The sequence below is a fragment of the Arthrobacter sp. D1-29 genome (genome assembly GCF_054130585.1).
Map to the genome: position 1 here is coordinate 227195 of NZ_CP096383.1, position 55771 is coordinate 282965.

The window sequence follows — 55771 nt, forward strand, 5'->3', positions numbered from 1 at the left end:
AAGGCGGTCATCAGCATCTGGTTCTCAAGCAATGAACTGATCCGGGACAGGCTCATCAGGGTGTCCAGCTGCTCAACCAGCCGCGGCGGCATGCCCTCCAGCGGCAAGGGGGTGCGGACGGCGTCGGAGCCGCCCTGTTTGAGCGCCTCCTGCTGCCTGGATTCAAGAAGATGTTCCAGGAGGGCCCTCTCGGGGACTCCCGGGTTTTCGTCCAGCAGGTTGCTGAGACGCTGACGTGTTGCTGCGCCGGCAGGATCGGAGTCCGCCAGCACCGCAGCAATGATTCCCCACGCTTGTACCCGAACCGACATTAGCTACGCCCCCAGTTGACGAAGTAATGGCCCGTTGGCCCCTTCATTGTTCAATTTCAGATGCCTTCGGAATACGTTACTTCTTGATTAAGCCGATTCCCTTTGGCGTGGAAACCGGACACCGCATGCTGATCGTATATCGGCGCGGCGAAAAGCGCAGCAATTACAGGATTACGGCCTGGTATTACCTGCGGAGGATTCGGCGGCCACCAACGCCGGAATCTGCTCGGCCGGCACCGGCCGGCTGAAGAAATAGCCCTGGGCGCTGAGGCAGCCGAGGCGCCGCAGATGCTCAGCCTGCTCGGCTGTTTCCACACCTTCCCAGACTGCCTCCAGGCCGCAGGCCCGGATCAGCTGGAGAACGGCGGCCACCAAGGCGGGCTGGCTGGGATCAGATCCCAGGCCCACAATCAGTGAGCGGTCCACCTTGACCCGGTCCACCGGCAGCTTCCGGAGGTAGCTGATCGAGGAATAGCCGGTTCCGAAATCGTCGATCTCGATGCCCACGCCCAGTCCACGCAAACCGCCCAGCGAATAGCGGTCCAGGTCATTTCCCTTCACGATTGCCATTTCCGTCAGCTCCAGGACAACCTGCTCGGGACGGACGCCAGTCTCCTTGAGCACGGCACGGACGTCCTCGATGAACTGAAGGCTTTGGAGATCGCTGGCGGAAATGTTGATCCGGACAGAGAACCGGCTGTCCACTGCGGAGTCGGAGATCCATCGCCCGAGCTGGCCCACTGCTTCCTTCAGCACCCAGACGCCGAGCTCTGAGATCAGCCCCGCCTCTTCCGCGAGCGGGATAAATTCATCCGGCATGATGAGGCCACGGGTGGGATGGTTCCAGCGGATCAGGGCTTCGACTCCCTCGATCTGTCCGGTGGCAAGCTCCACCACCGGCTGGTAGTAGAGCACCAGGCCCTCGCCCTTGATGGCGGCCCGGAGGTCATCCAGCAGTTGGCTGCGGAGCCGGCGGACCAGCAGAAGTCCCGGTTCGAAGATGTGGAGCCTGTTCTGTCCCTCGGCCTTGGAGGCGTACATGGCCACATCGGCCTGCATGAGGATATCCTCCGGCCGCTGCCCCCTGCCGCCGACGCTCAGCCCCAGGCTTGCCCCGCAGCGGATGCTCCGGTCAGGCAACTCGATGGGCCGGTTCAAGGCTGCCAGGACGCGGTGCCCCACAAGAGTTGCCTGATCCGGGTCTGTTGCCGGCATCACGATGGCGAACTCGTCTCCGCCCAGCCGGGCCACGACATCCGTGACGCGTACGGCATCCCGGATGCGTTCTCCCACGGTGATCAGGACCTGGTCGCCCACCGTGTGCCCAAGGGTGTCATTGATGGACTTGAAGGCATCCAGGTCTAGCAGCAGAATGACCGGAGGTTCAGCCTCCGACGCCTCCTCGCCCTGCGCCGATTTCAGGGCTGCCAGGAGGGCCGAACGGTTGGCCAGGCCCGTGAGGGGGTCCTGCATGGCCATCTTCTGCATTTCCAGGTGGGCTTCGTGGAGCAGTTGGGTGCGGACTTCGACCCGCTGCTCAAGTTCCTCATAGATGATCTGCAGGTCCTCCGCCAGCAGGTTGGTGCCCATGATGATGGCATCGAGCTCGTCCCGGGCGGGGGAGACCTCGATGCGTGACTGGAGATCCCCGGAGGCAAGGCGGACAATGCCGTCCAGCAGTTGGGTGAGCCTGGGATCATTGCCAGCGAACATCTGGTTTCCTCCTTCCGGGATCAGTTGGCGTGGTTCCCGCCGGCGTCCAGGGGGAGGCTGACAGTGACGGTTGTGCCTGCACCGAGTTCTGAAGCGACATGAATTCTGCCGCCGTGCCGGTTCACGATGTCCTGGGTGATGGCAAGCCCAAGCCCCGTCCCCGGGACAGCCCCGGCCATGGCGTTGGACGCCCGGTAGAACCTGGTGAAAACATGGGCGAGCTCATCGGTGGAAATGCCAATTCCGGTGTCCGCCACACTCACTGTTGCCCAGTGCGTACCGTCAGGGGCAGTGTCTGCCACGCTGCCCACCTGGATTTTTCCGCCGCTTGGCGTGAATTTGATGGCGTTCGAGACCAGGTTGGTGAAGACCTGCTGCAGCTGGACCTCATCCCCCATGATTTCCGGGTCCTCCCGGACAGGTTCAACCGCAATGGTGACGTTTTGGAGCTTGGCCAGCGGCCTGAGGGCTCCGGCCACGATGTCCAGGGTCCGCCCCAGCCTCACGGGCGTCAGATGAAGCGGAGTTTCGGTATGCCCGTCCCGCGACACACTCAACATGTCTTCGATGAGCAGCCTCAGCCGCTCGGTGTTCCGGACCACGATGTCCAGCATTTGGTGGACCTCGCTGGATACAGGATCGGCGGTGCTCTCCTGGATCATGTCCAGGTAGGCCATGATCGACGTCAGCGGCGTGCGCAGTTCGTGGTTGACCGTGGCCAGAAAATCGGTTTTGGCCTTGTCCAGGTGCTGAAGCTGTTTGACCACTTGCTGCTGGCTGCTGATCAGGTGGCTTTGGATCAGCCCGTGCGCGGCGTTTCCGGCAACGTGCTGAATCAGCCCGAGCTCGGCGCGTGACCAGCTCCGGGGCTTGTCCATCAGCGCGATCCAGATGAGGCCCAGGGACGAGTCACCTTCCCCCATGGGAACCAGGACCGACGCCGTGGCGTTCAGTTTCTGGAGGGAGCCCGGCAGCCGGCTCTGCGCTTCGGCATCAGGGTGGTCCCACCCGTCAAAAGTCAGGGACTCCGCTCGTGACCAGAGCAGATCCGCCGTCCGGAGCGCCGATTCTTCATCCGTCAGCAGGCCAGCCGGGAGGGGTTTCAACCCCGGCCTGTTCCACTGGGCGGTAATTCGCGGCACCCTGTCGTCTTCGAACGTGGTCAGCCAGACGCGGTCGGCGGCGAACGTTCCGCCGAATCCCGCCACCACGTAGTCGGCGATCTCCTGCGGATCGTTGGTGCCGCGGACGGCGGCCGAAACCAGCCGCAGCTGTTCGCGCAGTGCCTCAGCCGCTGCCCGTGCATCGGCCCGCCGCGCCACAAGGTTGATCAGCGCCGTGGTCCGGTGGACGAGTTCACGCGGTGCAGGAGGCTTTGCGATGCAGTCCCGGATGCCGGGCCGCTCGGTGGCGGCGACCTCCGCAGGGTTGTCCAGGTCCACCAGTACCAGGACGGGAACGTCTGCCTCCACCATGGACAGGGAGCTGTCCACCACGAGGACTGACGCGCCGCCTGCGTCGAGGGCGGCGGTGGCTGCGCCGGCATCGCCGGCCGCGCGGACTGTGTAGCCTGCGGCCAGAAGTGTTGCCTCGATGAAGTCCCGGCGCCCGGCGTCGGGGTCTGCCACGACGGCAGTTCGTTGCGCAGTCGTGACAGATGCAGTCGCGACAAATGGTGTGCCAGCCCCCACCCTGCCCCCTTCGCTCCTGATTGACTACATTCTAGGGGGATGCAGCGCTGCTGGTCCTGTATGCGTTGAGCGGAGGCTGATCGTGACGAAACATCGGACCCGGTGATGCAGGCCAACGGGAGGCGCGGGACTTATATTGGGACGGTGCCTTCCGCCCTGAAACTCGTGCGCTCTGCCCTGCAGAAGTACCTGATGATCCCCACGCTCATCCGGCTGTCCCGCTCCGCGCCCAAGGACAGGCACGTGGCGTGGGACCGGTACTGGGCCGGAATTGCCAGGACGGGGCCGCACGGGGAGGTCCTGTGGGACTCCGGGAGCGATCACGAGCTGCTTGGTTACCGCGACATACTGCAACGGCACCTGGATCCCGGACTGCCAGTGGTTGACATTGGGTGTGGCCACGGCAGCTTCACCCGCGGCCTGGCAGCGTTGTTCCCGCAGGCCATTGGCGTGGATGTCTCCGCCCATGCAGTGGCGCGTGCCACCAGTGAGTTGGCGGAGCTGGACAACGTCAGTTTCCTGGCACGCGACATGACCGCGGCAGGGGCCGGTAAAGGGCTGGCCGGGCCAACCGACGCGAACGTCTTCATCCGCGGCGTCCTCCACGTGCTGGACCCTTCTGATCAGGCAGCGCTGGTGGAAAACCTTCGGGAAATTGTTGGTACCAGGGGCGCCGTGTTCCTGGCTGAAACAAACTTCCAGGGCAATCCGGTGGAGTATGTCTCGCACCTGGGTGCCACCTCCCGTGCCATTCCCGCCCCGCTGGAGCGTGCCATCCGGGAACTGCCGATGCCCGGCCATTTCGGGCCTGAGGAACGCAGCAGGGCCATGCCCTCCCATTTATGGGAGCTGCTGGAAGATGGCCCGGTGACTATAGAAACCAACCCCATGACGGCGGTGACGGGCGCGAGCATGATACCGGGCTATTTCGCCGTGCTGCGGGCCCGCAGCTAGTCGCCCTGCCTAGCTGCGGCAGGCTGCTTCAATCACGTCAATCCGGCTCTTGACACATCGCCAGGATCGCGGGCTACTTAATAAGTACCCTTACTAACTGACCTATCAGGAGAGAGGATCAGTACCGTGGCACAGGATAAAGGCAACCGGACCAAGGACCAGCCTGACGTGCAGGAATCCGAAGAAGACCTGGGTGCAGGTCCTGAAGGAGGCAAGATCCGGCAAGGACCCGAGTCGTCCAAGTCCCTGAAGTATTCGCAGGAAGTGACATCAACGGACGATGAACCGGAGCGGGAGGGCAGGAGCCTTGCCACAACCCACCATGAGGTCATCCGGCAGTGGGCCGAGGCCCGCAACGGTGTTCCGGCCACAGTGGAGGGGACCGAACACGGAGACCATCTGGGAGTGCTGCGGATTGACTTCGGCGGCGATGATAAAAATCTCCGCCACATCTCCTGGGACGAATGGTTTGATACTTTCGATGCCCGCGGGTTGAACTTCATTTATCAGGAGCAGCGCAGCGACGGCCAGGACTCCAATTTCTTCCGCCTCGAGAATCCTGGCCGGGAAGACGCCTAGACGCTTCAGTGGTGGCGGCCGGGCAGGCACCGGCCGCCACTGCTTTCCTACTGGAAGCTTTATTTAATATTCGGGAATGACAATGCGTAACCCAATCCCCATCGGCTCCCTTCGGCAGATGCTGTTGCCCCCCACCTTCGGGTCCCATCTGACGCAAAGCGCCGAGTTCACCGTACTCTCGGTTGAAGTCTGGTCAACCGGCCTGGTGGTCAACATTCATGTGGCCTCCGCGAACGGAAGGCCGGCGCCGGACATTGCTGTTGAGGATCACCAGGGCACGGAATATTCATTGCGGGACTCCGTCACGGTCGGATCCCGCAATCTCCAGATTTTTACACCCTCTGTGCCACCTGGAACCAGGAGCCTGACCATCAGGTCCACCGAGGAGGATGACGCCCGCCTTGTGGTGACGTTCGCCGTCCCGCCGGTTCGCCTGGTGGAAGACGACGAGCCAACAGACATTGACCTCCTGTCACCGCCATACCGACTGCGCCGCCCGGCTTGATGGATTGAAAGGTTGCCGAAATGGAAGACACCACCGGCTTTTCCCCGATGACCGCAATCGTCACAGGATCTGATTCGGGCATCGGCAGGGCCACCGCCGTAGCCTTGGCCAAGGCCGGACTGGATGTCGGCATAACGTGGCACAGTGACCAGGCCGGCGCTGAAGAAACCGCCGACGAAGTCCGCAGTCTCGGGCAGAAGGCTGCGGTCCGGCAGTTGGACACTACTGACATCCGCGGTTCCGCGGCCGTCATTGATTCCCTGGCTGACGAGCTGGGCGGAGTGGATGTTTTCGTCAACAACGCGGGCACCGGCGACCAGACCAAATTCCTTGACCTCGACGTGGAAACCTGGATGGGCACGCTGGACACGAACCTCAATGGCGCTTTCGTGTGCATGCAGGCCGCCGCGCGCCGGATGGTCAAGGCGGGCCGGGGCGGGCGCATTGTGGCGGTTACCAGCGTCCATGAATTCCAGCCCCGGGTGGGCTCCTCGGCCTATGACGCTTCCAAGCACGGCCTGGGCGGACTGATCAAGACCATGGCGCTGGAGCTTGCGCAGTTTGGCATCACAGCCAACAGTGTTGCGCCTGGGGAGATTGCCACGCCCATGACCGGCCAGACGGACGAGGATCCCACGTCGAAGGACCGGCCGGGGGTTCCCCTGGGCAGGCCGGGTGACGCCCGGGAGGTGGCCGCAGTCATCGCTTTCCTGGCTTCGCCTGAATCGAGCTATGTGACGGGTGCCTCCTGGGTTGTGGACGGGGGCATGCTGCAGATGGGTCCGCAAGGTGGCTCGCACATCACCGCACACGACTGGCGGGAAGGCTGACCCCCTTCAAGTAGCCGCGTGCGCTCGGATGCCGATGTCCAAATGCCGGGCGGGCAAGCGCTTGCCAGTTAGCAGACTGGCATGATGGAGGGCATGCGCATTCTTATTGCTCCGGACAAGTTCAAGGGCTCGCTCACTGCCGCTGAAGCAGCAGCTGCCATCGCCGAGGGCGCGCTGCGCGTCTATCCGGATGCCGTGGCCAACCAGTTCCCCATCGCAGACGGCGGCGAAGGCACTTTGGAGGCCGCGGTGTCCGCCGGGTACGAGGAACGCCTGAACGCTGTGGTGGGGCCAATCCTGGCACCTGTTGGTGCCGCCTGGGCTTTCCATAAATTGTCCGACGGCGGCGCTACCGCGGTCATTGAGACGGCCCAGGCCTCCGGCCTTGCCGACATGGACCCCACTCCCGTGAACGCGCTCCGTGCCCACAGCTATGGCTGCGGGCAGCTGATCGCTGCCGCCCTGGACGCGGGTGCCACGGAGATTGTTCTGGGCCTCGGCGGTTCAGCAATGACCGACGGCGGCAGCGGCGCCCTTCGTGCGCTGGGCCTCAAGCCACTGGATTCAGCGGGCAACGTTGTTCCGCTGGGCGGGGGATCGCTGGCCGATGTTGTTGCCCTTGATACGTCAGGGCTGGACCCCAGGCTGTCGGCCGTTTCCTTCCGGATTGCCGTGGATGTGCAGAACCCCTTGTATGGCCCGACTGGAGCGGCCCACGTCTTCAGTCCGCAGAAAGGCGCCGATGAGGAGGCAGTTGAACTGCTCGACGCCGGCCTCCGCAACTGGGCCTCCGTCCTCCGGCAGGAGACGGGCCGGGACGTCAACATCCAGGGCGCAGGCGCAGCAGGCGGCTTCCCGGCGTCGTTCCTTGCCTTTACCAGTGCCACGCTGGAAGGTGGCTTCGCTTTGGTGGCGGGCCTGACGGGGCTGGCCGGGCAACTGGCGGACGCGGACCTGGTGATCACCGGCGAAGGTTCCATGGATACGCAGTCCCTCACGGGCAAGGCGCCCATCGCGCTCGCCGACGCGGCCCGCGAACGGGGCATCCCCGTGATTGTGGTGGCCGGGCGGATCCTGGTGACTCCTGAGGATCTGGCGCAGCATGGCGTTGTGGCCGCGGCGCAACTGCTCGATGTGGCCCCCAGCCCCCAGGATGCGATTGCCCATGCGGCAAAGTACCTGACCTGGGCCACCACGCAAGTCCTGGAAGGGGCATAGGAGCGGCCGGCTGGCAGTGAGTCAACCGGGCCAGTAAACAGCCCCCTTAGACAATGGTGGTGTTGCGGCGGCGCCGCCAAATCAGAATCACCACCAGGGTGATCACCGCCACCGCGCCAATCACCAGCGGCGCGAAGTCCAGCCGGGTGGCCTCGGCCTCGCCGGTTTCACCCGTTCCCGGGTTGGCCGGACCCGTCGACGCCGGATCCGTCGGAGGAGGCGGGGTATTGGTGGCCGCAGCCGCGGCTGCCTGGACATCGGCAGAGTGGACGCCCTCGGTCTGCACCGCGGCCGCCTGCACTGCCGCCCGCTCACTGATGGCTGCCGGGGCCTGTGGAGCGGCTTGGGCGGCAAGGGCCAGCAGTGGCGACAGGGCAAACAGCGCCAGCGCGGCAAAAACGGATTCCAGGATCTTTCGCATAGCTATTCCTCCTGCTTGGTATGAGGGCGGTTACCTAGCCTTGGCGCGTTTATTCAGGTGCAACGGAACGTAGGCGAGCAGCACCAGGAGGACAGCCAGCAGCAGGCCGCCGGCGGTCAGTCCGGCAGGGCGGCCTGCTACCACGTCAAAGACGAGCGCTGCGGTTCCGACGCTCAGGGTGCCCACTCCCGCCAGGGCGATCTTGGTGATCGTGTCTGCGCTCGATACCAGGGTTGCCTTGAGCCGCTGGCGGAACAACCGGCGGTGGACGCTGACGGGAAGCAGGATAAAGGCCGTGGTGAGGGTGGCGATCACCACGTTGACCAGATACAGGACAACCTGGAAATCATCCAGTTCGTCGAACCGGTCCTGGAAGGGCAGCGTCAGGAGGAAGCCGGCGAGGATCTGGACGCCGGTCTGCAGGACCCTCAGTTCCTGCAGGAGCTCGGCCCAGTTGCGATCCAGCTGTTCTTCCCGGGTCTCGTTGCGTCCGGTGCTCCCGGTGTAGTCCTCCACGTCTGACATTGCTGCTCCTCGCTGCCCCCGGCGCTGACCTGCGGCCTTGTCCTCGTACCCGCCGGGACGGGTGCTTCAAAGCTATGCCGAAGTTGCGCCAACTTCAACGTTTGGTAAGTTTACTTATTATCCGTCGGGTTGGTGGACTTTGCGCCGCCGGACGGGATAGTTTCGAAGGGCCGGCCGCAGCAGGAGCCCTTCGAAAACCGACGACGTGAGTAGGTGGACTATGAGCGATACGCAGAAACAGACCGACCCGCCCACCGATCCCCGTGCTGGCTACCATTCCGGCCCCTTCCCGGAACAGGAACAAAAACAGCCGGGCCTGACAGCTCCCATGGATCCGAAACCCGATCACGGTGAGCACAGCTACGAAGGGCACGGCGCCCTCCTGGGCAAGGCTGCGCTGATCACCGGCGGGGACTCCGGAATCGGCAAGGCCGCGGCCATCGCCTTCGCCCGCGAGGGGGCCGACGTCGCGATTTCCTACCTTCCTGAAGAAGAGGAAGACGCCCAGGACACCGCTGACTGGATCCGGAAGGCCGGGCGGCGGGCCCTCCTGCTGGCAGGGGATGGCCGTGAAGAGGAATTCAGCACCGGCATTGTCCGGGACACGGTTGCCGAGTTCGGCCGCCTGGACGTTGTGGTGCTCAACGCTGCCTACCAAAAGAACCGCGAAAGCTTTGAATCCCTGCCCACCGAAGAGTTCGACAGGGTGTTCAGGACCAACCTGTACTCCCTGATCTGGACTGCCAGGGCCGCGGTTCCGCACCTTAAGGCTGGCTCTTCTATCATCACCACTGCCTCCATCCAGGCCTTCAACCCCTCACCGGGGCTGATCGATTACGCCATGACCAAGGCGGCGCAGGTGGCCTTCACCAAAGCACTGGCGCAGGAATTGGGCCCGAAGGGCGTCAGGGTCAACGCCGTTGCGCCCGGTCCCATCTGGACCCCGCTGATCCCTGCGACCGAATGGCCGGACAAGCTTCCCAGCTTTGGACAGGACACCCCGCTCCAAAGGGCAGGCCAGCCCGCCGAACTCGCCGCGGCTTACGTGCTGCTGGCGTCCGAGCAGGGGTCGTACATCTCAGGAGCCGTCCTTCCCGTCACCGGGGGCAAGGGGCTTTGAGCGTTCAGTAGGAGTTTTGCACGTCAGATTCATCCACATCCAACAGGAGGAACCATGAGTCAGGACAACCAGCACAGCGCGGCCGAAGAGGAAGTTGGCGGGTACGGGACCCCGACGGCGGAGCAGGAGATGGGCGGGGCCGGAGGCAAACAGTTCGCCCAGCCCCGCGAGGAAGAGGATTTTGACGCCGCCGGCCTGAACCAGGACAGCCCCACGGGGGAAACGTTCGCCACCGACGCACCCAACCTCAGCCACTTTGAGGAGGAGGACAAGGACAGCGCCGGTGAGCCCGGTGCGGGCCGCTTCGGTGGCATTGACGACCAGCTCCATGCAGAGAGCGACTCCAGTGATCCGGGCTTCGAACCGGCCGGGCGGTCTGAGGGCGGTGATGCCGGTGACGTAGGTTTCATGGATGATGACACGGTGGCCCCGTCGGTGGACGCGGAGATCGACGAGTCAAATTCCGATGACCAGGGATCGCCGCAGTTTTCCTCCGAACCTGGACAGGACGCGGCGGGCCTTCCTGACGGGAGCGGCAATAACCTCCCTCAGGAAAAGTCGCCCAACGACGACGATGACGAGAGCTTCAGCGCCGGCTGACCGCCGGACACTGCACAGCATCCCCTAACCTGAGTGGCCCCTTCCGCGCCGAGCGTGGAGGGGGCTTTTTAGGGGTTTTTAGGGGGCCTTTTCGCACGGCCGGAGGGCATATCACGTCGCCGGGTGGGTAACTCTCAAGGGAATCCCGTCTATGGTCCACGGATGCAGTGAAGTCCGGAGGTACATCGTGAGCAGAATATCCTCTGAACAGTGGGGCCGGCGCGTCCAAGCGCCGGACGAGGTCCCGTTGGACGTCCTGATTCCCACCTGTGACCGTCCCGCCGAGCTGGCGGTCACCCTGGCAGGCCTGGCCGGCCAATCAGAACCGGCGTTCGCCGTGGTAGTCAGCGATCAGTCCACCGCCACCCCCGACTGGGAACATCCGGCCGCGGCGGCCATGGTGCGGGTCCTTGGGGCCCAGGGGCGCAGGGTGAGCCTGCTGCGCCACCTGCCCCGGCGTGGGCTTGCTGAACAGCGCCAATTCCTGCTGGAGCAGTCCACTGCGGACAAATGCCTGTTCCTGGATGATGACGTATGGCTGGAGCCAGGCTCCCTGGAGAAGCTCAGCAACGCCTTGGATGAGCTCCAGTGCGGGTTTGTGGGCATGGCGCCGCAAGGTCTGTCCTATCTGCACGACAGGCGTCCCGAGCAAACTGAGGTATTCGAAACCTGGGACGGGCCCGTGACGGCGGAGAGAATCACTCCGGACGGCCCGGAATTTCTTCGCTGGCCACTGCACAACGCGGCAAATCTCAGCCATGTGAGCGCAGATCTCTCCCTTGAGGCCGGCCAATGGGTGCCATACCGTGTGGCGTGGGTCGGTGGCTGCACCATGTTTCGCAGGAACGCCCTGAACCGGGCGGGAGGTTTCACCTTCTGGCCCAGCCTTCCCAGCGACCATGCGGGTGAAGACGTCGTGGCCCAGTGGAAGGTCATGGAAGAGTTTGGCGGCGCAGGGATCCTTCCGTCCGGGGCGGTGCACCTGGAATCTCCCACCACTGTGACCGAACGCAGGGTTGAGGCCTTTGAGGTGGTGCTCAACAGAAATTCGGCATCCGGGAATGATGAGGCCGGCTCCGGCCCACCGGGCCAGCTCCCGAAGTAAACTAAAGAAAGGCTCTGCAGTGGGCCGGTGCGTTTCGAACCTAGGCGTGAACCATGGCCGTGGACACCTCAGGGGGCGCAGGCCGGGAGCCGCTGCCCGCCCCCCAGGACGTAGTTTTCGAAAGCAACGACGTCGAAAACTTCCTCAGCGATGTGACCCATGAGTTCATGCAGGACATTCAAGGTGCCCCCCGGGGAATCAGCTGGGCAGCCACGCTGTTCCGGCGGGGGGAAGCGCACACCATAGCCGCGGGAAGCGCCAAGGCCCGGGCTGCGGACCAGGAGCAGTGGTCCTTCGGCGACGGACCGGTCCTGCTGGCCATGCGGACCGGCGAGTTCGTCCATGTCCCCGATGTAGCCCAGGAGCGGCGCTGGCCCGGATATGCCGCCGCCGCAGCAAGCCACGGTGTCCGTTCGCTGCTGTCCATGCCCATCGTGTCCGCGGCCGGGTCCGTTGCTGCCATCAATCTTTACGCGCCGTCGCCGCATGCCTTCACCAGCGAAGACCTTGTGAGAACCCGCAGTTACGCCCGGCAGGTTGCCAGGGCCCTTCGTGTGGTCCTCCGCGTGGCGGAAAGGGCCGAAGCCAGCGCGGAATTGGCGGTCGCGCAGACGTCTTTGGCTCTCATGGACCTTGCGGTGCGGGCCTTGATGGGGGAGTACGGGCTCAGCCACGAAGGTGCCTTCCAGTATCTGAGGACCATGGCAAGGCATAACAACCTGGGGCTGCGCGAGGCAGCCCTGAGCGTCCTGGCGTCCGGTTCACAGTTGGACACAGGAGCAGGAGACCTGGGGGGACGAAATCCGGGGGAACAAAACCTGGAACAACCAGGTCAGGACAACATCGATGTCCGCAGCCTGATCGGGGCGGAATCCCCACGCTCGGGCGAATCCCCGTACGGCAGAGGGAGTCCATCATGAACAGCCAAAATCCGGACCGGACACAATCGACGTCGGCGGCCACCTCTTCAGAGGCCAGCCGGCCAGGTGCCACCGAGCCAGAAGCCACCCGTTCAGAGGGCGTCCAGCCAACGGCCGTCCAGCCAATGTTGGGTTCCCACCCCTGGCATCGCTTCGTGGCGCTCGGTGATTCCTTCACCGAAGGAGTGGGGGATCCCGAACCCGGCAGCGAGGGCGGACTGAGGGGGTGGGCGGACCGCGTTGCCGAGGAACTGAGCGAGGGCCAGGCGGACTTCGCCTACGCCAACCTTGCCATCCGGGGTCTGCGGATGCAGCAGATACTGGACCGGCAAATTGGGCCTGCGCTGGCATTGAAACCCGACCTCATCACACTGTCCGCAGGCGGCAACGACATCGTCTTCCGTCGCAGCGATCCTGACAAGCTGGCCGAAAAGATGGACGCGAATGTGGGCCTGCTGACCGCCACAGGGGCCACGGTGGTCCTGTTTGCCGGCCCGGACTGGGGTGCCACGCCCGTCCTTGCCCAGGTCCGGGGCAAGGTGGCCATCTTCAACGAAAACCTGCATACGGTGGCCGCCCGCCACGACGCCCTGATCGTTGACCTCTGGTCCCTCCGCGAGTTGGCGGACCCCGGAATGTGGGACCCCGACCGGCTGCATTTCTCCCCGCTGGGGCATCACACCATAGCCGCCGCTGTGCTCAATGCGTTGGGTGTGCCCCATAGCCTGAAGCCGCTCGAGCCCAAGCAACTCCCCGCGCGGAGCTGGAAGGAAGCCCGTTCCGAGGACCTCGTTTGGGCCCGGGAGTATCTGGTGCCCTGGGTAATCCGCCGTTTGCAGCTACGTTCGGAGGAGGGACTGGCAGCCAAGCGTCCCCATGCGGGTCCGGTCTTCGGAGTAGGCCGCGCTTCCGGCCAGTTCTCCCGGGGCTCCGCCGCCTGAAGCCGGTCCTGTGGCGGTCCGCTCTAGCGCTTTTTGGGAGCCCGCTTGGCCGCAGCGTTGACTGCCGCCTTCACTGCGGGCGGGAGGCCCGCCTGCTCCGTCTCAGGCTCGGCCACGGTGCCCCGGGCCTTCGCCACTGCCTTCATGCCGTGGTAGATCACTAGCGCGGCGGCCGAGCCCAGCGCGATGCCGGTGAACTTCAGGTCGCCGATGGTCCAGGTGTAGTCCGCAATACCGATAATCAGCGCGACGGCGGCGGTGGTCAGGTTGACCGGATTGGAGAAGTTCACCTTGTTCTGGACCCAGATCTTCACGCCCAGGATGCCGATCATGCCGTAAAGCATGGTGGCTGCCCCGCCGAGCACCCCGGGCGGAACCGTGGCAATCAGTTCCCCGAACTTTGGCGAAAAGCTGAGCACAATCGCGAAAATGCCCGCTACCCAATATGCCGCCGTGGAGTAGACCTTCGTGGCTGCCATGACGCCGATATTTTCCGCATATGTGGTGGTACCGGAGCCGCCGCCGATGCCCGCCAGGACAGTCGCGGCGCCGTCGGCCATCAGCGCCCGTCCGGAGACGCCGTCGAGGTTCTGGCCCGTCATGGCCGCCACGGACTTCACATGCCCGATGTTCTCGGCCACCAGCACCAGCACCACCGGCACAAAGAGGCCAAGGACACCGATGTGGAACTCGGGAGTCTGGAACTGCGGCAGGCCTATCCACGCTGCCGCATCCATCTTGGCGTAGTTCACCTCACCGCGCATCATGGCCACGAGGTAGCCCGCCACGACGCCCACCAGGATGCTCAGCCGGCCGATGATCCCGCGAAACAGCACGCTGACCAGGATGATGGTGGCCAACGTGATCACGGCGGTGACCGGCGCGGCGTCGAAATTCATCTTGGCCGCCGGCGCCAGGTTCAGTCCGATCAGCGCCACAATGGCGCCGGTGACGATGGGCGGCATGAGCCGGTTGATCCAGCCGGCGCCGAATTTCTGCACGATGGCCCCGATCAGGGCCAGGGCGACGCCGGCCAGCACCACTCCGCCCAGCGCCCCCGGTACGCCGAACTGCTGTTGGGACGCCATGATGGGTGCGATGAACGCGAAGCTGGAACCAAGGTAGCTGGGCACCCGGCCGCGGGTGATCACCAGGAACAGCAGGGTGCCAATGCCCGAGAAGAAGAGGGTGGTGGCTGGCGGCATTCCGGTGATGATGGGGACCAGGAAGGTGGCGCCGAACATGGCAACCACATGCTGCATGCCGACGCCGATGGTCAGCGGCCAGGCCAGCCTTTCATCGGGTGCGACCACGTGTCCGGGCCGGATCGACTTGCCGGTGCCGTGCAGCTTCCATTTGGTTCCGAGCATGCTCATGGGCGGAGGCCTTTCAGGGGGTTGCCCCGGAGGGCGAGGAACTGTGGCACCCAGAATACAGCTCGGCCATGCTGTGCCGAAGGTCACGTACCGTCACGGGAAGCGGGCGAGAGTAGTTGAAGTTGCAACTATGGAAAGCGAAGAGGCCACCCCCGGCAGGCGGGCGGCGCAGCGAAAGGTAAGCCAATGACCATTGCCCACGAAGAAGCGATTATCGATTCGGCCGCCATCGACGCCATTTTCGGTCAGGCCCGCACCGCCAACTCCTTCACCGGAGAGGTGACTGACGAGCAGGCGCAGGCCATCTACGAACTCACCAAGTATGGCCCTACCGCCTTCAACTCGCAGCCGCTGCGCCTGACCTACGTCCGCTCCGCTGAAGCCCGTGCCAAGCTCGTTGACGCCCTCGCCACCGGGAACAAGGCCAAGACCGAGTCCGCCCCGCTCGTTGCCATCCTCAGCTACGACACCGACTGGGCTGAGCAGTGGGACAACTTCCTGCCCGGCTACAACGCCCCCAAGGCCATGTACGACGCAAACCCCGAACTCGCCGCCGCCACGGGCAACAACAACGCCCACCTGCAGGCCGGCTACTTCATCCTGGCCGTCCGCTCGCTCGGCTTCGCAGCCGGACCCATGACCGGCGCCGACTTCGGTGCCATCGACGAGGCCTTCTTCCCCGCCGGCGACCAGAAGAGCTTCCTGGTGGTCAACATCGGCCAGCCCGCCGACGACGCGTGGGGCGAAGCCAAGCCCAAGTTCTCCTACCAGGACGTCGTCCGCACCGTCTAACCCAGGCGGCGGGTGGTTGATCCTGCCCAAAGCCCAGATGCTCTATCACTTAGCGTCCTTCTGGTCCCCCGGAAAGGACGCTAAGTGATAGAGCATCGTTGTTAGAAGCGCGGGGGACGGAAACCGGCTAGGCGATCACGCCGTCCACCAGTGCTTTGGCCTCGGCCTGGACCTGCTTGAGGTGGTCCTCGCCCTTGAAGGACTCAGCGTAGATCTTGTACACGTCCTCAGTTCCGGACGGGCGCGCCGCGAACCAGGCGTTCTCCGTGACCACCTTAAGGCCGCCAATGGGGGCGTCGTTTCCAGGCGCCCTGGTCAGCTTGGCCATGATCGTTTCGCCGGCAAGTTCGGTGGCGGTAACGTCCGACGGCGACAGCTTGCCCAGCGCCGCTTTCTGCTCCCGGGTGGCTGCGGCATCAATCCGCGCATAGACGGGGGAACCGAACTGGTCAGTCAGGCCCTTGTACAGTTGCGACGGCGACTTGCCCGTGACGGCAGTGATTTCCGAAGCCAGCAGAGCCAGCAGGATGCCGTCCTTGTCTGTGGTCCAGACGCTGCCGTCCAGCTTGTTGAAGGAGGCGCCGGCTGATTCCTCACCGCCGAATGCACCTTCACCAGAGAGCAGGCCAGGCACAAACCACTTGAAACCTACAGGAACTTCAACCAGTTTGCGGCCCAGGTTCTCGGCCACGCGGTCAATGATAGAGGAGGACACCAGGGTTTTCCCCACCACGGAGGCGGGGTTCCAGCCGCTGCGGTTCCGGTACAGGTAATCAATGGCGACGGCGAGGTAGTGGTTGGGGTTCATCAGCCCGCCGTCTGGTGTAACGATGCCGTGCCGGTCGGCGTCGGCGTCGTTGCCGGTTGCAACGTCGAAGGCCTGCTGGCCGGACGATGCGGCGTCGGACATCCGCTTGATCAGGGAGGCCATGGCAGCCGGCGACGAGCAGTCCATCCGGATCTTTTCGTCCCAGTCCAGAGTCATGAATGCCCACTGCGGATCCACGGTGGGGTTCACAACGGTCAGGTTCAGGTGGTGGCGCTCGCCGATCTCGCCCCAGTAATCAACAGCGGCGCCGCCCATGGGATCGGCCCCGATGCGGACACCGGCGTCGCGGATCGCATTGAGGTTCAGGACTGAGGGGAGGTCGTCAACGTAACTGCTGAGGAAATCGAACTTGCCTGTGGTATCGGCGTTGAGGGCATCTGCAAGCGGAATGCGCTTCACGCCGCGCAGGCCGTTCTCCAGCAGTTCGTTGGCGCGGTTCGCGATCCAGCCGGTGGCATCGGAGTCTGCGGGGCCGCCGTGCGGAGGGTTGTACTTGAAGCCGCCGTCGGCGGGCGGGTTGTGGCTGGGCGTGACCACAATGCCGTCTGCCTGCGGGGCCCCGGCGGGATTGTTGTTGTTGTAGGTAAGGATGGCGTGGCTCAGGGCAGGCGTTGGCGTGTAGCCGTGGCGGGCATCGATGAGCACCTGGACGCCATTGGCAGCGAGCACCTCAAGGGCGGAGTTTTGGGCCGGTTCGCTGAGTGCGTGGGTGTCCTTGGCCAGGAACAGCGGGCCGGTGATGCCCTGCCCGGAGCGGTATTCCACGATGGCCTGCGTGATCGCAACGATGTGTTTTTCGTTGAACGATGCCTTCAAGCTGGAACCGCGGTGCCCTGAGGTACCAAAAGCCACCCGCTGGCCCGGATCAGCGAGATCCGGCGTGATGTCGTAGTACGCGTCAAGGAGCGCAGTGATGTCAACAAGGTCATGGGGTTGGGCAACTGTGCCCGCGCGGCTAGCCATGGCACCAGCATGCCAGACGCTGGCCGGTGGCAAAACGAAGCGTCGAAAATGGTGCCCCTGTGACGGAAGAACGTCATCAAGCAGGTATTCCTCCTGAGTACCTGGCACCGAAAGTACCTATATACCGCCCGCTGCGGCCGCTGTTACTTTCGAAAAAACTCCGGCAAAAACCGGACACAACGGGCGACGGCGGCACTGCAGCCACCGCCCGATCGGCAGGATAAGGGGGACCGGCCATGGGCGCAGGGGACGGGGCAGCCGAACAGTCCAGGCTGGCTGCCGAGCGGGTTGCACGGCTGAAACGCCAGCTGGACCAGGCGGAGCGTGCCACGAAAGCGCGGAATGTGGACGCCGAGGGCGAGAAAGCCGTGGCGGAGAGCCTTGGCGGGCTCGTCTCCAGCGGTTGGCACCTGTTGCATGATGTCCAATGGCCGGGGAGACCCGAGGCCATCCTGGACCATGTTCTGGTGGGGCCAGGCGGTGTAGTGGTGGTGGACACCAAGAACTGGACCGGTGAAGTCCGGGTGTCCTCAGGCGTGCTCTGGCAGGGGCGTTACGCCAGGACGCAGTCGGTAGAAGGTGCGCTGGCACAGTGCGCCGCAGTGGCTTCGGTGATGGCGCCGCAGCACAGGCGGTATGTCCGTCCGCTGATCTGCATGTCCCGGCAGCCGGACGTCTTCGGTATTACCAGCTCAGATGTGGCTGTTGCGGGAACGGACCGGGTTGTTGCGGCAATCCAGGCTCTCCCCGCTGTACTGGACCAGCAGGCCGTTGTGGCGCTGTCTGCCCAGCTGGGTGAGCTGCTGGCACGGCAGCAGCCTCCCCGCGCCGGTGCGGTCATGCGGACAGGGGAGCCTGCTGCTGCTCCAACAGGGTCAGGGCCAGGGGCTGGAGCTGCAGCAGATCCTTTGCGGCGGGGGCGCACGGGAGGACGCCGCGGACCACGACATGCTGTTTCTGGCGTTGCACCAGGTGCGGCCCCTGGGGTGGCACCAGATACGGGCCCGGACGGGCGTACAGGCCTAGGCAGGAAATCGAAGTCGAACGCCCACCACCATGGAACGGGAGGCATGGCCGGGCTCCTGATTCTCGCGGCCTTTGTCACCTTCGCCGTGTACGTTCTGCCCTACTGGGGACGGTAGGCCGTGGATAGGGGCGACGGTAGGCTAGGAAGCAATGACTTCGAGGGGAAAACCATGACTGACCAGCCAACTCACCGGCCGGATTCACAGGGATACGGCGAGCAGGGTTCAGGCGATTCGCCGGCGGGCTACCAGCCGCCGCAGTTTGTGCCGCCGCAGGGTTCGGGGACACCTGCTCCGCCTGCCTATGATCAGGGCCAGTACGGACAGCATGAGTACGGGCAGCAGCAGTACCAGTACCAGTATGGCCAGGCCTCCAACCCGTACGGTCAGCCCTCGGAGCAGTATGGCGCACCCTATGCCCCGGCGGACAGCCCCTATGCCTCGGCGGACAGCCCCTATGGCCAGGCGGCCGGCCCGTATGCCCAGGCAGCCAACCCTTACGGCCAAGCGCCCAGCCCCTACGGCCAACCGCCCAGCCCCTACGGGCAGCCGGCCTATTACGGCATGCCGGTGGAGCCCAAGGGCATGAGCATCACCAGCATGGTGCTCGGCCTGGTCTCCGTGATCTTCGGCTGGTTCCTGCTTCCGCAGCTTGCAGCGATCATCACGGGGCACCTCGCGCTCCGGCGCGAACCCTCAGGGAAGGGTATGTCCATCACCGGCCTGGTCCTGGGGTACCTCTGCTTGCTCGGCTATGGTGGCTTCTGGCTGCTGATCATCGTCCTGGCAGCATCAAGCGGAAGCAGCTACTCCTACTAGCAAGCTACTCCTACTAGCGACGTGGACTGGGCCGGTTCCGGCCTGCTGATCAGGCGAAGCCGAACACCAGCGGGAAAACCACCACCACCACCGCCGCCCAGGCGCTGTAGACCGGCAAGTACTGTGTCTGCCAGCGCTCGAGCGCACTGAAGCTGGTCCGCCCGCGCAGGAACCCCAGCGTCAGCCAGGCGGCCCTGGCAAGGTGCACCAGCAGCAGGAGGTTCAGGCCCAGCGCCGCGATTTTGTTGGGGCTGAAGCCGAATTCGGCAATCCGGGTCAGCATCGCCGTCAGCATGACAGCATCCACTGCAAGGGCGGCGACAACCAGGAGGAGCTGCAGTGCGTCGGCCAGTCCCGGGGGGGCCAGCGGGTCCCTTGCCGAAATCGAGTAGAGCAGCAGGCACAGGACCAGCACCAGGATCGCGTCCATGAGGATCAACAAGTTGCGGTCCACGTTCACCAGGCCACCGGCCGTGGGCAGCACGGCCAGCAGAACCAGCAGCATGGCGATCGTCAGGGGTGTAAAGACCCGGGTGAGGACGGGGGCGATATTTTCGACCACCTGCTGCTTGGCTTCAACCAGCCAGGTGGCCACTACCAGTGCGCCGGGCACCGCGAACGGAAGGATCCAGTCCTCCAGTACGGGTTCGAAGTCAACGCCCACCACCTGGAGTGTGGCGAGCGTGAGGGCGATCAGGACAGCACCGCCTAAGGCCAGGAGCGTGTAGTAGATCGCCAGCTCGCCGGTGAACCGGACAAAGTCCATGCGCCGTTTGTCGGACCGCCACCTCCCGCCGGCGTACGCCACTCCTGCAAGCAGCCACAGAATTACCGGGGCGTGGAGGACGGCAAGCACCTCGGTGGAGCCTCCGGAAGTAAACGGGTAGGCGTTGAGCAGCACGGCAAGAGCGGCGAACGGCACAAGCAGCGCCACTGCCACCGCCCAGGAGAAGCGGCGCTTCCACGCGAAGTACGCTGCAAGGAAAGGGAAAATGAGGAGGCCGAGATTGCGTGCCAGCGTGCCGCCGTCGTCCATCCAGGTGAACCCGGCCTTGACCGCCACCCCGGCGCCGACGGCGAGCGTGAGCACCACGGCCAGCTCACGGTATGGCGGCGTTCCGCCGTCTGAGTCCTCAGGGACCAGCGCAAGCTGTTTCCACAGCCGGTCCGAGTGTTCCCGGGCGAACTCGCGGGAGACGGCGTCGAGATTGCCCAGGCGCTTGATCGCGACGAGGAAGGCCTCCTCATCGTCAAGACCGGTTGCCTGCCGGTCCGCAATCTGCTCACGCAGATGGTCCTCCAGCTCTTCGATGTCGGCCGCAGAGATCGCCTGGCGCCGCTGGACGTATCCCCGCCAGCGGTCAATCTTGGCCTCCAGCTCAGCGTGCGGCTCCATCACGCCAACCCCGCAGCCGGCGCCGGCGGCCGTTGCGCCGTCCGCCAGACATGCCGCAGCGCATCGGCAACAACAGTCCACTGTTCCTGCCTGTCAGCAAGGGCATCCCGTCCCGTCGGCGTAATGGCGTAGTGCTTGCGCCGCCGCCCCGCCTCTGACACGCCCCACGACGACGACACATAGCCGAGACGTTCCAGCCGGTGCAGCAGCGGGTACAGCATGCCGTCCGTCCACTGCATGGAGCCTCCGGACAGTTCGCCCACCCGTTTGAGGATGGCGTAGCCATACAGATCGCCGTCGGACAGGATCCCCAGCACGAGGGGAGTGGCTGAGGCTGCGACGAGGTCCTTATCGATGCGCACGGCGCCTCCTATACCTAGATGTACAAGGCATTCAAGCATAGTAGTTCTAGGTATAGCAAGGGCGGCTTGTCTTGCCTGGCTCCAGGGGTGAACCTAAAATTGTTTGACGTTTCGCTCAAGCGGGGGAGTGACAGATGAAGGCGCTCGATACCTTGCCGCCGAAGGCCCGGCGGCTGGTGAAATGGGCCGCACTGGGATTCCTCGGTGCGGCGGCGCTGGCCCTCATCCTGATGACTTTCCTTGAGTTCTGGACCTCGTTCTTTATCGCGCTCGGCCTGTACCTGGCGCTGATCGGACCCCTCAACGCAGCCGCCCGGAAGGAACACGTCCAAAGACTGCGCGAACGAAACCGCCACTGACGGGGCGGCCCTGGTTAGATGCGGCAGTCGTGGTTAACCCGAAGAGGTTAACCCCCTAGACGGCGGGGGAGCGTCGCTCGATCAGGATGGTGTCGCGCCATGTTCCGCTTAGCGGTCCATGGGCCATTTGGGCTATGCGCTGCCGGCGTCCCACCACAACGTAGCCGTTAGCGAGATGGAGTTTGAGGCTTGCTTCGTTCTCCGGAAAGACGCTGGCCTGGATGGTCCAAATCCCGGCGGCTTCGGTTGATTCGGACAGGGCCCGCAGCAGTGCTGCGCCAACACCAAGGCCGCGTGTATCTCCCGCGACGTACACCGAATGTTCCACCACGCCGCAGTAGACGGGACGCGCGGACACGGGGGAGACGGCGGCCCAGCCGACGATCCTTCCCTCGACGGTTTCGGCGACAAGCCGATGTCCGGGCAGCCGGGAAGCGTCAAACCGGTCCCAGTCAGGCGCTTCGGACTCGAACGTGGCGTGGCCTGTGTCGATCCCCTCCTGGTAAATGCTCCGAACGGCCGGCCAATCCTCCCGGTGCAGGGAGCGAACGGTTGCGGTTGCCGGCGCTGCAGTGGTCACAGGCTCTCCAGCAGGCCTGCGGTGCGCTCCAGGGCGCCGGGGACCAGCGAGTAGTAGGCCCAGGTTCCGCGTTTTTCGCGATGCAGCAGACCGGCGTCGACGAGGATTTTCAGATGGTGGGACACGGTGGGCTGGCCAAGGTTTAGCGGTTCGGTGAGATCGCAAACGCAGGACTCTCCACCCTCCGCAGCCTTGACGATGGACAGCAGCCGCAGCCGGTTCGGGTCCGCCAAGGCCTTAAAGACGGCCGCCGTGCTGTGCGCTTGGGCAGAACCCAGTGCGGGCTCTGCCGGCAGGCAGCAGGCGCTGTCCGTGGCTGGTTCAAGCAGGGGCAGTGAGGTCATCTACCCATTATGCCAAAACATTGACAACCATCAATATGATGACTGCCCTATGAGGGCTTGGTTGCCTGCGTGCCGTGCGGGATCACCACATCGTCCGCGACGCGTGCCGCCCCCGGGAACAGCAGGAGCAGCACGCCCAGGCCGACGGCGGCGCCCAGCAGCTGGGCAATTATGAACGGAGGCACTGAGCCGGGTGCGATGCCGGCGAAGGTGTCGCTGAAAATCCGGCCGACGGTCACCGCCGGGTTGGCGAACGCGGTCGAGGAGGTGAACCAGTACCCTGCCCCGATGTAGGCGCCCACTGCGGGCGCTGCGAGCGCGCCCCGGTTGGTGGCCGCGAGGGCAAAAATCAGCAGGATGAGCCCGGCGGTCGCCACCACCTCACCCAGCAGGTGCCCCCCGGTTGCCCGGTCCTTGACGGAGAAGGAGGTCCCGACGTCGAACATCGCGTTGGCGAGCACGCTGCCACCGATCGCGCCGGTCACCTGGGCCGCCACGTAGGCGCCAAGGTCCGGCAGGCTCAGGCCGGTTCCGCTGCGCCGGCCGAGCAGCCAGTCGGCCAGGGAAACGACGGGGTTGAAATGCGCGCCGCTGACCGGACCAAAAACCAGGATCAGCACTGTCAGGCCCAGGACAGTGGCAGTGCTGTTCTGGAGCAGTTGCAGGCCCACATCATTAGGTGAAAGCTGCTGGGCGGCGATGCCGGAACCCACAACGACGGCAACCAGCAAGGCCGTGCCCAGCAGTTCGGCCACGGCGCGGCGCCAGAGCGGCGGCTGAGGTGAAGTCATGCCACCAGCTTGACGCACCGAAAGTGCCTCAGTCAAAATTGAATCAATGAGTATTGAGGCAGCTGACGCTTTTCAGACCCGCGTCGCCCGGCACGCGGCCCTGGCCGATCCGGCGCGCCTGCGCATCGTTGACCTCCTGACACTGGGGGACTTTTCTCCGACCGAGCTGCAGGCGGAGCTGGGCATGTCCTCGAATCTGCTTGCGCACCACCTGCGGACACTCGAAGAGGCCGGGCTGGCAACCCGGCACCGCTCCGAGGCGGACAGGCGCCGCAGCTACCTTCGGCTCGCCGCCGGGGCGCTGGATGGGCTGGTCCCCGGGGCAGTCCACGGCGCCGACCGGATTCTGTTCGTCTGCACGCGCAACAGTGCCCGGTCCCAACTGGCCGCGGCCCTCTGGCGCCAGGTCAGCACCGTCCCCTCAGCCTCTGCCGGAACGCATCCGGCCGAGCACATTGCCCCCGGTGCCATCGATGCCGCCCGGCGCCATGGCCTGGAGCTGCCCTCTCTTGCGCCGCGCTCCCTCGGTGAGGTCGCAGGGGATGCTGACTTCGTGGTCACCGTTTGCGACGCCGCACACGAGGAGCTGGCCCGGCTGGGAGGCATCCACTGGTCCATCCCCGATCCCCTGCGTTTGGGCACCAAGGACGCCTTCGATCAGGCTTTTGAGGACATCGCCCGCCGCATCACCGACCTCGCACCACGCATTACAGCTGTCTGATCCGCCGGCCTAGCTTCGACACAATCCAAATATTGACATTCATCAATGTATGGCCAGATACTCTCTATATCGATCATCATCAATGCTCGGTTGGAGGCCTGTTTGGCCGGCGCGTCCACACCATTTCCCAACCGATTCCAGGAGAACAGCGTGACCACCGAAACAACCAAGAAGCCCTCCGTCCTCTTCGTCTGCGTCCACAACGCGGGCCGCTCCCAGATGGCCGCCGCATTCCTCACCACCCTCGGAAAGGGCCAGATCGAGGTCCGCTCCGCGGGGTCCCAGCCTGCAGACAAGATCAACCCGTCAGCCGTTGAAGCCATGGCTGAAGTGGGCATCGACATGTCCGCTGAGGTTCCCAAGGTCCTCACCACCGAGGCCGTCAAGGAGTCCGACGTGGTGATCACCATGGGCTGCGGCGACGAGTGCCCCTACTTCCCGGGCAAGCGCTACGAGGACTGGGTTCTGGAAGACCCTGCCGGCAAGGGCGTAGAATCCGTGCGCCCGATCCGCGATGAAATCAGGACCCGTATCGAGGACCTGATCCAATCACTGACCCCTGCCGCCAAGTAGCCCGGACCCCTGAGGAGCACGCCATGAGCAACGAACAGCTGATCATTATCGGATCCGGCCCGGCGGGTTACACCGCGGCGATCTACGCTGCCCGCGCGGGCCTGGAACCGCTGGTACTGGCCGGTTCGGTCACCGCCGGCGGTGCGCTGATGAACACCACCGAGGTGGAAAACTTCCCCGGTTTCCCGGCCGGGATCCAGGGACCGGAGCTGATGGACGGGCTCCAGGAACAGGCCGAGAAATTCGGCGCCAAGGTGGTGTTCGACGACGTCACGTCAGTTGACCTGAAGGGTCACCTGAAGACCGTGGTTACCGGAGCCGGCGAAACCCACCAGGCCCCGGCGGTTATCCTGGCCACCGGCTCGGCCTACAAGGAACTCGGCTTGCCCGAGGAAAAGAAGCTCAGCGGCCACGGCGTCTCCTGGTGTGCCACCTGCGACGGGTTCTTCTTCCGCGAGCAGGACATCATCGTCGTCGGCGGCGGCGATTCGGCGATGGAGGAAGCGACGTTCCTGACCCGGTTCGCGAAGTCCGTCACCGTCGTCGTCCGCAAGGGTGAACTGCGGGCCTCCCGCATCATGGCCCAGCGCGCCAAAGATAACCCGAAGATCAGCTTCGCCTGGAACTCGGCCGTGACGGCAATCCAGGGCGACGGCAAGGTCACCGGCGTGACCCTGAAGGACACGCGTTCCGGCGAAACCCGCCAGCAGGCCGCTACCGGGCTTTTCGTGGCCATCGGCCACCTGCCGCGCACCGAACTCGTGGCCGGTCAGGTGGAACTGGACGCCGAGGGCTACATCAAGGTGGACTCGCCCACCACCGTGACCAACCTGACCGGTGTGTTCGCGTGCGGCGACGCCGTGGACCACCGCTACCGGCAGGCCATTACGGCCGCGGGCACGGGCTGCGCCGCAGCCCTCGACGCCGAACGCTACCTCGCCGCCCTGGACGATGCGGACAGCATCGCCACGGCGCTGGTGGAAGAACCTACCCACGCCTGAACTGGGAACAGGGGAGGGGGTGAGCTTAATGACCAACGGATGCTGCGGCGACTCGGGTTGCTGTGACGACGAGGACTGCTGCTGACCCCCTCCCCCCGGCCCGAACGCTTATTCCCACACACCGCTGAAAGAGGACCATGGATTCCGCAAAGAGCCTTCCCGTCGCAGTGATCGGCGCCGGGCCTGTAGGCCTGGCCGCCGCGGCCCACCTGCTTGTGCGGGGCCTGGAGCCGCTGATCTTTGAGGCGGGCCCGACGGCGGGTGCTGCCGTTGGGCAATGGCGTCACATCCGGTTGTTCTCACCCTGGCGGTTCAATACCGACGCCGCTGCCGTGCGCCTCCTTGCAGCCGCCGGCTGGGAAGCACCCAGGCCCACGGCCCTGCCCTATGGCGGGGAGCTGATCGACAACTATCTGGCGCCCCTGGCTGCCCTTCCCCAGATCTCTTCGCGTCTGCAGACCGGTGCCCGCGTCACCGCCGTCACCCGTCAGGGCCTGGACAAGACCCACATCAAAGGACGGGACGCCACACCCTTCGTGGTGCGGGCCGAACACGCCGACGGCGAAACCCGGGACCATACCGTGGCCGCGGTCATTGACGCCTCCGGCACCTGGGCCACCCGCAACCCGCTGGGCACTTCTGGCCTTCCCGCCATTGGCGAAGAGGCAGCAGGGGGCCGGGTCTCCGCACCGCTGCCCGACGTGACCGGCCGCGACCGCGCCACGTTTGCCGGGCGCCGAGTCCTCGTTGTTGGCGCCGGGCACTCCGCCGCCAACACCCTGATCAACCTCGCTGACCTCGCTAAGGCGGAGCCGGACACCCGGATCCTGTGGGCCGTCCGGGGCGCAACAGCGGACAAAGTCTACGGCGGGGGCGACCTCGACGGGCTGCCTGCACGGGGCCAGCTCGGTGGCCGGGTCCGCCGGCTTGTGGAGGCCGGAAAGATCGAACTGCACACCGGCTTCGGCATCGCCTCGATCAAGTCCTTGGACTCCGCTGTCACGGTGGGCTCGGTGGATGGCCGAACCCTCGAAGCCGACGTCATCGTCCCCTGCACCGGCTTCCGTCCCGACCTGGACATCCTCCGCGAGCTCCGCCTCAACCTGGACCCCGCCGTCGAAGCGCCGACGGAACTGGGACCTCTGATCGATCCCGAGTTCCACTCCTGCGGCACCGTCCCGTCGCATGGCGCCAAGCTCCTGGCCCACCCGGACAAGGACTTCTACATCGTTGGCATGAAGTCCTACGGCCGGGCTCCCACTTTCCTGCTGGCCACCGGGTATGAGCAGGTCCGGTCGGTTGCCGCCGCCCTCGCCGGAGACCAGGAATCGGCCGACACCGTGCACCTTGAGCTCCCCGAAACCGGTGTCTGCTCCACCGACGCCGGCACCAGCTGCGACGTCCCCGCGGCATCGGCAGCAGAGGACGCCGCCGCTGCCCAGTCCGGGTGCTGCGCCGCACCCGAACCGGTGCTGGTTGGCTTCCCCACGGGTCTGGCCCACGGCCGATCCGGCACCAACAAGTAACGCCCTGACCATGTCCGCCCCGGCGCCGTCATGGACTCTGCATGCACAGTAAGGAATGGGCCGATGGCCCTATCCTGGTCGGCGTCGAGTGGGACTTCCCCGAGCCCCTGATCCGGACCGCCGCAGCACTGGCGGCGGCCCTGGAAGTGCACCTGATCTGCGCATTTGTCGACCCAGCCAGCTACCTGACCGAGTGGGCGCCGGCGAATCAGCGGACAGCCCTGTCCCTGGACCCTGCCATCAATGAAGAAGCCGAGTTCCCCTCTGAGCAGCTGCAGGTGAAGCTGGAAGCCATCCTTGGGAAGCCGGGGGAGGCCTGGTCCTTCCGGGTGCTCAACGGGGATGTTTCCAAGGCACTCAGTCGGCTCGCCGAGAACGCCGGCGCAGCGTTGCTCGTGGTCGGCACCGGCCGGCCAGGGCCTATGGCGCGGCTGGACCGGGTCCTGGAAGGGTCCGTATCCGCTGCCCTGCTCCGCAGGCAGCACCGCCCCGTCCTCGTTGTCCCCGAGGACCGCAGCTGCCCCTGATATCAGCTGCGGCCCTCGTAGATCAGAAGATGGACAGCCCCGTCCTGGTTGTGAACTCGTCAAGCGCCGCGATCCCCGCCATGGAGTTTCCTGACTTGCCCAGCCCGGGGCTCCAGACACACACGGTGCAGTTGTTCGGCACCACGGCAATGATTCCGCCGCCTACCCCGCTCTTGCCGGGCAGCCCCACCCGATAGGCGAACTCCCCGGCCGCGTCGTAGGTTCCGCACGTCAGCATCACGGCGTTGATCCGTTTTGTTTGCGGCGAGGAGAGCAGGGCTGTGCCGTCCACCCGCACTCCGTTGCTGGCCAGGAACCGGCTGGCCAGGGCCAGGTCCGTGCAGCTCATCTCGAGCGAGCATTGCAGGATGTAGTTGTCCAGCACATCCTGCACAGGGTTCTCGAGGTTGCCGCAGCTGGCCAGGAAGTGGGCCAGTGCGGCATTGCGGTCGCTGTTCCTGGCTTCGGATTCGGCCACCACGGCGTCAATGCCGATCCCGCTGTTTCCGCTTTCCTGCCGGAGGAGGTCCAGCACGGCACCGGAAGCGTCGCCTGTAACGCTCAGGAGCCTGTCCGTCACCACCAGGGCGCCCGCGTTGATAAAGGGGTTCCGCGGAATCCCGTCCTCATGTTCCAGCTGCACCAGCGAGTTGAACGGGTTGCCGGAGGGCTCGCGGAAGACGCGTTTCCAGATGCCGTCCCCGTCGGCCGCCAGGACAAGGGCCAGCGCGAACACTTTGGAGATGCTCTGGATGGAGAAGGGGACTGCAGCATCGCCGGAGGCATAGACCTGGCCGTCGCCGGTGGCCACGGAAATGCCAAACTGGGCGGCGTCCACGGCGCCCAGCTGCGGTATGTAGCTCGCTACCTGGCCTTGTCCCAGTTGCGGCTTGATGGATCCGACGATGTCGTCGAGGAGGTTTTGGATGTCCATGGATCAGGTGTTCTGTTCTGTTGAATTCGTCTAGGGAATGTTGTTAAAAAGTCGAGGGTTTGTAGTTGGAAGCCGGTGCGGATCAGTGTTTTCCGGAACGGGTCCAGAGCCGGATCTGCAGGTGCGCCAGGAGCCGTTGGCCGGGATCCTGGAGGTCTATGCCCGAGACCTCGCAGGAACGGCGGAGGCGGTAGTGCACGGTGTTGCGGTGGATTCCCAGGTCTTCGGCGCAGCTGTTGACGTCGCCAAAGGACTCCAGGTAGGCGAGCAGCGTTGTGGCGAATTCCGGGTAGCGCCCGCAGAGTTCTGTGATGCCCTTGTGCCGGAGCTCCTGCCGGGATTGCACCAGGTCCAGCAGCTCATTGACCAGCACCGTGGTTTCCACGTCGCTGAACGAGGCCACCTTCAGCGACGGGTCCGTGCTGAGCACCGTCAGCACGTTCCGGACATGCTCCAGCGACGTGTGCAGCCGGTCCAGCCGGTCCACCACCGGACCGATGGCTGCCTGCACCTGCAGATCCAGGTGCGCGCCGGCGTCGCGCACAATAACGTTCACCAGCCTGCTGATGGCGGCCGGGGACTTCACAGGGTCCAGGTCCGGGAGGATGATGGCCGTCTCCAGTCCCAGCGAGCCCACCACCGCTCCGGGCCGGTACGCCGCCGCATGGATGGAGACCAGGTTGGCAAGCTCCCCCCGCTGGAGCTGGAGGCCGGGCGCCGACTGGTGCAGGCTTCCGGAGGAGACCAGCACCAGCGCGGCCGGCCGTGACGGGTCCAGCCCGGCGGACTGCGCCTGGGAGTGGATCTGGGCAGTGCCGCTGAGCAGGCTGGAAACCCGGTCCCGGCGCATGGACTGCGACTGTTCGTTGCGGTGCCGCACCAGCTCGATGGCGGCGTGCCGCGCGGAACCCACCATGATCCTGTCCGTGTTGGACGCGAGCTGTTCGGTTCCTTCCTGCAGCCAGATGTAACCCAGGATCCGGCGTCCGGCGAAGATGGCAATAGCCACCCTCTCGCGCAGCCCTTCCTCCTGATTGGCCGGGATATGGATCGGCACCTCGCCTGCCTGCAGGCGTTTGTACACGCCGGATTCCTTGAGCAGCTTCTGGTATCGCTCCGGCCCCCGGCGCGCCAAAATGGATAGCCGCCGGAGTTCGTCCACATCGTTGGAGGCCGGGGAATACGCCAGGACCCTGTTGGCTGTGTCCTCAATAACCACGTGCCCGCGGGTGAGGGTTGCCGTGGTCTGCGCGATGCCAAAGAGGTCCCGCTGCATGAGGGTGGATGTGTCGCCGGAGGGGAGCGATTCACGGATGCGGTCGACGGCGATGCCTTCGAGCTGGTCCCAGCGGGCCTCCGCGCCCACGGCGATGAGCCCCGTCCCGGTACCGTTCATGACCTCACCGACGGCAGCCAGATCCGACTCGGATCCCTTGATGGCAATGGCCACGGGACGGTCCGCAAGCAGGGTGCGCACTTTGGGCAGGGCAGCCCTGCCGCGGGCACCCACCAGGAATACCAGGCAACCGGGCTGGACGGCCGCCCCGTCCTCAGGATCGACAATCACCGTTTCACGAACCTGTTCGTTGTCCGCTTCCGGGGCCATCAACAGCCTGGCATTGTCGACGCCGATGTCCTCCAGGATGTCGCTCAGCGTGACCCGGACGGCGTCCCCGGCTTGCTCTTCAGGCCTCACGTCGTTGTTCAGACCCTTTCTGGTGCTTATCAAGTTTGATGCTGCCGTAGCCGGCGGCGATTGCCACAGCCATGTACCTTACTCGCGTTGGCGCCGGCCAAAATTGGCTCCCGGCACAATTGAGCCGCCCGGAAACTGTTGGCCATCCCAAAACAAAGCTAGTCCCGGAACCCTAAAGTTGGATACCGGCCCTGCCGGCAAAGACGCCCGGGCCTCAGCACGCACCTGATTTTCGCCGCCCCTTCCGCGGCCCAGGAGTCAAAGGAGACCCCTCGAATGACCTGCTTCACCAGCGCCCGGGAACAGCCATGAAAGCCCCGTCCGCAGGGAAACAACATGACACGCAACCGGAACCGGACAGCCAGACAAGCCCTGCGCGTCGGGGTACCGCCCAACTGGATCAGGCCGACGCCCTGGAGAACAGCCGGGAGCTGCTGGGGGACAGGGCAGCGGCAGCGCAGGACTTTTCCAGTGAAGAGGCCGGCTACCACAAGACCCTGACCCCGCGCCAGATCCAGATGATCGCCATCGGCGGCGCCATCGGCACCGGCCTTTTTATGGGCGCCGGCGGCAGGCTGAACGGCTCCGGCCCAGCCCTGGTGCTGGTGTACGCCGTGTGCGGCCTCTTCGCCTTCCTGATCCTGCGCGCGCTTGGCGAGCTGGTGCTGTACCGGCCGTCGTCGGGCTCCTTTGTTTCCTACGCCCGCGAGTTCTACGGCGAACGGATGGCACACACAGCCGGCTGGCTCTATTTCCTGAACTGGGCCATGACCTCCATTGTGGACGTCACCGCCGTCGCCCTGTACGTAAAGTTCTGGGCCCCCTACTGGGAGCCGGTGCGTGACATGCCACAGTGGGCCATCGCGCTGCTGGCCCTGGTGGTGGTCCTCGGCCTGAACCTTGTGTCCGTGAAGGTGTTTGGCGAGATGGAGTTCTGGTTCGCGCTGACAAAGGTGACGGCGCTGGTCCTTTTCCTCATTGTTGGTGTCTGCTTCATCGTCTTCGGCGGCAAGACGGACCTGGGAACGCCGGGGATCGGCATCATCCTGGAGAACGGCGGCGCCTTTCCCACCGGCGCGGTGGCTCCGCTGCTGGCCATCAGCGGCGTGGTCTTCGCCTATGCCGCGATCGAGCTCGTTGGCACGGCGGCAGGTGAAACCGCCCACCCTGAGAAGGTCATGCCCAAGGCGGTGAACACAGTGGTGGCCCGCATCGCCGTGTTCTACATCGGTTCGGTGCTGCTGCTCTCCCTGCTCCTTCCGTTCACTGCCTACAAGGCGGGGGAGTCCCCGTTTGTCACGTTCTTCTCGCACCTGGGCTCGCCGGAATCGGCGGCGGTTTCCGCGTCCGTGATGAACTTCGTGGTGCTCACGGCCGCCCTCTCCAGCCTCAACGCCGGGCTCTACTCCACCGGCCGTATCCTGCGGTCCATGGCCGTCAATGGATCCGCACCGGCTTTCACTGCCCGGATGAGCCGCAGCGGGGTGCCCTACGGCGGGATCCTGCTCACCGCCGTCGTCACCCTGCTGGGGGTTGGCCTCAACGCGCTGGTGCCGTCGCACGTGTTTGAAATCGTCCTGGAAATCTCTGCTGTGGGCATCATCGGCGGCTGGGCCACCATCATGCTCTGCCACATCAAGCTCCAGAAGTGGGTCCGGCAGGGCAAGGCCGTGCGCCCCTCCTTCAGGCTGTTCGGCGCACCCTATACGTCCTACCTGACGCTGGCATTCCTCGCCTTTGTGCTGGTCACCATGGCGTTTTCCGAAACCGGCCGCTGGGTCCTGCTGTCCTCGCTGGCCCTGGTCCCGCTGCTCAGCCTTGGCTGGTATGCGACGCGACGCCGCCGCGCCGAGGCTGCCCTGGCCGCCAGGACCCCGACGAACTAGCCCAGTGATGAATCGAAAACAGAACATCCCCACGAACAACGGAAAAAGCTTCATGACGTACGACGCCGTGTCCCCGGCCCTGCAGGTCCAGCCGGCACATGCGCCGGCACTTTCGCCCTCACAAGCAATGCCGTCCGCGTCCGCCCAGCGTGGGATCGGAACCCCCAGCCGGGCGTGGCGGATCCGGGCGGACTCATGGGAGTTCCTGGGTTATGCGCTCAGGCAGCTTGCCAACGGTTCCGGCAGCAACGGCCAATCCGGCCTGCTGGGCCAGATCAGGAGGGCCCTGGCGCTCCTGGAGTCGGTGGAGCCCTATTGGGCGTTCCCTGGACGCGCCAGTATGGACCGCCTGAATGGCTTCATCGCTGCCCGGCAGTACCAGGATGCGGTTGACCTGGTGGACGGCATCAGGGCCAGGATGGGACGGGCCAGGCCCACAGCGGAACAGCCCAATACGGGCCAGTCAGATGCTGCCGAACCCATCCATGACACGGACATGACTGCTGAGCGTCCGCGGTTTGAAGTGCTGGTGGTTGACGATATCCCGGCGCAGGACGCAGAGGCGCTCAGGAACGACATGCTGGCCCAGCGCCGTCCGGCCGACGCCTTCAGCTACGACGTCAATGTGGTCTCGTCCTACGAGGACGCGCTGGTGGCCTTGTTGCTCAACCCGGACATCCAGGCGTGTGTCCTGCGGCCGGGATTCGGCATCCGGGCTTCCCGGCCCCTCGGATCGGACCTGAAAAGGGTTGTCTCCCGCCACGTGGAGGATGACCTGGAACGGCTGCGTCCCATCGACAGGATCCTTCGGCTGGCTGAACGGATCGCCGAACTCCGTCCGGAGCTGGACGTCTACCTGGTGGCAGGGGTTGCCATCGAGGGCCTGGCCGGTTCGCTGACCCGGCGGTTCGCGCGGATCTTCAGGCGGGAGGACAGGCTGGACCTGCACCTGTCGCTGCTCGCCGGGGTGGCCGGACGCTATGAAACCCCCTTCTTCACGGCGCTCCAGGAATACAGCCGCCGGCCTGCCAGTGTCTTCCATGCCCTGCCGATATCCCGCGGCGGCTCGGTAGGGAACTCCCCATGGATCAGGGACATGGCTGACTTCTACGGCCAGAACCTGCTCCTGGCGGAAACCTCCGCGACATCCGGCGGCCTTGATTCGCTGCTGGATCCACATGGCTCCATCAAGAAGGCACAAACCTTGGCGGCGCGGGCTTTTGGGGCGGAGAAGACCTTCTTTGTCACCAACGGCACCTCCACGGCCAACAAGGTGGTGCACCAGGCCATCGTGGCGCCGGGGGACATCGTGCTGGTGGACCGGAACTGCCACAAGTCCCACCACTATGCCCTGATGCTCTCCGGTGCCCAGGTGGCCTACCTGGACGCTTACCCCCTGGACCAGTACTCGTTCTACGGGGCCGTGCCGCTGGAAAGCATCAAGAAGATGCTGCTGGACTACCGCCGCGCCGGCCGGCTGGACCGCGTCAAGATGATCACGCTGACCAACTGCACCTTCGACGGCATTGTCTACGATCCCGAACGGGTCATGGAGGAATGCCTCGCCATCAAGCCGGACCTGGTGTTCCTCTGGGATGAGGCCTGGTTCGCCTTCGCCGGGTTCCATCCGGTGTACCGCCGTCGGACGGCCATGGCGGCTGCCGCCAAGCTGGAGGGGCAATTCCGGGACCCCGGATTCAGCGTCCGGCACGCAAAGCAGGCGGCCGAGTTGCAGAACGCAGAAAGCGGCGGGCCGGAAGCGGACGACGCCTGGCTCCGGACCCGGCTCATCCCGGATCCGGCAAAAGCCAGGCTGCGGGTCTATGCCACCCAATCCACGCACAAGACCCTGACCTCGCTGCGCCAGGGGTCCATGATCCATGTGTTCGACCAGGACTTTGAACAGCTCAACGGCGAAGCCTTCCGTGAGGCCTACATGACGCATACGTCCACGTCGCCCAACTACCAGATCCTGGCGTCGCTGGACATCGGAAGGCGGCAGGCGGAGCTGGAAGGTTTTGCCCTGGTCCAGAAGCAGGCGGACCTCGCGGTGAGCATAGCCCAGGCGGTGGCGCGGAACCCGCTGCTGAAGAAGTACTTCCGGATCCTGGGCGCCCGGGATCTGGTGCCGGAGGAGTTCCGGGAGACGGACTGCTCCATGCCGCTGAGCCAGGGACTGTCCGCCTTTGACGACGCCTGGCGGCGGGACGAGTTTGTGGTGGACCCCAGCCGGCTCACGCTGGACATTGGCCTGACCGGAATCGACGGCGACACCTTCAAGCACGAGCACCTCATGGACAAGTACGGCATCCAGGTCAACAAGACCTCACGGAACAGCGTGCTGTTCATGACCAACATCGGCACGTCCCGCAGCGCGGTGGCTTACCTCGTGGAGGTGCTGGTGAAGCTGGCCGAATCCTTCGAAACGGAAAAACGGACGCTGGGGCCGCGGGGGCTCAGGGCATTGGAAGCCCGGATTTCCGCGCTCAGCAGCGCCCCGCCGGCGCTGCCTGATTTCAGCAGGTTCGCCCGCCGGTTCCGCGCTGATGCCACCTCCCCTGACGGCAATCTCCGGGCCGCCTACTTTGAGACGTACAAGGACGGAGCCACGGAGTACGTGGAACCTGCCGAGCTGGCCGCGAGGGTGGAGGCCGGGCAGGAGGTGGTGTCTGCCGGTTTTGTGACCCCCTACCCTCCGGGGTTTCCCATTCTGGTGCCGGGGCAGGTGATCACAGGCAACGCCCTGGCCTTTATGGCCGCACTGGACACCCGCGAGGTCCACGGGTTCGATCCCGCCCTCGGCTACCGGGTCTTCACTGAAGAATGGCTCACCTCGGCCGGCTAGCTGTACAGCTAGCGCCGGGTGCCGCTGCCCCGGGTCTCCTTGAGCCGGGCGCGGTGCGCGGTGGCCCTGAGCTGCAGGATCCTGGCCGCGCCGGCGATGGCCACCAGGACGCCGCCGGTGACGCTGGCAATGAACAGCGCCATGCCCAACGGGACAACTCCTTCCATCCCCAGATACCTGACGGCCACCTGGTCCTGGTTCTGCAGGATGAAGATAATCAGCAGGATCAGGAGCACCAGGGCGGCCACGACGGCGGCCCACACCATTCCGGCGCGGGTCACCCGTTGCGGGCCTGCTGAAGGCGCTGCCGGGGTGCCCGTGGCAGCCGGTGGAGCGGCGGGGGTGGCCGCTGCGGCGGGCACGGCTCCGCCGGCCGCTGCCTCCTGGGATGCGGAAGGACTGGCGGACGCGGGCGGACTCACGGGCCGGGGCTCCGCCACCGGCTGCCCCACATACTCCTCGCGGGGTTGCGGCCGACGCTCCGCGCCGCCCGCAGGCATGGACTGTCCTGTACTCATCTCGCCGCCTCTTTAGTAAGCATACTTACAGTTCCACCATAGTGGCCGTCCGGCGGTGGTGTATAGCCGGGGAAGTGGTCAGCGCTGCGGTGTAAAGCTGCGGTGTAAGGCGGGGGAGTCAGCTGTCGGCCAGCCGGCGGGCATGCTCCATCTCTGCCGCATTCAGATCGCCGGCCGCGCTGGCCTGCAGGACCCAGGCCGTCACCGCGCCGTCCGGACCGGCGATGGATCCAGCGCTGAGGGCTTCTTGCATCCGACGGCGGACATCGGCCAGCCGCTCCGGCTCGGTGGCGAAGATAATCTTCAGGCGCACCGTCCCGCCGGTGCGCTCGGCACTGGTGTGGTGTGCGGCAAGCGGGCAAGGCGGCTGGTGCTCAAAACTCCCGCAGAGCGCAAGCGTGATGGCGGCGCCCGGCGCACGGAGATCGGCGCCGGCATCCATCAGCAGGGTGGCATTCTGTGCATAGAGTCCGCGCATGGCCCCATTCTCCGCCATGCCACCGTCACGGCACAGCCGAAGGGCCCCGTTCATGAACGGGGCCCTCCTCGGACAGTGGGTCATGCCGGCTTGTCAGACCTTCTCAAAGTTGCGGTCAGCAGCAGGCTCCTGGACCTTTGGTGCCTTCCGGCGGGGAACGAATGCCCAGAACTTGAATTCAGGCTCCGTCAGGTCCGGCTCTGAACGGGCCGGCGGCGTGTCCTGCTTTTTCTCTGGTTCGCGTTCGGTTTCCTTGCGGATGCCCCACCCGAAGTCCTTACTCGATGAATAGCACATCACAACCTCCTTATAGTGATTGCCCTTTAATCGTCCTCCGTTACAGCCTCTGAGTCGACACCTCGGCCGTATCATGTAAGTCGTGACTGCCGCGGGCCACAGGCTTTTCGCCTTGGCTGGCCAGCCGTTGCGGTCACGGCAGCGGCGATGGAAGGCAAGTATGGAGTCCAGCGGTCTCGATCATATTGACGAGGCGATCCTTGCCGAGCTCACCAGGAACGCCAGGATTCCCCATGCTGAGCTCGCCCAGCGCGTGATGCTGTCCCGGAACGCCGTGCGCCAGAGGATCACCCGGATGGAGCGCCGAGGGCATATTGAGGGCTACACCATTATTGCCGGCAGCCCGGGCCAGCGGATGGTGTCCGCCATGCTGCTGGTGTACCGCAAGGACCGGATGCGCGGTTCCGATGTGCTGGCGGCGCTTCGGACCATTCCCGAAGTGGTCCTCTGCGATGTGCTCAGCGGCGACTTCGATCTTCTGGTGCGCCTGGAAGCCCGCTCCCTGGAGCGGATCCAGGCCATCTGGGAACAGATCGCAGGCCTCCCCGGAGTACGTGACACCGTGACGGCGCTGACCCTCTCCACCGTCATCCGGCGCTCGGCCTCCGGCCAAGACGACAGTCAGAACAACAGCCAAGACGACAGTCAGAACAACAGCCAGGACCACGGGGACCGTCCGGCGGAAAGCTAGAAGCGGATGGCGTCAATGACCTTGATCCGCACGGCCACCAGGGCGGGAATGGCGCCGGCCAGGGCGCCCACCAGCACGGCGGAGCCCAGCCCAAGCATCGCGGCCTCAACCGGAAACCCCGGGTACTCCGTCAGTCCGGGCGCGATGTTGGCCTGGATCCATGGGTGCTTCACCACCGCCACGGACAGCATGACGCCAACGATTCCCGCTACAGCAGTGGCCACCACGGATTCCATCATGACGCCGAGGAAAATCCGCTGCGATGTGGCGCCAAAACTGCGGCGGATGCCAATTTCCCGTACCCGGTACCGCACCGTCACCATGGAAATGTTCAGCATGCCCACCGCCCCCAGGAGGAGGACCAGCCCGGCGATGCCGCCGACGGCAAGCTGGACAGTCGCGAACGGATCACCGTTGCTGGCGTAGTCCGTCCGGTCAACCTGCACCTGCATGCCGGGAAACTGCCGCTGCAGGTCGGAGGCAATAGCAAATTTGAGCGCTTCAGCCTGGTCGTCGCCCACCCAGAGTTTGAACTGCCCGAACCCTCCCGGGGAGATATCCGCACGCTCCGCTGCCCCGGTCAGCATAAAGGCCGACGGCGGTGCCTGCGGGAACTGGTCGGGAACCACCCCGATGATCACCGCCGTCGTTTCCTGCGTTCCGAGCAGCTGGACTTTTGGATCCGTGGTCAGGTTTGGCCGGCCTGCGGCGTTATAGAAGCCCTCTGAGACAACCAGTGCCGGAGCAAGCCGGTTTTCGTCGTCGGCGGCGAACCATCCGCCCTGGCGGACGTCCAGGCGGTGGATCATGCCGTAACCGGGATCCACGAGCTGGAGGTTCAGCTGCTGCACGCCGTACGGGGACTGGAAGGAATGCTGTGCCTGTTCTGAATGTGAGTAGTAAGTGATCCCATAGCGGTCGATCACGCCTTGGTAGGCGTCCTCGAGTTTCTGCTGATCCGGCTGCGTTGGCCCGAAGACGCCGATGCCGAGGGTGGCCGCACGCCCGCCGTACTGTTCTGAGCTTGCCTTGAAACCTTCGCGCGCCAGGTTCCCTAAGCCGACGACGGAGGTCAGGGCGGCCACGGAAAGTGCCACCCCCACCAGCGCCAGCAGAATCCGGGTCTTGTTGATCCTCAGTTCCTGCCAGGCTTCCAGGAGGGCGGAAATGATGCCGGTCATGCGCTCACTCCCGCCGGGACGTCCGCAGCGGACAGGACACCTGTCTCAAGCCGGTAACAGGCCCGGGCGAGGGAGGCCACGTTGACGTCGTGCGTGATGGTGACAAGTGCGGCGCCGGATTCTGTTGCCACAGTGTCCAGCAGCGCCATCACGGCCTGTCCGGTATCCACATCGAGGGCGCCCGTAGGCTCGTCCGCCAGGATCAGGCGGGGGCGGCGGACCAGCGCGCGCGCAATGGCCACCCGTTGCTGTTCGCCGCCGGAGAGCATGTTGGGCAGCGTCTGCGCCCGGTGGGCCAGGCCAACCCGGTCCAGGATGTCCATCGCTATCTCCCGGCGCCGCCAAAATTGGGCACCGCGGGCATACAGGAGCGGTGTGATGACGTTGTCCAGTGCGGTGCGGCCGGGCAGCAGGTTGAACTGCTGGAACACAAATCCCACGGCCTCCCCGCGGAGCCTTGCCCTGGCACCGCCTTTCAGTTGCTGCACGGGTGTTCCCATGAAGCTCAGTTCCCCGCTGGTAGGCAGGTCCAAAAGACCGAGCAGGTTCAGCAGGGTGGACTTGCCGCACCCGGACCGTCCCACCACTGCTGTGTGGTCGCCGCTGTGGACGGCGAGGTCAACGCCCCGAAGAATATGGAGTTCCTGGTCATCAGGCAGCAGGACTGTCCGGGTGACGCCTTTGAGGGCTACAAGTTCCTCCACCGTCAGCCGCCCATCGGCATGCCGGGTCCGCCAAACTGCGGTCCGGTGGGCGCTTGGGCGAGTGCGCCGGGAATGAACTCAAGGACTGCCTCGCCCTCAGCCAGGCCCGAGACCACCTCCACCACGGAACCATCGTTGAGGCCCAGCTGGACCTTGCGCTGCTCGGGCTCAGCCACAGGACCACCAGCCACAGGACCACCAGGTGGAGGTCCGCCCACAGGAGCTCCAGCAGCAGTTCCCCCGGCGGGGGCATCTCCGGCCGCTGCCGTGCCGGCAGGCCCGCCGGCTCCGGGGACGCCCGCCGGGGGTGCCATGCCATCCCCTGCTATCCAGACGATGCCTTCCTTGACGCTGCCCTCCACAGCCGTGAGCGGCACGGTGAGGACGTTGACGGCTTCGCCGGCGGTGACGGTCATGGTGGCGCCAAGTCCCGCAAAAACCTCAACGTTGGTGGGGACGGCACAGCTTAATGTCCCGGTGGGCGAGCCGCCCTGGTCCAGCGCCCCGCCGGCAGAACCGGGACCCGCGACGGCCATGGGAACCGCGACGGCTATAGGAACCGAGCGGCTGACGCCGCCGCCCGCACCGCCGCCGCCCATACCGCCGCTGACCGAAGCGTCCGCGGCTCCACTGGCCACACTCTTCAGGTCCACAGTCGGGCAGGTGAAGGGAGCGGGGCCACCCACCAGCGAGATTTGTGCCGACCCCGGCTTGGCCAGGAGCCGGTACTGCTGGGCAGCGTTCACAGAGCCGCTGACAGTGTAGGTTCCGGGGTCAATCGTTCCGGCAGCCTGTCCTACACTGACCTGCTGGTCGATCAGGACGTCCAGGGTCTTAAGCGTCCCGCCTGCAGGCGCCAGCACATCGGTATAGGTGTAGGTGGGGAGGGCTGCAGTGCGGGCTGCCGGCTGGCTTTCGGACCCCTTCACTCCTGAGCCTGTTGTCCCTTCGGTGCCGGCTTCATTGCCCGTCCGCGCAGGCTGAACCTCGCTCCGGACCTGGTACAGGGGATCGCCGGATACCACCTTCACGCCTGGCTCCAGGAAGATGTGCGTCACCACTCCGGCAGCTGTGTTCCGCACGCCAACTGCCGCATCATTCTGGACAGTTGCCTTGATCTCCACCTTGTTGGTGACCGTCGTCCGGACTGCCTGCACCACAGGAACGGCCACTTGGGCGCCTGGGCCAGCCATGGCAGGTTCCGGTTCCATACCGTCCACGAAGGCGATTTTGACCAACGCCACCGCAATAACCGCGAACACTGCCAGCCACGCTGCCGGCAACACAATACGCCTGAAAACTCTCATTCCTGCCCCCATCAGTACTTTCCCCGGAGCACCTCTCCCCGAGATGCATACTCAGCATATAGTCAGCCGGTTCCAGAACGGGACATATCTCACAGTTGACTGGCCAAGGAGGGTTGGCCGATGATTATCTACAACGATGTAAATCCGCTGAAAGGTCGTCATGCCCCGCCTCGAAACCGCTGCCGGCCCGATCAGCCCGACCAGCCCGATCAGCTCCGACAACACAGAACCGGGGCTTCCGGATCCCTTCATCCTGCAGCGGGCCGACCCCTGGATGATCAGGCATCAGGGCCGCTACTATGTCACGGCCTCGGTCCCGGAGTACGACCGCCTGGTGCTTCGGCAGGCGTCGACCATTGCGGGTCTTGGTTCTGCAGCTGAAACGACCATTTGGCAGCGGCCCGAATCGGGGCCGCTCGGCGGCCATATCTGGGCGCCGGAACTGCACCACTTCGACGGCGGGTGGCACCTGTATTTCGCCGCCGGCGACAGCGACGATCCCTTCAGGATCCGCATGTACGTGATGTCCAATCCGGAGCCGGACCCTTCGGCCCCGGCCTGGAGTCCGCCGGTGCGCATCCACACCCACAAAGAGAGCTTCTCGCTGGACGCCACCACCTTTGAGCACGGCGGCACGAGGTTTCTTGTGTGGGCGCAGATGGACCCTGATTCCAGCTTGTTCATCGCTCCTCTGTCCTCACCTTCAACCCTGGCCGGCCCTCCCGTGCGCATCGCCGATCCCACGCTGGGCTGGGAGACAGTCGGCCACCGGGTGAATGAGGGTCCGGCAGTCATCAAGCGCAACGGGCGGATTTTTTTGACCTTCTCCGCCAGCGCCACCGACGCGAACTACTGTATGGGCCTGCTGACGGCGGACGACGATGCCGACCTGCTGGATCCGTCGTCCTGGACCAAGGATCCGCTTCCGTGGATGGCATCGTCGGACCGCTTGGGGGAGTTCGGGCCCGGGCACAACTCCTTCACGGTGGACGAGGCCGGAAACGATCTGATTGTTTACCATTCCCGTTCCTACCGCGACGTTATGGGAGATCCGCTCCGGGACCCGAACCGCCACACCCGGATCAGGCGCATCCACTGGTCTGCCGGCGGCCGGCCGTCCGTCAGTTGCTGATGCAGACGACTTTTGGCTGGGTCATCTCCTCGTAGGCGAAGCGCACACCCTCCCTGCCCATGCTGCCGTACTTGGATCCGCCGAAGGGCATGGCATCAAACCGGTAGTCCGACGAGTCATTGATCATCACCCCGCCCGCTTCCAGCCGCCTGGCAGCTTCCATGGCAGAGGCCAGGGATGCGGTGAAGATGCCGGCGTGCAGGCTGAACTCAATGGAGTTGGCCAGCTCAATGGCGTCGTCGAAGCCCGTGAACGGCTGGAGCATGACCACCGGGGCGAAGACCTCCTCGCGCCAGAGCCTGCCGTTGAGCGGAACGTTTTCCAGGACGGTGGGCTCAAGGACGTTCCCGGAACTGGAACCCCCCGTCAAAAGGGTGGCGCCGGCGTCGAGCGCTTCACTGATCTTCGCTGTTGCCTCGCCAACGGCAGCCGCGGTGATCATCGGGCCCACATCGGTGCCCTCCGCCGCCGGGTCACCGGCCACCAGGGCTGCCGTGGCGGCCAGGAAACGGCTCCTGAATTCGGGAAGGACGCTCTCGTCCACCAGGATCCGCTGGACGCCCACGCAGTTCTGGCCTGCGGCCCAGAAGGCCCCGGAAACGCAGGCTTCCACTGCTGCCGCAATATCGGCGTTGGCCAGTACCAGGTTGGGGGCGTTGCCGCCCAGGTCCATGGACAGCTTCTTGAGGCCGGCTTCCCGCGCGATGGATTCCCCGGTGGAAAAGCCGCCGGTAAAGGACACCATCCTGACGTCCCGTGAACGGACGACGGCGGCAGCCAGTTCGCGCCCGCCGTGCACCACCGTGATGGCCTCAGGTGGCAGCCCTGATTCCCGCAGGGCGTCCACCAGCAGCTGCGCGGACAGCGGAGTCAAGGCCGAGGGCTTCAGGATGACGGCGTTTCCGCCGGCAATGGCGGGGCCGATCTTGTGCGCCACCAGGTTGAGTGGATCGTTGAACGGCGTAATGGCCGCCACGATGCCCAGCGGTTCCCGGCTGAACCAACCCGTCCGGTTCTCCGATCCGCGGTAGGCGTCAAACGGGATGACTTCCCCGGCGTTGCTCTTTGCCTCGGCTGCGGAGAGGGAGAGGGTGTTGATGGCGCGGACCACTTCCTTGCGCGCCTGGCGGATGGTCTTGCCCGCTTCGGCCGTGATGGTCCGCGCGAACTCGTCGCTGCGCAGTTCCAGGAGCCGGGCGGCGCCCGAGAGGATGTCGGCGCGATCGCTGCGGGACAGGGCAGCGGCCAGCTTGGCGCCTTCCCGTGCTGTGGCCAGGACAGCGTCGATGGATGCGGCAGCGGTGATGGGCACCCGGCCCACGCACCCGCCGTCGTACGGACTGAAAACCTCAGCGTATTCCGGAGCCGCCACGGCGGTCAACGGATCAGCGAGCTTATGCATGTGCGGCCTCGCTCTGTGCCGGCGCCACAGCTGGAGCCTCTGCCTGGGCGGACGAACTGTTCCTGGCGTGGATGGCGATGATGTCCGACAGCAGCGCGTAGGCAGTTTCCATCCTGCCGGCCCCGGGGCCGGACACCGTCACCTGGCCCAGAAGGTCGGTACTGAAGGCCACGGCGTTGGTGGCGCCGGAAACTCCGGCCAGTCCATGCTCAAGGGGCAGGGCCTGCGGGGCGACGCCGGCTGTTACCGAACCGTCCGGATTCCGCTGCGCTGATCCCACCAGTTTCCAGCGCTTGCCTTCGAGTGAGGCCTGCCTAACGTCCTGCACCGTCACCGAGGAGATGCCTTCGCGGCTGATATCAGCGAGTTCAAGGTCGGCACCCAGCAGTTCGTTGGCCAGGATCAGCACTTTGAGCTGGACGTCGTAACCGTCGATGTCCGCGCTGGGGTTTGCCTCCGCGTAGCCAAGATCCTGGGCTTCACGCACCGCCTCCTGGAGGCTGAGGCCGGATTCCATCCTCCCCAGGACGTAGTTGCTGGTGCCGTTCATGATCCCCTCGAAGCCGCCCAGCCGTAGGCCGCCGAACATCTGCTTCGCCAGCCGGATGACCGGAGTGCCGCTCATAACGGAACCTTCGAACTCGAAAGCGACGCCGTGCTCCGCAGCGAGGGCTGCAAGCTCCCGTCCGCGCAGAGCCACCGGCCCCTTATTGGTGGTGCAGACGCTCTTGCCCGCTTCGATGGCCCAGCGGACGTGCGAAACCGCCGGTTCGCCGTCGTCCGGGTTAGTGAAGGTTGCCTCCACAACAATGTCCGCCGGGCAGTTGCGGATGACTGCCTCGTTGTCCGTCTCGGCAGACCCGCCGAACTGTTCAAAGGTGGCCCCGGGTCCGAGGGCGAGGACGGCGGCGAGGTCAATTCCGCCGGCGTCCACCAGTGAGCCGAGACGGAGATCCGTGATGGCCGTGACGCGCAGGCCGAATCCCAGTTCGGCCTGCAGCTGTGATCCGCGGGACTCGATCAGTTCAGCCAGGGTGCGGTTCACGCCGCCGAAACCGATGAGCGCGAGGTTGTAGGTGGTCATGGATTCCTCTTTCAGGAGTGCTGTGGTGGGACTTCAATCGTGTCCCGGCAGCCTGTCCGTTCAGCCATGTGATTCCGCCCTAACTGCTGCGCAAAGTGACCATGTGACGGGCGAATTGACCTGGCGTGCAATATAAGCATTTTTAGATGTTCTTGATGACTACGGATGCTGATTTGTGTTACTTTCATCACCTCTTGCGACGCCGACGGCCAAGTCCTTCCAGTCTCGTCACCGCATCAAACGCAAGGGCCATGTGCAGCAGATTGCTGCATCCTCACCATCCCGGGAGACCTCATGTCACTCTCTTCACCTACCGAACTGGGAACAACCGCCCCGGCCGCGGAACCGGCCACCGGCCTCCGCCGGTCCATGGGCTCACGCCACCTGGTCATGATCGCCATGGGGGGCGTCATTGGCTCGGGCCTGTTCCTCAGCTCCGGATACACCATCTCGCAGGCGGGCCCGCTGGGCGCCGTCCTGGCTTACCTTGTGGGCGCCTTTGTGGTCTATCTGGTGATGGCCTGCCTCGGCGAGCTTGCCATCGCCTACCCGGTATCCGGCGCCTTCCACATCTATGCTGCCCGCTCCATCGGCCCGGCCACGGGCTTTACCACCGCCTGGCTCTACTGGCTGTGCTGGGCCGTGGCCATCGGATCAGAATTCACGGCCTCGGGGCTGCTGATGCAGCGCTGGTTCCCCGGGGTGGATGTGTGGGTCTGGTGCGTCGTTTTCGCGCTGATACTCTTCTCGCTCAATGCCATCTCCTCAAGGGTCTTTGGCGAATCCGAATTCTGGTTCTCCATCATCAAGGTGGGGGCCATCGTTGTCCTGATTGTGTTGGGCGGCGCTGCCCTGTTTGGCTTCCATCCCCTCGCCGGCGGCGACCATCCAGTACTGTTCAGCAACTTCGCCACGTCCGCCGGCCTCTTCCCCAACGGCTTCACCGGCGTCCTGGTCACCGCCCTCGCCGTGTTCTACGCGTTCTCCGGGTCTGAACTCATCGGTGTAGCCGCCGGCGAGACAGCTGATCCGGAAAAGAACATCCCCAAGGCCATGCGGACCACCGTCATCCGGCTGCTGATCTTCTTTGTCGGCGCCATCGCCGTTATCGCGGCCACCATTCCCTACGACGAGGTAGGCCTGGACGAAAGCCCGTTCGTCACGGTCTTTTCCGCCATTGGCATCCCCTTCGCCGCGGACATCATGAACTTTGTGATCATCACGGCGCTGCTGTCCGCGGGCAACAGCGGACTCTTCTCCTGCGCCAGGATGCTCTTCTCCCTCGCCGAAGAGGGACATGCGCCCAAGGCGTTCCGGAAGCTGACCAAGCGGGGCATCCCTCTGCTGGCACTCAGCGTCAGCATGGTGGGTGGGCTTGCCTCGCTGATCTGCAGCGTAGTGGCACCCGAAACCGTCTACCTGGCGCTGGTGTCAGTGGCAGGGTTTGCCGTGGTGGGAGTCTGGATGTCAATTACTGCATCCCACTTCTTCCACCGGCGTGCATTCGTCAAGGCCGGCGGCGATGTGGCCGCCCTGGCCTACAAGGCGCCGTTTTTTCCGCTGGTGCCCGTTCTTGCCTTTACCCTGTGCCTCGTCTCGCTGGTGGGCATCGCGTTTGATCCAAACCAGGTGGCTGCGCTGTACTTCGGGGTTCCCTTTGTGGCCGGATGCTACCTGTTCTTCCACTTCAAGTACGGGCGTTCACGGACGGCCCGGCGCTAAGCCGCCTCCGTGCCTCTACTGCCGGGCGATGTCATCCGCTTCCTGCGGCCCGTGGAACTCACAAGGACCATGGTGCCGCAGGGGGAGGAGGCATGTCCGCCCGGTGGCCAGGTGGACGTTGGCGCACCGCCCTGCCCGTGCCACATCTTCACGGACATTCGTATTGCTCAGATCTGTCCGAAACACCCCTGGGCCTGTATTTGCCCTGCGCGAGGGTTCGCCCTGTGAAGACCAGGGGGATGCGGCGGATGGATGCTCAGCTGTCACTGGGGCTCCTCTTTGAGCGTTTGCTTTCGATGGATGCTTTTCTCATGGCATACAGCTCTTTAATTCTGCTCCCCGCACGTTACGAATGGGTTAAAAACCTTGATCCATTTGCTGGCCGCCGCCGGCCTTTCCGCTGGAACCCTTGTGCAAGAATTGGTGGCGCCGCAAGAATTGGGGCCAAGAAGAATTGGGCCTCGTCCGGCCGTCAGGAGCAGCACCCATGGAATCCTCCGAAGCCTCATCCCTGGCCCAGGGCCTTCGGATCGTGAGGGTGGTGGCGGACAGGGAAAAGTGGGGCCGGCCGCTGTACGGCGTGACCCAGATAGCTGCCGATCTCGGCCTGGACCGGAGCCGCGTTTCCCGGCTCACCCAAGAGCTGTGTGATCTCCGCCTGCTGGAAAGGGTGGAACGCGGGCCCTTCCGGCCAGGGTCCGCCTTTTTCGCGTTGGCGGCTTCCCTCAACACTGGATGGGCCCACGATTCCAGGGCGGAGCTCCAGCGGATCGAGGCATCGTTGGGGCTGCCGGGGAAGCTCTCCGTGCTGGACGGCGCCCGGGTCATCCTGGTCCGTTCCTCCGCCGGGCACGGGGCCCTGGCAGGGTCCATCCACCCGGGCATGGTGACCCCCGTCTGGTGTACCGGTTCCGGCCGGGCGCTGCTGTGGGACCACACTGCCCAGGGCATCGCCGAGGTACTGGATGACGTCGAGTTCATCGGCGTGGGAGGACCCCAGGCGGCGCATTCAGCAGCCGAAGTAGCAGCCCTGATGGAACGCGACCATCCACGCGGTTGCGTCTACGCCGTGGAGGAGTTCGAACACGGTGTCCACGAAATTGCCGTCCCCATCAGGAGCCCGGAAGGGCGGATCGTTGCGTCACTGTGCGTCTACGGCGGCCGCGACGAGTTCGACGGGCGGCTTGAGGAGATCCGGACCGGGCTGGAAGAGTCTGCCCGGACGTTGTCTGCCGCCTCATCTGCCCAAGGGCCGCCGTCGTCCTCTGAGGCCTAGAACCTCGGCTGGGCGGCGCCTGAGCGTCGTAGGGCGCTAGCTGCCTGTCCTGCTTTCCGTGACGGGCTGATCCAAATTGCCGCTGTCCGATTCGCCGCGCAGGGCAGCCTCCAGCCAATGCCCCCACTCCACGGCGGCTGCCGCGCACTCGGTGCGCCGGCCCTCCAATCGCGTTTTCGGCCCCACCACCTGCAGCGCGGCCACCACTTCGCCACGGAAGTCACGCACCGGAACGGCGATGGAAAACAGGCCCGGCTCGGCTTCCTCGTCAACCACGGAATACCCGCGGGACCGCGCCTGCTCCAGCCGCCCCATAAAGTCGTCGACACTGGCGGGGGTGTTGGGCCCATGCCTGACAAACTCAGTGTTGGCGAAGACCGTGCGGACCTCCTGCTCTGAGGCGTCCCACAGCAGGGCCTGGCCGGCGTCACTGCAGTACGCCGGGTATGGCCGGCCGATCCAGGAGCCGATCATCCTGCTGGCCGCCGGGACGCGCTCGCCGATGGTGACAGTGGAATCGCCCTGCAGGACGCCCAGGAAGCACCCCTCGTTGGTCGCCGCAACAAGGCCTTCCAGGGCCGTCAGCCCGTCGGTCCGCAGCCGCTGCTCGGTGATGGCTTGCGCGTCCGCGTAGAGTCCCCAATGCAGTGCGTAGGCCCGGCGCTCGCCGCGGATGAGGAAGTCCTCCTGTTGGGCCACCTTGAGCCCACGGGAAACCTGGCTGCGGTCCCGGCCGAGGTCCGCGGCGACGTCGGCAACGGTTGCGCCGGGTTCCCCGGCCTCCTGCCGTGCAGCCACAGCGAACACAACCTTCATTCCGCGGCCCATGCTGGAGTTTTTTGGCATGCCCCCGAGTCTAGTCAACAGCCGACGCCGCCAGCCGCGGTTGCCGGCTGTATTTGCCGGATGTAGCCGCCAGCCGCCGTCGCCCTCTCTTGCCGTCTAGAAGATGGCGAAGACCCGGGCAGGAAAGCCGCTGCCGCCCTGGGGCTTGGGCCAGGTGGCCACCACTACGGCGCCAGCCTCAGGCAGCCCCGCCAGGCTGGCCATCAATTCGATCTGCCACCGGCCCTGCGCCAGGATGTAGGTCTCCAGGCTGAAATCCTGCCGGGACGTGGACTGGCCGGGATCGGTGTCCGTCTGCTCATGGCCGATGGCTCGGACTGCCCGGTCCTCCACCAGAAATTCCAGAACCTCCCTGGACCACCCTGGCGCGTGGCTCACGCCGTCGGCGTCCCGGTTGGCCATGGCATCCACATCGGGCCACCGGTCCGACCACCCGGTGCGCAGAGCCACAAAAGCATTGGCGGGGATCCGGCCGTTCCTGCTTTCCCAGGCGGCAACATCGTCCAAAGAGGGGGTGGCGTCCGGGTTCTCACGGACCCGTGCGCTGATATCCAGCACGACGAGGGGGAGCAGCATCTCCTCGACAGGAATGTTGTCCAGCGTGGTGCCATCGGCAACGAAGTGCGACGGCGGGTCCACATGGGTGCCCCACTGGCCCACTATGGAGTACCGGTGGACCGTAAAGCCGTCACCGCGTCCCATGTCGAACAGCGGTTCCCGGACCTCGTCCGGGAATGCGGGAAAGTGCGGCTGGCCGGGATGGAATGCGTGCGTAAGGTCCACAAAAGTGCGGTCAGCCAAAAGCCCGCTGAGCCCGCTCCAGAGACTGAGTTCGAGCTGCTGGCTCATGCCATCACCTTTTCCTGGCGGTCAGCGGTGCGCCCGGTGGAGATGCTTACCGGGTCGGAAATCTCCAGCACAGGGACCTCCCAGGGGTGGATGTCCATGATGGTCTGAATCAGGTTTTCCACGGCGGCCGCCGGCATCCCGGCATCAAAGTAGCTCGTGAGCACAAAGGTGGGGGATACGGAGCTGCCGCCGACGGAACCCAGCGTGGGGTTCGCGCCGGGAGCAACAGTGAAGCCCTCGAAGCCGAAGCTCGATTCGAAGACGTGGCGGTAGATGCCAAAGTCACCAAGCTCGGGCTTTTCCGCCAGTGCGGCCAGCAGCAGGGCCAGGCTGGGATCCTCTTCAAAGACGCGGACGTCACCCGCGGTGAGGCGGGCGAGGGTTGCCCCGTTCACTGGCCAGTGCACCCGCAACTTCCGCACGCGCTTCATGCCAAAAATATCCATTGTTGCTCCTCTGTGACCGCTGCAGGCAGGCGGGACTGTCGTTCGTCCTCCTATCGTGACAGAGGTCACTGAGCATTAGAAGCACATCAATATGCTGATTATGCACACGTCGTTAGAATCCCAGCTGCGCAGCCACCTGAAGCAGGAGACCTTCGGATCCCATGGGCCCCACCAGTTGGATGCCCATCGGCAGGCCCTGCCCGGGGCGGCCGTCGGTCCAGTGCACCGGGATGGTGATCGCGGGCAGCCCGCACACGTTCACCATGGAAGACCAGGGCGCGAATTCGCACTGCTTCCTGTAGTCGCCGTCGGCGTCGCCTGCCCACTCCGCTGCGGGCCACCGCTCGTCGCCGTGGGCCGCACCCGTAAACCAGCCCACCGGACGCGGCGTCTGCGCCAGCGCCGGCATCAGCATCAGGTCCCATTGCGCGTACTGTACGACGGTGTCCCGCTGGAACTGGCGCAGGAATGCCAGTGATTCGTTGAGCTTTGCGGCGCTGCGCTGCTGCGCCCGCCGCCTGAAGGCCCTGGTGAGGGGCGCCAGCAGCGCCTCCCGGTGCGGGCTGATCCTCGCAGTCCCGACGGCGGCCGTCCAGGCCGTGGTGAAGGCGTCCGGATACCGGTTGTCGTACCGGACGGAAGCCTCCATAACGCTGTGCCCGGCCTTTTCCAGCAGCTTTGTGCCGGCCTGCAGTGCATCGAGTGCTTCCTCCTCCACCGTGAACGGAAAGGTGGTGGACCACGGGCTGTCCAGGGTCACGCCGATCCGCAGCCGGGCGGGTTCCTGGCTTACCTGGTCCAGGTAACTGGTGTGCTGTTGGGGTGCCAGCGCGTCCAGCAGGAGCGCGGCATCCTCCGCGCTCGTGGCCAGGGGACCCGCCACCACCAGCCGCGCCGGATCGCCCGAACTCTCGCCGGACCCCACCAGCCCGCGGCCCGGCTTTAGCCCCACCAGCCCGCAGGCAGCCGCCGGGATGCGGACGGAACCTCCACCGTCGGTCCCGGGCGCAAAGGGGAGGAGGCCGGCGGCAACCGCTGCAGCGCTTCCGCCTGAAGAACCGCCGGAACTCCGGCTGGGGGCGTGGGGATTGCGCGACGGCGGCGCGATCCGGTTTTCGCTGTAGGCAGTGAGTCCGAACTCGGGAACCTGGGTCTTACCGAGCGAGATGACTCCCGCGGACCTCAGGACGCTCACCAGGGCGCCATCGGTGAGGGCGGGTTTGTGGTCCAGGGCGGCACTGCCGTGCGTAGTCACCACACCCGCCACATCCGTCAGGTCCTTGAAGGCCAGGGGCATTCCGTGGAGCAGTGGAAGGCCTTCACCGTCCCGGCTGCTGAGCGGCTGCGTCCCTCTCCCGGTCCCGCCTCGGAACCGGGTGAAACGGGCGTCGGCAGCGGCGGCCTCGGCCATGGCCTGGTCGGCCGTGACTGTGACAAAGGCGCCCAGCAGCCTGTTTTGGGACTCAATCCGTGCCAGGTAGTGGGCGGCGGCGTCCCTGGCGGAAAGGTCTCCGCCACGCAGCGCGGCGCTCAGCCGGACCGCGGACAGTTCATGGATCTCAGCCAAGGAAGCGCGGTTCCAGTCGCAGCTCCGAGGCGGCAGGCCCGCGGCCGTCTGTGTCCTGTGCCGTGACGATGTAGGCACCCTTGCCCCGGACTTCCGTTACCGCCTCCACCAGTTCAGTGCCGTGGTAAACCAAGCCCACGCCGTCGTCCGTGCAGTGGGTTTCGCCCAGTGTGCCGTCCGCCACAAGCTGGTGCACCAAGGGGCGGCGGCGTTCCTCGGAATCGTAGTGGACGCCGTTGGCATAGGGGAGGAACGCCAGGCCGTTGTTCACTGCGCGAAGCTCAGGCCCAAACGAGTCCGTGGTGCCGCCCTGGAACCAGCAGATGGATCCGGCAGAGACTCCTGCCAGCACCACTCCCTGCTGCCACGCCCGGTGCAGGATCCGGTCCAGTTCATGGGCACGCCACACAGCCAGCAGGTTCACTACCGATCCGCCGTTCACCCACACCACGTCCTGCTCGAGGAGATGGGCCTCGGGTTCCGCCTGATTCGGCATTGAAAAAAGGTTCAGGTGGCTGAAATCGAAGCCGGCCAGCCGGGCTGCCTCATCAAGCTCCGCACTCAGCCAGCGCTGGTCCCCTGATGCTGTGCCGAGGTGGGTCACCCGCGGCGCCCGTCCACTGACACCGGAAAGCTCGACGGCGTGATGCACCAGGGCGTTGAACTCCAGCCGCGTGCGGGATCCGGGCTGGTAGCCCCCGGACGTGGCCAGAATGGTGGGTTGATCGGCGGTCATGGGTCCTCCTGGGGTCAGGAAAAGCGTAACGTGTCCTGCTTTTCCCGGGTCCGTCAGCGGCTGGCGTTAGGCTGGGAAGAGATCATGATTTCTGCGAAAGAGGGACTCCCGTGAGCGATTTCGATACTGTGCCAGTCAACGACGTGCCCGCCGACGCCGTGATCCTGGATGTCCGCGAAGACTATGAATGGGTGGCCGGACATGCCGACGGCGCCGTCCACATCCCACTGGAGCAGCTTCCGGTCCGGCTGGAGGAACTGGATCCCGACCAGGACCTGTACGTCATCTGCCGTACGGGCGGGCGCTCCTTCCGGGCCGCGCAATGGCTGACCGGCCAGGGCTACACGGCCATCAACGTGTCCGGCGGGATGGACCAGTGGCTCGAATCGGGGAAACCGCTCGTGTCCGACAACGGCCTGAAGCCCCTGGTCCTCTAATCCCTTCACGCTTCCATCCATCACTACAAAGGAATACTTAATGCCGGCCTCCCCTGTGACCTATACCTTCCTTGGGCCGGAAGGCACGTTCACCGAGGCAGCACTCATGCAGGTGCCGGGCGCAGCAGAGGCAACCCGCATTCCTGCATCGAACGTTAATGCAGCTTTGGACAAGGTCCGTGACGGATCTGCGGACGCCGCCATGGTCCCTATCGAGAATTCGGTAGAGGGCGGGGTAACAGCCACCCTTGACGCCATCGCCAGCGGGCAGGAACTCCGCATCATCCGGGAAGTGCTGGTGCCCATCAGCTTTGTGCTGGTTGCCAGGCCCGGCCTTGCCATCTCCGAGCTCCGGCGGATTTCCACCCATGGGCATGCCTGGGCACAGTGCCGGTTATGGGTGGACCAGAACATCCCCGGTGCAGAATACGTTCCCGGCTCGTCCACCGCGGCGTCTGCGATGGGCCTGCTTGAGGACCACCCGCACTACGAGGCCGCGATCTGCGCACCTATCGTGGCCCAGGAACAACCCGGCCTGAACGTCCTGGCCGAGAACATCGGCGACAACCCCGGCGCCGTCACCCGCTTCGTCCTGGTCAGCCGGCCAGGTGTCCTTCCGGAACGCACCGGGGCGGACAAAACAACGGTGGTGGTCCCGCTGCCGGAGGACCGCCCCGGTGCCCTGATGGAAATCCTGGACCAGTTCGCCACCCGCGGCGTAAACCTCAGCCGGATTGAATCCCGTCCCACCGGACAGTACCTTGGCCACTATTTCTTCAGCATCGATGCCGACGGCCACATTGGCGACGCACGCGTGGCTGACGCCCTGGCTGGCCTCCACCGCATCAGTCCGGCTACCCGCTTTCTGGGCTCCTACGGGCGTGCTGATGCCCAGAGCGCCTACGTGGCCCCCCACACCTCCGACGATGCATTCCGGGCAGCACATGAATGGGTGGAAGCAATTCTCCAAGGGGAATCGGTCGCCCCGAAAGCGTTTCCGGAGCTTCGCCCAGAGCGTAGATAAATGCCGTCCCGGGTACTTCCGTGAGCCCCCTACTGTGCGTATGCTTGCTTGATCCACATTGGGGGATGGCCCCTAACGAAGGGAGCGGGTCATGACTACCGGCAGCACTGACAACGACGGCCAGGGAATGATTGTTAATCCCAAGCCCACCGCCGACAACCAGGACTGGGACGGCGACGAAGCAGACCGCGCTGACCGCCTGCGCTTCGAAGAGGAGCAGGCTATGATCCGTGAGCAGTCCGAAGCACGGGCCGCCGCCAAAGCCGCGGCTGAAGCCGCCGCGAAGAAGGCCAGCGCCTAACTTGGTATCAGTCGTTCTGTATCTATAGCAGGCTGTTTCATCAAAAGCGACGTTGATGCGCCGGCTGACTCACGGCAGCCGTTGACTATGGCAGCTGGTGACCCTTGACCCGGACCAGGAGCGATCTGGGTTCCACCCGAACGGTGAGCTTTGTGGCTTCCCCGGAAGTATCGCCGTCGAGCTGGGTGGGCATTGGCTCTGGGCATTTGATCACAACTTTCCCGGAGCGGTACATGGTCATGATCGGCAGGTTCCCCTTGTGCTTGAAAATGATCTTGCCGTACATGGCCAACCAGCCAATGGCGCTGCGCGGGCTCATGACCACCACGTCCAGCATCCCGTCGTCGATCATGGCCTGGGGAATGAAATCGATGCCGCCGGGAACCAGCCCGCAGTTGGCAAACAGGACACTGCGGATATTCCTGACTTGCTCGGCGCTGTCATCCAGGGAAATGGAGACTTTCTTGCGCCGGCCCGGCAAATGCCGCATCCCGGCCTCGGTGTAGGCGAGCCAGCCCACCGCCTTCTTAAGGCCGTCGTTCGTGTCGGCTAGCACCTCCGCATCCATCCCGATGCCTGCAATCACCAGAAAGGCGTGCTCGGACGAGTGGCCGGTCCGCGAGTTCTCGATCCCCATCCTGGCGGTATCGATGTAGCGCTGCCGGCCGAACAGGGCCGTCTGCACGTTCGCATGGAGGTCGTTGACGTCCAGGTCCACGTTCCTGGCCAGGAGGTTTCCCGTTCCCAGCGGGATGAGGCCCATGGCCACATCCGTATGCGCGAGGGATTCAGCCACCACCCGCACAGTGCCGTCCCCGCCGCCCACCAGGACGACGTCGGGCTTGCAGTCCAGCGCTGACTGGACTTGCGAGAATCCGGGATCCTGGATGGTGGTCTCGAAAAACAGCGGCGGCTCCCAGCCTGCCGCGAAGCAGGCACGCTCGATCGCGGCTTTGGCCTCGGAGGACCGGGCCTTGATGGGATTCAGGACCACTGCCACGCGCTGTTGGGCCAGGCCCGATTCGTGGGCGTCCTCGCCCACGGCGCTCCTGACATGCAGGGCCTTGAGCTTGCGCACGCCCCACCAGCTGGACACGGCGAACGCCAGTGCCACCGCACTGAGGAGGTAAAGCAGCAGGTCGCTCATGGTCCTTCAACACTATCCCGGCGGCGGTGCCCGCGTTTCCGGCTCCTGCTGGCCGACTTGCTGCCGCCGGATTGGTTACTCTTGTCTGGTGATCGACGTAAAAGACCTCAGTGAAAACCCGGACAAGTTCCGTGCCAGCCAGCGCGCCCGCGGTGCGGACGAATCAGTGGTGGACGCGATCATCTCCGCAGACTCAGCGCGGCGTGCAGCCCTCATCCGCTTTGAGAACCTCCGGGCCGAGCAGAACGCCTTTGGCAAGAAAGTGGCCCAGGCCAAGGGAGACGAGAAGAAGGCCCTCCTGGCCGAGGTCAAGGAACTGGCCAACACTGTCAAAGCTGCGTCGGCGGAGGCTGACGCTGCGCAGGTTAAGCAGGACGAACTGTTGCGTGCCATCCCCAACGTCATCGAGGACGGCGTTCCGGAAGGCGGCGAGGATGACTACGTTGTGCTCAAGACCGTCGGAACGCCCCGCGAATTCCCCGACTTCGAACCGAAGGACCACCTACAGATCGGTGAGCTGATCGGCGCCATCGATATGGAGCGCGGTGCCAAGGTCTCGGGCTCACGCTTTTATTTCCTCCGCGGTGTGGGGGCCCGGCTGGAGATGGCACTGCTGCAGATGGCCATGGACCAGGCCATCGAGGCAGGCTTTATCCCGATGATCACGCCCACGCTGGTGCGCCCGGAAACCATGCAGGGCACGGGCTTTGACGTCAAGCACGACGCCGAGATCTACCGGCTCGCCGAGGACGACCTTTACCTCGTGGGAACCTCCGAGGTGGCCCTGGCTGGCTACCACGCAGATGAGATCCTGGACCTGTCGGCCGGCCCCATCCGGTTCGCAGGGCAGAGCTCCTGCTACCGCCGCGAAGCCGGATCCCACGGGAAGGACACCCGCGGCATCATCCGGGTCCACCAGTTCAACAAGGTGGAAATGTTCATCTACACCACCGTTGAAGAAGCCGCTGCGGAGCACCAGCGCCTCCTGGCCTGGGAGGAAGAGATGCTTGCCAAGTGCGAGATTCCCTACCGCGTGATCGACACCGCTGCCGGTGACCTGGGCATGTCCGCAGCCCGTAAATTCGACTGCGAAGCCTGGGTCCCCACACAAGGCGCCTACCGCGAGCTGACCTCCACCTCCAACTGCACCACGTTCCAGGCGCGCCGCCTGAACATCCGGGAGCGTGTGGTGAACGACGAAGGCGTAGCCAAGGGCACCCGGGCCGTCGCCACCCTGAACGGCACCCTGGCCACAACCCGGTGGATCGTTGCCATCCTGGAGCACCACCAGAACGCCGACGGCTCCGTCAACGTCCCCGCAGCCCTGCAGAAGTACCTGGGCGGCCTGGAAGTCCTCCCGGTCCTGTAGTTTCCCGCACGAATCCTGCCCTGGTTCGCGGATCCGAACCTTCATGGCTCGGATCCGCGAACAAGCCCAGGACAAACCGAATCGGCCGCCCAGGTTAACACTCACACCGGGGATAACCCTGTGAGTATTTACCGCGATTTCATCTGACCTGTGGCGTGCATCCTAGCGAGCGCGGCGGCGGTCTGCTCTACTAGATGGATGACGACACTGACTGAAACCTCAGTCGCCGGCAACGATGACCGGCGAGAGAACAAAAACACAAAAACATCCAACGCGCTCATGATCGCCCTGGACGTTGACGGGACACTCGTAGACCACGACGGCCACATGTCCGCAGGCGTCCGTGAGGCCGCACAGGCTGTGGTGGGCGCAGGGCACGAGGTCATGATTGCCACGGGCCGTTCACTGAATGCGGCCCTGCCCATCATTGAGCAGATCGGCATCGACCGCGGCTACGCAGTTTGCTGCAACGGCGGCGT

At 65.0% G+C, this 55771-nt stretch carries 58 protein-coding genes (2 of these 58 cut by a window edge); 30 read left to right on the forward strand and 28 right to left on the reverse strand.

Annotated features, from left to right (window positions below; genetic code table 11):
- From M1E17_RS01070 to M1E17_RS01080, 3 genes are all read right to left on the reverse strand, one after another.
- A protein-coding gene (locus tag M1E17_RS01070; protein ID WP_457964836.1) for an EAL domain-containing protein crosses the window boundary here: on the reverse strand, positions 1-311 show its start. Its footprint begins 751 nt before the window's first position; only the first 311 of its 1062 coding nucleotides appear in the window; it begins with the start codon at positions 309-311; its stop codon lies beyond the left edge, outside the window.
- A gap of 171 nt (positions 312-482) precedes the next feature.
- Complete coding sequence (locus M1E17_RS01075) at positions 483-2024, reverse strand: putative bifunctional diguanylate cyclase/phosphodiesterase (RefSeq protein WP_457964837.1); 1542 nt, start codon at positions 2022-2024, stop codon at positions 483-485.
- Between the two features lie 20 nt (positions 2025-2044).
- Positions 2045-3652: a sensor histidine kinase gene (locus tag M1E17_RS01080; RefSeq protein WP_457964838.1), complete on the reverse strand. Its 1608-nt coding sequence runs from the start codon at positions 3650-3652 to the stop codon at positions 2045-2047.
- Positions 3653-3907: 255 nt separating this feature from the next.
- Here M1E17_RS01080 and M1E17_RS01085 point away from each other — a divergent pair, with 255 nt between their 5' ends.
- The 5 genes from M1E17_RS01085 (at position 3908) to M1E17_RS01105 (ending at position 7801) form a co-directional block, all read left to right on the forward strand.
- Positions 3908-4669 (forward strand): class I SAM-dependent methyltransferase, encoded by a 762-nt coding sequence (locus M1E17_RS01085; RefSeq protein ID WP_457967926.1) that lies wholly within the window; start codon positions 3908-3910, stop codon positions 4667-4669.
- A 126-nt stretch (positions 4670-4795) separates the two neighbouring features.
- Positions 4796-5248 carry a Rho termination factor N-terminal domain-containing protein gene (locus M1E17_RS01090; protein WP_457964839.1) on the forward strand — a complete coding sequence of 151 codons (453 nt, stop codon included), beginning with the start codon at positions 4796-4798 and terminating at the stop codon, positions 5246-5248.
- A gap of 76 nt (positions 5249-5324) precedes the next feature.
- Positions 5325-5753 carry a hypothetical protein gene (locus M1E17_RS01095; protein ID WP_457964840.1) on the forward strand — a complete coding sequence of 143 codons (429 nt, stop codon included), beginning with the start codon at positions 5325-5327 and terminating at the stop codon, positions 5751-5753.
- 20 nt (positions 5754-5773) lie between these two features.
- On the forward strand, positions 5774-6583 hold the full coding sequence (locus M1E17_RS01100) for an SDR family oxidoreductase (protein WP_457964841.1): 810 nt from the start codon (positions 5774-5776) through the stop codon (positions 6581-6583).
- A 93-nt stretch (positions 6584-6676) separates the two neighbouring features.
- Positions 6677-7801 carry a glycerate kinase gene (locus M1E17_RS01105; RefSeq protein ID WP_457964842.1) on the forward strand — a complete coding sequence of 375 codons (1125 nt, stop codon included), beginning with the start codon at positions 6677-6679 and terminating at the stop codon, positions 7799-7801.
- Positions 7802-7847: 46 nt separating this feature from the next.
- Here M1E17_RS01105 and M1E17_RS01110 read toward each other — a convergent pair whose 3' ends face one another.
- A complete protein-coding gene (locus tag M1E17_RS01110; protein WP_457964843.1) occupies positions 7848-8222 on the reverse strand; it encodes a LuxR family transcriptional regulator in 375 nt (124 codons plus the stop codon).
- A gap of 30 nt (positions 8223-8252) precedes the next feature.
- Complete coding sequence (locus M1E17_RS01115) at positions 8253-8747, reverse strand: DUF6328 family protein (protein ID WP_457964844.1); 495 nt, start codon at positions 8745-8747, stop codon at positions 8253-8255.
- Positions 8748-8967: 220 nt separating this feature from the next.
- On the opposite strand from M1E17_RS01115, the gene M1E17_RS01120 reads away from it, so the two are divergent.
- From M1E17_RS01120 to M1E17_RS01140, 5 genes are all read left to right on the forward strand, one after another.
- Entirely contained in the window at positions 8968-9867 is a 900-nt protein-coding gene (locus tag M1E17_RS01120; RefSeq protein ID WP_457964845.1) for an SDR family oxidoreductase, read from the forward strand.
- 54 nt (positions 9868-9921) lie between these two features.
- Positions 9922-10467, forward strand: a complete 546-nt coding sequence (locus tag M1E17_RS01125; RefSeq protein ID WP_457964846.1) for a hypothetical protein — start codon at positions 9922-9924, stop codon at positions 10465-10467.
- Between the two features lie 187 nt (positions 10468-10654).
- Positions 10655-11572: a glycosyltransferase family 2 protein gene (locus M1E17_RS01130; protein ID WP_457964847.1), complete on the forward strand. Its 918-nt coding sequence runs from the start codon at positions 10655-10657 to the stop codon at positions 11570-11572.
- A 53-nt stretch (positions 11573-11625) separates the two neighbouring features.
- Positions 11626-12492, forward strand: coding sequence for a GAF domain-containing protein (locus M1E17_RS01135; protein WP_457964849.1), 867 nt, complete (start codon positions 11626-11628; stop codon positions 12490-12492).
- Positions 12493-12617: 125 nt separating this feature from the next.
- The gene (locus M1E17_RS01140) at positions 12618-13433 is read left to right on the forward strand and encodes an SGNH/GDSL hydrolase family protein (RefSeq protein ID WP_457967928.1); all 816 of its coding nucleotides are present in this window, start codon (positions 12618-12620) and stop codon (positions 13431-13433) included.
- A 23-nt stretch (positions 13434-13456) separates the two neighbouring features.
- On the opposite strand, the gene M1E17_RS01145 is transcribed toward M1E17_RS01140, so the two are convergent.
- Positions 13457-14809, reverse strand: a complete 1353-nt coding sequence (locus M1E17_RS01145; protein ID WP_457964850.1) for a uracil-xanthine permease family protein — start codon at positions 14807-14809, stop codon at positions 13457-13459.
- A gap of 186 nt (positions 14810-14995) precedes the next feature.
- Here M1E17_RS01145 and M1E17_RS01150 point away from each other — a divergent pair, with 186 nt between their 5' ends.
- A complete protein-coding gene (locus M1E17_RS01150) occupies positions 14996-15601 on the forward strand; it encodes a malonic semialdehyde reductase (protein ID WP_457964852.1) in 606 nt (201 codons plus the stop codon).
- Between the two features lie 127 nt (positions 15602-15728).
- Here M1E17_RS01150 and pgm read toward each other — a convergent pair whose 3' ends face one another.
- The gene (pgm, locus tag M1E17_RS01155) at positions 15729-17393 is read right to left on the reverse strand and encodes a phosphoglucomutase (alpha-D-glucose-1,6-bisphosphate-dependent) (RefSeq protein WP_457964854.1); all 1665 of its coding nucleotides are present in this window, start codon (positions 17391-17393) and stop codon (positions 15729-15731) included.
- Between the two features lie 236 nt (positions 17394-17629).
- Between pgm and M1E17_RS01160 the strand changes: the two genes are divergently transcribed.
- Together M1E17_RS01160 and M1E17_RS01165 are read left to right on the forward strand one after the other, a co-directional pair.
- Entirely contained in the window at positions 17630-18535 is a 906-nt protein-coding gene (locus tag M1E17_RS01160) for a nuclease-related domain-containing protein (RefSeq protein ID WP_457964855.1), read from the forward strand.
- Between the two features lie 54 nt (positions 18536-18589).
- Positions 18590-19237, forward strand: a complete 648-nt coding sequence (locus tag M1E17_RS01165; RefSeq protein ID WP_457964856.1) for a DUF4190 domain-containing protein — start codon at positions 18590-18592, stop codon at positions 19235-19237.
- Between the two features lie 49 nt (positions 19238-19286).
- On the opposite strand, the gene M1E17_RS01170 is transcribed toward M1E17_RS01165, so the two are convergent.
- Positions 19287-20633 (reverse strand): permease prefix domain 1-containing protein, encoded by a 1347-nt coding sequence (locus M1E17_RS01170; protein ID WP_457964858.1) that lies wholly within the window; start codon positions 20631-20633, stop codon positions 19287-19289.
- Entirely contained in the window at positions 20633-20995 is a 363-nt protein-coding gene (locus M1E17_RS01175) for a PadR family transcriptional regulator (RefSeq protein WP_457964859.1), read from the reverse strand. The genes M1E17_RS01170 and M1E17_RS01175 overlap by 1 nt, the downstream gene beginning before the upstream one ends.
- A gap of 134 nt (positions 20996-21129) precedes the next feature.
- On the opposite strand from M1E17_RS01175, the gene M1E17_RS01180 reads away from it, so the two are divergent.
- Positions 21130-21354: a hypothetical protein gene (locus M1E17_RS01180; RefSeq protein ID WP_457964861.1), complete on the forward strand. Its 225-nt coding sequence runs from the start codon at positions 21130-21132 to the stop codon at positions 21352-21354.
- A 55-nt stretch (positions 21355-21409) separates the two neighbouring features.
- Here the strand turns inward: M1E17_RS01180 and M1E17_RS01185 are convergent, their stop codons facing one another.
- The 3 genes from M1E17_RS01185 to M1E17_RS01195 are packed head-to-tail and all read right to left on the reverse strand — an operon-like array spanning position 21410 to position 23069.
- On the reverse strand, positions 21410-21934 hold the full coding sequence (locus M1E17_RS01185; protein WP_457964862.1) for an N-acetyltransferase family protein: 525 nt from the start codon (positions 21932-21934) through the stop codon (positions 21410-21412).
- Complete coding sequence (locus M1E17_RS01190) at positions 21931-22278, reverse strand: ArsR/SmtB family transcription factor (protein ID WP_457964863.1); 348 nt, start codon at positions 22276-22278, stop codon at positions 21931-21933. Before M1E17_RS01190 ends, M1E17_RS01185 begins: the two co-directional genes overlap by 4 nt.
- 47 nt (positions 22279-22325) lie before the next feature.
- Entirely contained in the window at positions 22326-23069 is a 744-nt protein-coding gene (locus M1E17_RS01195) for an aquaporin (RefSeq protein ID WP_457964865.1), read from the reverse strand.
- A gap of 46 nt (positions 23070-23115) precedes the next feature.
- Here M1E17_RS01195 and M1E17_RS01200 point away from each other — a divergent pair, with 46 nt between their 5' ends.
- From M1E17_RS01200 to M1E17_RS01220, 5 genes are all read left to right on the forward strand, one after another.
- A complete protein-coding gene (locus M1E17_RS01200; protein ID WP_457964867.1) occupies positions 23116-23790 on the forward strand; it encodes an arsenate reductase/protein-tyrosine-phosphatase family protein in 675 nt (224 codons plus the stop codon).
- A gap of 150 nt (positions 23791-23940) precedes the next feature.
- Positions 23941-24363, forward strand: coding sequence for an arsenate reductase ArsC (locus tag M1E17_RS01205; protein ID WP_457964868.1), 423 nt, complete (start codon positions 23941-23943; stop codon positions 24361-24363).
- Between the two features lie 23 nt (positions 24364-24386).
- Positions 24387-25364 (forward strand): thioredoxin-disulfide reductase, encoded by a 978-nt coding sequence (trxB, locus tag M1E17_RS01210; protein ID WP_457964869.1) that lies wholly within the window; start codon positions 24387-24389, stop codon positions 25362-25364.
- A 137-nt stretch (positions 25365-25501) separates the two neighbouring features.
- Positions 25502-26890 (forward strand): FAD-dependent oxidoreductase, encoded by a 1389-nt coding sequence (locus tag M1E17_RS01215; protein WP_457964871.1) that lies wholly within the window; start codon positions 25502-25504, stop codon positions 26888-26890.
- A 41-nt stretch (positions 26891-26931) separates the two neighbouring features.
- Positions 26932-27417: a universal stress protein gene (locus M1E17_RS01220; RefSeq protein WP_457964872.1), complete on the forward strand. Its 486-nt coding sequence runs from the start codon at positions 26932-26934 to the stop codon at positions 27415-27417.
- Positions 27418-27439: 22 nt separating this feature from the next.
- Here M1E17_RS01220 and M1E17_RS01225 read toward each other — a convergent pair whose 3' ends face one another.
- Complete coding sequence (locus tag M1E17_RS01225; RefSeq protein ID WP_457964874.1) at positions 27440-28351, reverse strand: glutaminase; 912 nt, start codon at positions 28349-28351, stop codon at positions 27440-27442.
- Positions 28352-28433: 82 nt separating this feature from the next.
- Positions 28434-30047, reverse strand: a complete 1614-nt coding sequence (locus tag M1E17_RS01230) for a PucR family transcriptional regulator (RefSeq protein ID WP_457964876.1) — start codon at positions 30045-30047, stop codon at positions 28434-28436.
- A gap of 308 nt (positions 30048-30355) precedes the next feature.
- On the opposite strand from M1E17_RS01230, the gene M1E17_RS01235 reads away from it, so the two are divergent.
- A complete protein-coding gene (locus M1E17_RS01235) occupies positions 30356-31933 on the forward strand; it encodes an amino acid permease (RefSeq protein WP_457964878.1) in 1578 nt (525 codons plus the stop codon).
- Between the two features lie 7 nt (positions 31934-31940).
- Entirely contained in the window at positions 31941-34778 is a 2838-nt protein-coding gene (locus tag M1E17_RS01240) for an aminotransferase class I/II-fold pyridoxal phosphate-dependent enzyme (RefSeq protein ID WP_457967929.1), read from the forward strand.
- An 8-nt stretch (positions 34779-34786) separates the two neighbouring features.
- Here the strand turns inward: M1E17_RS01240 and M1E17_RS01245 are convergent, their stop codons facing one another.
- From M1E17_RS01245 to M1E17_RS01255, 3 genes are all read right to left on the reverse strand, one after another.
- Positions 34787-35296 (reverse strand): LapA family protein, encoded by a 510-nt coding sequence (locus M1E17_RS01245; RefSeq protein ID WP_457964879.1) that lies wholly within the window; start codon positions 35294-35296, stop codon positions 34787-34789.
- A gap of 118 nt (positions 35297-35414) precedes the next feature.
- Entirely contained in the window at positions 35415-35774 is a 360-nt protein-coding gene (locus tag M1E17_RS01250; RefSeq protein WP_457964880.1) for a hypothetical protein, read from the reverse strand.
- A 93-nt stretch (positions 35775-35867) separates the two neighbouring features.
- Positions 35868-36071, reverse strand: a complete 204-nt coding sequence (locus M1E17_RS01255; RefSeq protein WP_457964882.1) for a hypothetical protein — start codon at positions 36069-36071, stop codon at positions 35868-35870.
- Between the two features lie 160 nt (positions 36072-36231).
- Between M1E17_RS01255 and M1E17_RS01260 the strand changes: the two genes are divergently transcribed.
- On the forward strand, positions 36232-36762 hold the full coding sequence (locus M1E17_RS01260) for an Lrp/AsnC family transcriptional regulator (protein WP_457964884.1): 531 nt from the start codon (positions 36232-36234) through the stop codon (positions 36760-36762).
- Here the strand turns inward: M1E17_RS01260 and M1E17_RS01265 are convergent.
- The 3 genes from M1E17_RS01265 to M1E17_RS01275 are packed head-to-tail and all read right to left on the reverse strand — an operon-like array spanning position 36759 to position 39954.
- Positions 36759-37943 carry an ABC transporter permease gene (locus M1E17_RS01265; RefSeq protein WP_457964885.1) on the reverse strand — a complete coding sequence of 395 codons (1185 nt, stop codon included), beginning with the start codon at positions 37941-37943 and terminating at the stop codon, positions 36759-36761. The genes M1E17_RS01260 and M1E17_RS01265 overlap by 4 nt on opposite strands.
- Positions 37940-38647, reverse strand: a complete 708-nt coding sequence (locus tag M1E17_RS01270) for an ABC transporter ATP-binding protein (RefSeq protein WP_457964887.1) — start codon at positions 38645-38647, stop codon at positions 37940-37942. The genes M1E17_RS01265 and M1E17_RS01270 overlap by 4 nt, the downstream gene beginning before the upstream one ends.
- Positions 38648-38649: 2 nt before the next feature.
- Complete coding sequence (locus M1E17_RS01275) at positions 38650-39954, reverse strand: hypothetical protein (RefSeq protein ID WP_457964889.1); 1305 nt, start codon at positions 39952-39954, stop codon at positions 38650-38652.
- 160 nt (positions 39955-40114) lie between these two features.
- Between M1E17_RS01275 and M1E17_RS01280 the strand changes: the two genes are divergently transcribed.
- Positions 40115-41086 (forward strand): glycoside hydrolase family 43 protein, encoded by a 972-nt coding sequence (locus M1E17_RS01280; protein WP_457964891.1) that lies wholly within the window; start codon positions 40115-40117, stop codon positions 41084-41086.
- Here the strand turns inward: M1E17_RS01280 and M1E17_RS01285 are convergent.
- Together M1E17_RS01285 and M1E17_RS01290 are read right to left on the reverse strand one after the other, a co-directional pair.
- Positions 41076-42488: an aldehyde dehydrogenase family protein gene (locus M1E17_RS01285; protein ID WP_457964893.1), complete on the reverse strand. Its 1413-nt coding sequence runs from the start codon at positions 42486-42488 to the stop codon at positions 41076-41078. The genes M1E17_RS01280 and M1E17_RS01285 overlap by 11 nt on opposite strands.
- On the reverse strand, positions 42481-43572 hold the full coding sequence (locus tag M1E17_RS01290) for a homoserine dehydrogenase (RefSeq protein WP_457964894.1): 1092 nt from the start codon (positions 43570-43572) through the stop codon (positions 42481-42483). Before M1E17_RS01290 ends, M1E17_RS01285 begins: the two co-directional genes overlap by 8 nt.
- Before the next feature lie 294 nt (positions 43573-43866).
- Between M1E17_RS01290 and M1E17_RS01295 the strand changes: the two genes are divergently transcribed.
- Positions 43867-45294 (forward strand): amino acid permease, encoded by a 1428-nt coding sequence (locus tag M1E17_RS01295; RefSeq protein WP_457964896.1) that lies wholly within the window; start codon positions 43867-43869, stop codon positions 45292-45294.
- Positions 45295-45781: 487 nt separating this feature from the next.
- Positions 45782-46570, forward strand: coding sequence for an IclR family transcriptional regulator (locus tag M1E17_RS01300; protein WP_457964898.1), 789 nt, complete (start codon positions 45782-45784; stop codon positions 46568-46570).
- A 36-nt stretch (positions 46571-46606) separates the two neighbouring features.
- On the opposite strand, the gene M1E17_RS01305 is transcribed toward M1E17_RS01300, so the two are convergent.
- The 5 genes from M1E17_RS01305 to M1E17_RS01325 all read right to left on the reverse strand — a co-directional run bounded on the left by M1E17_RS01305 (position 46607) and on the right by M1E17_RS01325 (position 51014).
- Positions 46607-47416, reverse strand: a complete 810-nt coding sequence (locus tag M1E17_RS01305) for an IclR family transcriptional regulator (protein WP_457964900.1) — start codon at positions 47414-47416, stop codon at positions 46607-46609.
- Positions 47417-47512: 96 nt separating this feature from the next.
- Positions 47513-48265, reverse strand: a complete 753-nt coding sequence (locus M1E17_RS01310; protein WP_457964902.1) for a cyclase family protein — start codon at positions 48263-48265, stop codon at positions 47513-47515.
- Entirely contained in the window at positions 48262-48711 is a 450-nt protein-coding gene (locus M1E17_RS01315; RefSeq protein WP_457964903.1) for a hypothetical protein, read from the reverse strand. The genes M1E17_RS01310 and M1E17_RS01315 overlap by 4 nt, the downstream gene beginning before the upstream one ends.
- Before the next feature lie 112 nt (positions 48712-48823).
- Positions 48824-50278 (reverse strand): amidase, encoded by a 1455-nt coding sequence (locus tag M1E17_RS01320; protein ID WP_457964904.1) that lies wholly within the window; start codon positions 50276-50278, stop codon positions 48824-48826.
- On the reverse strand, positions 50271-51014 hold the full coding sequence (locus M1E17_RS01325; protein ID WP_457964906.1) for a Type 1 glutamine amidotransferase-like domain-containing protein: 744 nt from the start codon (positions 51012-51014) through the stop codon (positions 50271-50273). The genes M1E17_RS01320 and M1E17_RS01325 overlap by 8 nt, the downstream gene beginning before the upstream one ends.
- A 110-nt stretch (positions 51015-51124) precedes the next feature.
- Here M1E17_RS01325 and M1E17_RS01330 point away from each other — a divergent pair, with 110 nt between their 5' ends.
- The 3 genes from M1E17_RS01330 to M1E17_RS01340 all read left to right on the forward strand — a co-directional run bounded on the left by M1E17_RS01330 (position 51125) and on the right by M1E17_RS01340 (position 52776).
- Positions 51125-51451 carry a rhodanese-like domain-containing protein gene (locus M1E17_RS01330; protein ID WP_457964908.1) on the forward strand — a complete coding sequence of 109 codons (327 nt, stop codon included), beginning with the start codon at positions 51125-51127 and terminating at the stop codon, positions 51449-51451.
- Between the two features lie 40 nt (positions 51452-51491).
- Positions 51492-52475, forward strand: a complete 984-nt coding sequence (pheA, locus tag M1E17_RS01335; protein WP_457964910.1) for a prephenate dehydratase — start codon at positions 51492-51494, stop codon at positions 52473-52475.
- Between the two features lie 91 nt (positions 52476-52566).
- Positions 52567-52776 (forward strand): hypothetical protein, encoded by a 210-nt coding sequence (locus M1E17_RS01340; protein ID WP_267277282.1) that lies wholly within the window; start codon positions 52567-52569, stop codon positions 52774-52776.
- Positions 52777-52861: 85 nt separating this feature from the next.
- Here the strand turns inward: M1E17_RS01340 and M1E17_RS01345 are convergent, their stop codons facing one another.
- Positions 52862-53923, reverse strand: coding sequence for a diacylglycerol/lipid kinase family protein (locus M1E17_RS01345; protein WP_457964912.1), 1062 nt, complete (start codon positions 53921-53923; stop codon positions 52862-52864).
- 88 nt (positions 53924-54011) lie between these two features.
- On the opposite strand from M1E17_RS01345, the gene serS reads away from it, so the two are divergent.
- Together serS and M1E17_RS01355 are read left to right on the forward strand one after the other, a co-directional pair.
- Positions 54012-55292, forward strand: coding sequence for a serine--tRNA ligase (serS, locus tag M1E17_RS01350; RefSeq protein WP_457964913.1), 1281 nt, complete (start codon positions 54012-54014; stop codon positions 55290-55292).
- A 198-nt stretch (positions 55293-55490) separates the two neighbouring features.
- Positions 55491-55771, forward strand: the 5' end (the start) of a protein-coding gene (locus M1E17_RS01355; RefSeq protein WP_457964915.1) for an HAD family hydrolase. It continues 580 nt past the right edge of the window; 281 of the gene's 861 nt are visible here — the first part of the coding sequence; its start codon is at positions 55491-55493; its stop codon lies off the right edge, out of view.

Excerpts from the sequence above, each read along its gene's own strand:
- M1E17_RS01075 (WP_457964837.1), bottom strand. The coding sequence starts at position 2,024 with ATGTTCGCTGGCAATGATCCCAGGCTCACCCAACTGCTGGACGGCATT.
- M1E17_RS01085 (WP_457967926.1), top strand. The coding sequence starts at position 3,908 with ATGATCCCCACGCTCATCCGGCTGTCCCGCTCCGCGCCCAAGGACAGG.
- M1E17_RS01095 (WP_457964840.1), top strand. The coding sequence starts at position 5,325 with ATGACAATGCGTAACCCAATCCCCATCGGCTCCCTTCGGCAGATGCTG.
- M1E17_RS01100 (WP_457964841.1), top strand. The coding sequence starts at position 5,774 with ATGGAAGACACCACCGGCTTTTCCCCGATGACCGCAATCGTCACAGGA.
- M1E17_RS01105 (WP_457964842.1), top strand. The coding sequence starts at position 6,677 with ATGCGCATTCTTATTGCTCCGGACAAGTTCAAGGGCTCGCTCACTGCC.
- M1E17_RS01110 (WP_457964843.1), bottom strand. The coding sequence starts at position 8,222 with ATGCGAAAGATCCTGGAATCCGTTTTTGCCGCGCTGGCGCTGTTTGCC.
- M1E17_RS01115 (WP_457964844.1), bottom strand. The coding sequence starts at position 8,747 with ATGTCAGACGTGGAGGACTACACCGGGAGCACCGGACGCAACGAGACC.
- M1E17_RS01120 (WP_457964845.1), top strand. The coding sequence starts at position 8,968 with ATGAGCGATACGCAGAAACAGACCGACCCGCCCACCGATCCCCGTGCT.
- M1E17_RS01125 (WP_457964846.1), top strand. The coding sequence starts at position 9,922 with ATGAGTCAGGACAACCAGCACAGCGCGGCCGAAGAGGAAGTTGGCGGG.
- M1E17_RS01135 (WP_457964849.1), top strand. The coding sequence starts at position 11,626 with ATGGCCGTGGACACCTCAGGGGGCGCAGGCCGGGAGCCGCTGCCCGCC.
- M1E17_RS01140 (WP_457967928.1), top strand. The coding sequence starts at position 12,618 with ATGTTGGGTTCCCACCCCTGGCATCGCTTCGTGGCGCTCGGTGATTCC.
- M1E17_RS01145 (WP_457964850.1), bottom strand. The coding sequence starts at position 14,809 with ATGAGCATGCTCGGAACCAAATGGAAGCTGCACGGCACCGGCAAGTCG.
- M1E17_RS01150 (WP_457964852.1), top strand. The coding sequence starts at position 14,996 with ATGACCATTGCCCACGAAGAAGCGATTATCGATTCGGCCGCCATCGAC.
- pgm (WP_457964854.1), bottom strand. The coding sequence starts at position 17,393 with ATGGCTAGCCGCGCGGGCACAGTTGCCCAACCCCATGACCTTGTTGAC.
- M1E17_RS01160 (WP_457964855.1), top strand. The coding sequence starts at position 17,630 with ATGGGCGCAGGGGACGGGGCAGCCGAACAGTCCAGGCTGGCTGCCGAG.
- M1E17_RS01165 (WP_457964856.1), top strand. The coding sequence starts at position 18,590 with ATGACTGACCAGCCAACTCACCGGCCGGATTCACAGGGATACGGCGAG.
- M1E17_RS01170 (WP_457964858.1), bottom strand. The coding sequence starts at position 20,633 with ATGGAGCCGCACGCTGAGCTGGAGGCCAAGATTGACCGCTGGCGGGGA.
- M1E17_RS01180 (WP_457964861.1), top strand. The coding sequence starts at position 21,130 with ATGAAGGCGCTCGATACCTTGCCGCCGAAGGCCCGGCGGCTGGTGAAA.
- M1E17_RS01190 (WP_457964863.1), bottom strand. The coding sequence starts at position 22,278 with ATGACCTCACTGCCCCTGCTTGAACCAGCCACGGACAGCGCCTGCTGC.
- M1E17_RS01195 (WP_457964865.1), bottom strand. The coding sequence starts at position 23,069 with ATGACTTCACCTCAGCCGCCGCTCTGGCGCCGCGCCGTGGCCGAACTG.
- M1E17_RS01200 (WP_457964867.1), top strand. The coding sequence starts at position 23,116 with ATGAGTATTGAGGCAGCTGACGCTTTTCAGACCCGCGTCGCCCGGCAC.
- trxB (WP_457964869.1), top strand. The coding sequence starts at position 24,387 with ATGAGCAACGAACAGCTGATCATTATCGGATCCGGCCCGGCGGGTTAC.
- M1E17_RS01215 (WP_457964871.1), top strand. The coding sequence starts at position 25,502 with ATGGATTCCGCAAAGAGCCTTCCCGTCGCAGTGATCGGCGCCGGGCCT.
- M1E17_RS01220 (WP_457964872.1), top strand. The coding sequence starts at position 26,932 with ATGCACAGTAAGGAATGGGCCGATGGCCCTATCCTGGTCGGCGTCGAG.
- M1E17_RS01225 (WP_457964874.1), bottom strand. The coding sequence starts at position 28,351 with ATGGACATCCAAAACCTCCTCGACGACATCGTCGGATCCATCAAGCCG.
- M1E17_RS01235 (WP_457964878.1), top strand. The coding sequence starts at position 30,356 with ATGAAAGCCCCGTCCGCAGGGAAACAACATGACACGCAACCGGAACCG.
- M1E17_RS01240 (WP_457967929.1), top strand. The coding sequence starts at position 31,941 with ATGAATCGAAAACAGAACATCCCCACGAACAACGGAAAAAGCTTCATG.
- M1E17_RS01245 (WP_457964879.1), bottom strand. The coding sequence starts at position 35,296 with ATGAGTACAGGACAGTCCATGCCTGCGGGCGGCGCGGAGCGTCGGCCG.
- M1E17_RS01250 (WP_457964880.1), bottom strand. The coding sequence starts at position 35,774 with ATGCGCGGACTCTATGCACAGAATGCCACCCTGCTGATGGATGCCGGC.
- M1E17_RS01255 (WP_457964882.1), bottom strand. The coding sequence starts at position 36,071 with ATGTGCTATTCATCGAGTAAGGACTTCGGGTGGGGCATCCGCAAGGAA.
- M1E17_RS01260 (WP_457964884.1), top strand. The coding sequence starts at position 36,232 with ATGGAGTCCAGCGGTCTCGATCATATTGACGAGGCGATCCTTGCCGAG.
- M1E17_RS01265 (WP_457964885.1), bottom strand. The coding sequence starts at position 37,943 with ATGACCGGCATCATTTCCGCCCTCCTGGAAGCCTGGCAGGAACTGAGG.
- M1E17_RS01275 (WP_457964889.1), bottom strand. The coding sequence starts at position 39,954 with ATGAGAGTTTTCAGGCGTATTGTGTTGCCGGCAGCGTGGCTGGCAGTG.
- M1E17_RS01280 (WP_457964891.1), top strand. The coding sequence starts at position 40,115 with ATGCCCCGCCTCGAAACCGCTGCCGGCCCGATCAGCCCGACCAGCCCG.
- M1E17_RS01285 (WP_457964893.1), bottom strand. The coding sequence starts at position 42,488 with ATGCATAAGCTCGCTGATCCGTTGACCGCCGTGGCGGCTCCGGAATAC.
- M1E17_RS01290 (WP_457964894.1), bottom strand. The coding sequence starts at position 43,572 with ATGACCACCTACAACCTCGCGCTCATCGGTTTCGGCGGCGTGAACCGC.
- M1E17_RS01295 (WP_457964896.1), top strand. The coding sequence starts at position 43,867 with ATGTCACTCTCTTCACCTACCGAACTGGGAACAACCGCCCCGGCCGCG.
- M1E17_RS01300 (WP_457964898.1), top strand. The coding sequence starts at position 45,782 with ATGGAATCCTCCGAAGCCTCATCCCTGGCCCAGGGCCTTCGGATCGTG.
- M1E17_RS01305 (WP_457964900.1), bottom strand. The coding sequence starts at position 47,416 with ATGCCAAAAAACTCCAGCATGGGCCGCGGAATGAAGGTTGTGTTCGCT.
- M1E17_RS01310 (WP_457964902.1), bottom strand. The coding sequence starts at position 48,265 with ATGAGCCAGCAGCTCGAACTCAGTCTCTGGAGCGGGCTCAGCGGGCTT.
- M1E17_RS01315 (WP_457964903.1), bottom strand. The coding sequence starts at position 48,711 with ATGGATATTTTTGGCATGAAGCGCGTGCGGAAGTTGCGGGTGCACTGG.
- M1E17_RS01325 (WP_457964906.1), bottom strand. The coding sequence starts at position 51,014 with ATGACCGCCGATCAACCCACCATTCTGGCCACGTCCGGGGGCTACCAG.
- pheA (WP_457964910.1), top strand. The coding sequence starts at position 51,492 with ATGCCGGCCTCCCCTGTGACCTATACCTTCCTTGGGCCGGAAGGCACG.
- M1E17_RS01340 (WP_267277282.1), top strand. The coding sequence starts at position 52,567 with ATGACTACCGGCAGCACTGACAACGACGGCCAGGGAATGATTGTTAAT.
- M1E17_RS01345 (WP_457964912.1), bottom strand. The coding sequence starts at position 53,923 with ATGAGCGACCTGCTGCTTTACCTCCTCAGTGCGGTGGCACTGGCGTTC.